Origin of the sequence: Exiguobacterium sp. s191, assembly GCF_018618955.1 — a bacterium.
In the GTDB taxonomy this organism is placed as follows: Bacteria; Bacillota; Bacilli; order Exiguobacteriales; family Exiguobacteriaceae; genus Exiguobacterium_A; species Exiguobacterium_A abrahamii.
On sequence record NZ_JACSNC010000001.1, the window covers coordinates 1,882,060 to 1,939,730 of the forward strand.

At 48.2% G+C, this 57,671-nt stretch carries 51 protein-coding genes (1 of these 51 running past the window's edge); 17 read left to right on the plus strand and 34 right to left on the minus strand.

From position 1 onward, the window contains the following. The 5 genes from KNQ09_RS17450 to KNQ09_RS09995 all read right to left on the minus strand — a co-directional run. A protein-coding gene (locus KNQ09_RS17450) for a ComF family protein (RefSeq protein ID WP_251138120.1) crosses the window boundary here: on the minus strand, positions 1 to 34 show its beginning. 371 nt of this gene lie to the left of the window's left edge; the window shows 34 of its 405 coding nt (coding positions 1-34); the start codon lies at positions 32 to 34; the stop codon falls past the left edge of the window. Between the two features lie 233 nt (positions 35 to 267). Next, positions 268 to 1,476: a helicase-related protein gene (locus tag KNQ09_RS09980; protein WP_214858255.1), complete on the minus strand. Its 1,209-nt coding sequence runs from the start codon at positions 1,474 to 1,476 to the stop codon at positions 268 to 270. 229 nt (positions 1,477 to 1,705) lie between these two features. Continuing rightward, positions 1,706 to 2,554 carry a DegV family protein gene (locus KNQ09_RS09985; protein WP_214858257.1) on the minus strand — a complete coding sequence of 283 codons (849 nt, stop codon included), beginning with the start codon at positions 2,552 to 2,554 and terminating at the stop codon, positions 1,706 to 1,708. A 134-nt stretch (positions 2,555 to 2,688) separates the two neighbouring features. Beyond that, the gene (locus KNQ09_RS09990) at positions 2,689 to 3,381 is read right to left on the minus strand and encodes a response regulator (RefSeq protein ID WP_029342537.1); all 693 of its coding nucleotides are present in this window, start codon (positions 3,379 to 3,381) and stop codon (positions 2,689 to 2,691) included. Continuing rightward, positions 3,378 to 4,550, minus strand: a complete 1,173-nt coding sequence (locus tag KNQ09_RS09995; protein WP_029342538.1) for a sensor histidine kinase — start codon at positions 4,548 to 4,550, stop codon at positions 3,378 to 3,380. Before KNQ09_RS09995 ends, KNQ09_RS09990 begins: the two co-directional genes overlap by 4 nt. Positions 4,551 to 4,649: 99 nt before the next feature. Between KNQ09_RS09995 and KNQ09_RS10000 the strand changes: the two genes are divergently transcribed. The 3 genes from KNQ09_RS10000 to KNQ09_RS10010 all read left to right on the plus strand — a co-directional run bounded on the left by KNQ09_RS10000 (position 4,650) and on the right by KNQ09_RS10010 (position 6,783). Next, a complete protein-coding gene (locus KNQ09_RS10000; RefSeq protein ID WP_064299385.1) occupies positions 4,650 to 5,291 on the plus strand; it encodes a YigZ family protein in 642 nt (213 codons plus the stop codon). A gap of 135 nt (positions 5,292 to 5,426) precedes the next feature. Continuing rightward, positions 5,427 to 6,392, plus strand: a complete 966-nt coding sequence (locus KNQ09_RS10005; protein ID WP_353049752.1) for an LCP family protein — start codon at positions 5,427 to 5,429, stop codon at positions 6,390 to 6,392. Beyond that, positions 6,367 to 6,783 carry a GNAT family N-acetyltransferase gene (locus KNQ09_RS10010; protein ID WP_064299383.1) on the plus strand — a complete coding sequence of 139 codons (417 nt, stop codon included), beginning with the start codon at positions 6,367 to 6,369 and terminating at the stop codon, positions 6,781 to 6,783. The genes KNQ09_RS10005 and KNQ09_RS10010 overlap by 26 nt, the downstream gene beginning before the upstream one ends. 54 nt (positions 6,784 to 6,837) lie before the next feature. Here KNQ09_RS10010 and chrA read toward each other — a convergent pair whose 3' ends face one another. From chrA to KNQ09_RS10030, 4 genes are all read right to left on the minus strand, one after another. Next, positions 6,838 to 7,989: a chromate efflux transporter gene (chrA, locus tag KNQ09_RS10015; protein WP_214858259.1), complete on the minus strand. Its 1,152-nt coding sequence runs from the start codon at positions 7,987 to 7,989 to the stop codon at positions 6,838 to 6,840. A gap of 52 nt (positions 7,990 to 8,041) precedes the next feature. Beyond that, positions 8,042 to 9,145, minus strand: coding sequence for a DUF418 domain-containing protein (locus tag KNQ09_RS10020; protein WP_214858261.1), 1,104 nt, complete (start codon positions 9,143 to 9,145; stop codon positions 8,042 to 8,044). A 62-nt stretch (positions 9,146 to 9,207) separates the two neighbouring features. Then, complete coding sequence (locus KNQ09_RS10025) at positions 9,208 to 10,251, minus strand: glycosyltransferase family 4 protein (protein WP_029342543.1); 1,044 nt, start codon at positions 10,249 to 10,251, stop codon at positions 9,208 to 9,210. Positions 10,252 to 10,310: 59 nt separating this feature from the next. Next, the gene (locus KNQ09_RS10030; RefSeq protein ID WP_029342544.1) at positions 10,311 to 10,712 is read right to left on the minus strand and encodes a Rok-like winged helix domain-containing protein; all 402 of its coding nucleotides are present in this window, start codon (positions 10,710 to 10,712) and stop codon (positions 10,311 to 10,313) included. A 293-nt stretch (positions 10,713 to 11,005) separates the two neighbouring features. Between KNQ09_RS10030 and KNQ09_RS10035 the strand changes: the two genes are divergently transcribed. Next, positions 11,006 to 12,490 (plus strand): N-acetylmuramoyl-L-alanine amidase family protein, encoded by a 1,485-nt coding sequence (locus KNQ09_RS10035; protein ID WP_214858263.1) that lies wholly within the window; start codon positions 11,006 to 11,008, stop codon positions 12,488 to 12,490. A gap of 93 nt (positions 12,491 to 12,583) precedes the next feature. Here KNQ09_RS10035 and pgmB read toward each other — a convergent pair whose 3' ends face one another. Beyond that, positions 12,584 to 13,255 (minus strand): beta-phosphoglucomutase, encoded by a 672-nt coding sequence (gene pgmB / locus KNQ09_RS10040; RefSeq protein ID WP_029342546.1) that lies wholly within the window; start codon positions 13,253 to 13,255, stop codon positions 12,584 to 12,586. A 279-nt stretch (positions 13,256 to 13,534) separates the two neighbouring features. On the opposite strand from pgmB, the gene secA2 reads away from it, so the two are divergent. Next, positions 13,535 to 15,898 (plus strand): accessory Sec system translocase SecA2, encoded by a 2,364-nt coding sequence (secA2, locus tag KNQ09_RS10045; RefSeq protein ID WP_214858265.1) that lies wholly within the window; start codon positions 13,535 to 13,537, stop codon positions 15,896 to 15,898. Next, the gene (locus tag KNQ09_RS10050) at positions 15,882 to 16,643 is read left to right on the plus strand and encodes an SLAP domain-containing protein (RefSeq protein ID WP_214858267.1); all 762 of its coding nucleotides are present in this window, start codon (positions 15,882 to 15,884) and stop codon (positions 16,641 to 16,643) included. Before secA2 ends, KNQ09_RS10050 begins: the two co-directional genes overlap by 17 nt. Before the next feature lie 38 nt (positions 16,644 to 16,681). Here KNQ09_RS10050 and KNQ09_RS10055 read toward each other — a convergent pair whose 3' ends face one another. Then, positions 16,682 to 17,014 carry an Asp23/Gls24 family envelope stress response protein gene (locus tag KNQ09_RS10055; protein ID WP_029342549.1) on the minus strand — a complete coding sequence of 111 codons (333 nt, stop codon included), beginning with the start codon at positions 17,012 to 17,014 and terminating at the stop codon, positions 16,682 to 16,684. A gap of 57 nt (positions 17,015 to 17,071) precedes the next feature. Continuing rightward, positions 17,072 to 18,133: an acyltransferase family protein gene (locus KNQ09_RS10060; RefSeq protein WP_064299377.1), complete on the minus strand. Its 1,062-nt coding sequence runs from the start codon at positions 18,131 to 18,133 to the stop codon at positions 17,072 to 17,074. A gap of 42 nt (positions 18,134 to 18,175) precedes the next feature. On the opposite strand from KNQ09_RS10060, the gene KNQ09_RS10065 reads away from it, so the two are divergent. Together KNQ09_RS10065 and KNQ09_RS10070 are read left to right on the plus strand one after the other, a co-directional pair. Beyond that, positions 18,176 to 18,916 carry an SGNH/GDSL hydrolase family protein gene (locus KNQ09_RS10065; protein ID WP_050678748.1) on the plus strand — a complete coding sequence of 247 codons (741 nt, stop codon included), beginning with the start codon at positions 18,176 to 18,178 and terminating at the stop codon, positions 18,914 to 18,916. A 332-nt stretch (positions 18,917 to 19,248) separates the two neighbouring features. Continuing rightward, positions 19,249 to 19,716, plus strand: coding sequence for a hypothetical protein (locus tag KNQ09_RS10070; RefSeq protein WP_023469313.1), 468 nt, complete (start codon positions 19,249 to 19,251; stop codon positions 19,714 to 19,716). Between the two features lie 60 nt (positions 19,717 to 19,776). Here the strand turns inward: KNQ09_RS10070 and KNQ09_RS10075 are convergent, their stop codons facing one another. Together KNQ09_RS10075 and KNQ09_RS10080 are read right to left on the minus strand one after the other, a co-directional pair. Next, positions 19,777 to 20,373 (minus strand): alpha/beta hydrolase, encoded by a 597-nt coding sequence (locus KNQ09_RS10075; protein ID WP_214858269.1) that lies wholly within the window; start codon positions 20,371 to 20,373, stop codon positions 19,777 to 19,779. Next, complete coding sequence (locus KNQ09_RS10080; protein ID WP_214858271.1) at positions 20,370 to 21,308, minus strand: VOC family protein; 939 nt, start codon at positions 21,306 to 21,308, stop codon at positions 20,370 to 20,372. The genes KNQ09_RS10075 and KNQ09_RS10080 overlap by 4 nt, the downstream gene beginning before the upstream one ends. A 177-nt stretch (positions 21,309 to 21,485) precedes the next feature. Between KNQ09_RS10080 and KNQ09_RS10085 the strand changes: the two genes are divergently transcribed. From KNQ09_RS10085 to KNQ09_RS10095, 3 genes are all read left to right on the plus strand, one after another. Next, positions 21,486 to 22,379: an ABC transporter ATP-binding protein gene (locus KNQ09_RS10085; protein ID WP_064299374.1), complete on the plus strand. Its 894-nt coding sequence runs from the start codon at positions 21,486 to 21,488 to the stop codon at positions 22,377 to 22,379. Continuing rightward, the gene (locus KNQ09_RS10090) at positions 22,369 to 23,568 is read left to right on the plus strand and encodes an ABC transporter permease (RefSeq protein WP_023469317.1); all 1,200 of its coding nucleotides are present in this window, start codon (positions 22,369 to 22,371) and stop codon (positions 23,566 to 23,568) included. The genes KNQ09_RS10085 and KNQ09_RS10090 overlap by 11 nt, the downstream gene beginning before the upstream one ends. Positions 23,569 to 23,634: 66 nt before the next feature. Continuing rightward, the gene (locus KNQ09_RS10095; RefSeq protein ID WP_029342557.1) at positions 23,635 to 24,063 is read left to right on the plus strand and encodes a hypothetical protein; all 429 of its coding nucleotides are present in this window, start codon (positions 23,635 to 23,637) and stop codon (positions 24,061 to 24,063) included. 48 nt (positions 24,064 to 24,111) lie between these two features. Here KNQ09_RS10095 and KNQ09_RS10100 read toward each other — a convergent pair whose 3' ends face one another. The 8 genes from KNQ09_RS10100 to KNQ09_RS10135 form a co-directional block, all read right to left on the minus strand. Further along, entirely contained in the window at positions 24,112 to 24,741 is a 630-nt protein-coding gene (locus KNQ09_RS10100) for a helix-turn-helix domain-containing protein (protein WP_029342558.1), read from the minus strand. A 30-nt stretch (positions 24,742 to 24,771) separates the two neighbouring features. Continuing rightward, complete coding sequence (locus tag KNQ09_RS10105; RefSeq protein WP_214858273.1) at positions 24,772 to 26,703, minus strand: ABC transporter permease; 1,932 nt, start codon at positions 26,701 to 26,703, stop codon at positions 24,772 to 24,774. Beyond that, complete coding sequence (locus tag KNQ09_RS10110; protein ID WP_064299373.1) at positions 26,669 to 27,433, minus strand: ABC transporter ATP-binding protein; 765 nt, start codon at positions 27,431 to 27,433, stop codon at positions 26,669 to 26,671. The genes KNQ09_RS10105 and KNQ09_RS10110 overlap by 35 nt, the downstream gene beginning before the upstream one ends. Then, on the minus strand, positions 27,426 to 28,418 hold the full coding sequence (locus KNQ09_RS10115) for a sensor histidine kinase (protein WP_214858275.1): 993 nt from the start codon (positions 28,416 to 28,418) through the stop codon (positions 27,426 to 27,428). Before KNQ09_RS10115 ends, KNQ09_RS10110 begins: the two co-directional genes overlap by 8 nt. Continuing rightward, entirely contained in the window at positions 28,415 to 29,101 is a 687-nt protein-coding gene (locus KNQ09_RS10120; RefSeq protein WP_047393119.1) for a response regulator transcription factor, read from the minus strand. The genes KNQ09_RS10115 and KNQ09_RS10120 overlap by 4 nt, the downstream gene beginning before the upstream one ends. A gap of 97 nt (positions 29,102 to 29,198) precedes the next feature. Beyond that, complete coding sequence (locus KNQ09_RS10125) at positions 29,199 to 31,115, minus strand: ABC transporter permease (protein ID WP_214858277.1); 1,917 nt, start codon at positions 31,113 to 31,115, stop codon at positions 29,199 to 29,201. After that, the gene (locus KNQ09_RS10130; RefSeq protein ID WP_214858279.1) at positions 31,102 to 31,863 is read right to left on the minus strand and encodes an ABC transporter ATP-binding protein; all 762 of its coding nucleotides are present in this window, start codon (positions 31,861 to 31,863) and stop codon (positions 31,102 to 31,104) included. The genes KNQ09_RS10125 and KNQ09_RS10130 overlap by 14 nt, the downstream gene beginning before the upstream one ends. A gap of 157 nt (positions 31,864 to 32,020) precedes the next feature. Continuing rightward, entirely contained in the window at positions 32,021 to 32,524 is a 504-nt protein-coding gene (locus KNQ09_RS10135; RefSeq protein ID WP_035396161.1) for a PTS sugar transporter subunit IIA, read from the minus strand. Positions 32,525 to 32,699: 175 nt separating this feature from the next. Here KNQ09_RS10135 and KNQ09_RS10140 point away from each other — a divergent pair, with 175 nt between their 5' ends. Then, on the plus strand, positions 32,700 to 34,406 hold the full coding sequence (locus KNQ09_RS10140) for a M3 family oligoendopeptidase (RefSeq protein WP_214858281.1): 1,707 nt from the start codon (positions 32,700 to 32,702) through the stop codon (positions 34,404 to 34,406). A 296-nt stretch (positions 34,407 to 34,702) separates the two neighbouring features. Here the strand turns inward: KNQ09_RS10140 and KNQ09_RS10145 are convergent, their stop codons facing one another. Together KNQ09_RS10145 and KNQ09_RS10150 are read right to left on the minus strand one after the other, a co-directional pair. Continuing rightward, entirely contained in the window at positions 34,703 to 37,489 is a 2,787-nt protein-coding gene (locus tag KNQ09_RS10145) for a putative bifunctional diguanylate cyclase/phosphodiesterase (RefSeq protein WP_214858283.1), read from the minus strand. A 138-nt stretch (positions 37,490 to 37,627) separates the two neighbouring features. Then, on the minus strand, positions 37,628 to 38,050 hold the full coding sequence (locus KNQ09_RS10150; RefSeq protein ID WP_064299368.1) for a CBS domain-containing protein: 423 nt from the start codon (positions 38,048 to 38,050) through the stop codon (positions 37,628 to 37,630). Positions 38,051 to 38,515: 465 nt separating this feature from the next. Between KNQ09_RS10150 and KNQ09_RS10155 the strand changes: the two genes are divergently transcribed. Next, positions 38,516 to 39,673 carry a helix-turn-helix domain-containing protein gene (locus KNQ09_RS10155; protein WP_214858285.1) on the plus strand — a complete coding sequence of 386 codons (1,158 nt, stop codon included), beginning with the start codon at positions 38,516 to 38,518 and terminating at the stop codon, positions 39,671 to 39,673. A 101-nt stretch (positions 39,674 to 39,774) separates the two neighbouring features. Further along, entirely contained in the window at positions 39,775 to 41,904 is a 2,130-nt protein-coding gene (locus KNQ09_RS10160) for a bifunctional glycosyltransferase/CDP-glycerol:glycerophosphate glycerophosphotransferase (RefSeq protein WP_082874146.1), read from the plus strand. A 57-nt stretch (positions 41,905 to 41,961) separates the two neighbouring features. Here the strand turns inward: KNQ09_RS10160 and KNQ09_RS10165 are convergent, their stop codons facing one another. The 10 genes from KNQ09_RS10165 to KNQ09_RS10210 form a co-directional block, all read right to left on the minus strand. Continuing rightward, positions 41,962 to 42,885: a hypothetical protein gene (locus KNQ09_RS10165; protein WP_214858287.1), complete on the minus strand. Its 924-nt coding sequence runs from the start codon at positions 42,883 to 42,885 to the stop codon at positions 41,962 to 41,964. Between the two features lie 345 nt (positions 42,886 to 43,230). Continuing rightward, complete coding sequence (gene rlmD / locus KNQ09_RS10170) at positions 43,231 to 44,589, minus strand: 23S rRNA (uracil(1939)-C(5))-methyltransferase RlmD (protein ID WP_035396153.1); 1,359 nt, start codon at positions 44,587 to 44,589, stop codon at positions 43,231 to 43,233. Between the two features lie 25 nt (positions 44,590 to 44,614). Beyond that, the gene (locus tag KNQ09_RS10175) at positions 44,615 to 45,577 is read right to left on the minus strand and encodes a diacylglycerol kinase (protein WP_029342573.1); all 963 of its coding nucleotides are present in this window, start codon (positions 45,575 to 45,577) and stop codon (positions 44,615 to 44,617) included. A gap of 147 nt (positions 45,578 to 45,724) precedes the next feature. After that, complete coding sequence (gatB, locus tag KNQ09_RS10180) at positions 45,725 to 47,158, minus strand: Asp-tRNA(Asn)/Glu-tRNA(Gln) amidotransferase subunit GatB (RefSeq protein WP_035396151.1); 1,434 nt, start codon at positions 47,156 to 47,158, stop codon at positions 45,725 to 45,727. Between the two features lie 14 nt (positions 47,159 to 47,172). Next, complete coding sequence (gene gatA, locus KNQ09_RS10185; protein ID WP_214858289.1) at positions 47,173 to 48,615, minus strand: Asp-tRNA(Asn)/Glu-tRNA(Gln) amidotransferase subunit GatA; 1,443 nt, start codon at positions 48,613 to 48,615, stop codon at positions 47,173 to 47,175. A gap of 15 nt (positions 48,616 to 48,630) precedes the next feature. Beyond that, positions 48,631 to 48,921: an Asp-tRNA(Asn)/Glu-tRNA(Gln) amidotransferase subunit GatC gene (gatC, locus tag KNQ09_RS10190; RefSeq protein ID WP_023469336.1), complete on the minus strand. Its 291-nt coding sequence runs from the start codon at positions 48,919 to 48,921 to the stop codon at positions 48,631 to 48,633. 199 nt (positions 48,922 to 49,120) lie between these two features. After that, on the minus strand, positions 49,121 to 50,365 hold the full coding sequence (locus KNQ09_RS10195) for an Nramp family divalent metal transporter (protein WP_214858292.1): 1,245 nt from the start codon (positions 50,363 to 50,365) through the stop codon (positions 49,121 to 49,123). Between the two features lie 111 nt (positions 50,366 to 50,476). After that, the gene (gene putP / locus KNQ09_RS10200) at positions 50,477 to 51,988 is read right to left on the minus strand and encodes a sodium/proline symporter PutP (RefSeq protein ID WP_064299364.1); all 1,512 of its coding nucleotides are present in this window, start codon (positions 51,986 to 51,988) and stop codon (positions 50,477 to 50,479) included. Positions 51,989 to 52,067: 79 nt separating this feature from the next. Continuing rightward, on the minus strand, positions 52,068 to 53,612 hold the full coding sequence (pruA, locus tag KNQ09_RS10205; RefSeq protein WP_029342578.1) for an L-glutamate gamma-semialdehyde dehydrogenase: 1,545 nt from the start codon (positions 53,610 to 53,612) through the stop codon (positions 52,068 to 52,070). A 130-nt stretch (positions 53,613 to 53,742) separates the two neighbouring features. Continuing rightward, positions 53,743 to 54,030 (minus strand): HesB/YadR/YfhF family protein, encoded by a 288-nt coding sequence (locus KNQ09_RS10210; protein ID WP_023469340.1) that lies wholly within the window; start codon positions 54,028 to 54,030, stop codon positions 53,743 to 53,745. A 122-nt stretch (positions 54,031 to 54,152) separates the two neighbouring features. Here KNQ09_RS10210 and KNQ09_RS10215 point away from each other — a divergent pair, with 122 nt between their 5' ends. The 3 genes from KNQ09_RS10215 (at position 54,153) to KNQ09_RS10225 (ending at position 57,435) form a co-directional block, all read left to right on the plus strand. Next, positions 54,153 to 54,992: a hypothetical protein gene (locus tag KNQ09_RS10215; protein ID WP_214858293.1), complete on the plus strand. Its 840-nt coding sequence runs from the start codon at positions 54,153 to 54,155 to the stop codon at positions 54,990 to 54,992. A 13-nt stretch (positions 54,993 to 55,005) separates the two neighbouring features. Further along, positions 55,006 to 55,455 (plus strand): thioredoxin-dependent thiol peroxidase, encoded by a 450-nt coding sequence (gene bcp / locus KNQ09_RS10220; protein WP_149427820.1) that lies wholly within the window; start codon positions 55,006 to 55,008, stop codon positions 55,453 to 55,455. Between the two features lie 330 nt (positions 55,456 to 55,785). Further along, positions 55,786 to 57,435 carry a peptide ABC transporter substrate-binding protein gene (locus tag KNQ09_RS10225; RefSeq protein WP_064299361.1) on the plus strand — a complete coding sequence of 550 codons (1,650 nt, stop codon included), beginning with the start codon at positions 55,786 to 55,788 and terminating at the stop codon, positions 57,433 to 57,435. Positions 57,436 to 57,671 lie beyond the last annotated feature (236 nt).

Here is a 57,671-nt window from a genome sequence, read left to right on the forward strand (position 1 = left end):
ACGCAGTATCACCGAGAAACTTGAAGCGATGCATGAACTCCTTCGCTGCATCATTGTATAGATAAAGAGGTACTGTTTGGAGCGTCAGCCCTTGCCTTCGCCATTCTGTGCAGTCCGAACAGCACACTGGACCCGGCTTTCCACAATCGACGCATTCCCCTCTTTTTACAAATTTTATTTTACAGGTCGGACAGGTCGCTTGCCTAGTCCAGAGATTTCCGAGTTCCCAACTAGGTAAATAGACCTCTTGACAGAATAGACATCGATTCATGGTCGTACAGCGTTCGCTTTCTTGATGTGATGGATCGCTTCGTACATCGCATCACTCCGGTCATTGGCGCAAAATAAAATATCACCATCCGGGTATGCCGACGATCGTCCGACTCGTCCGCTGATTTGAATCAGGGCTGCCGTACTAAACCCTTGATCCGCATCAAGAATCGCGACTTGAACGTTTTCGATCGTCACACCCCGCTCAAGAATCGTTGTCGTCAGTAAGATTCCTGTCGACTGTCGAAAACGCTGGACCTTCTCGACTCGTTCCGAGTCTGCAGCATGGACGGTCTCGACGTCATAGCCCGCTGTCGCGAATCGGTTTTGCCATCGCTCGAGCTCCGCGATCCGTGAGACGAAGACGAGCCGGGGTACAGCGCTATGACGCGCCAACCAATCGAACACGATCTGTTCGCTATACGGTACGACGAGCTTTGGGACCGGTAACGGATAGCCATGATAGCGTCGCATCAGCCGAACCGTCGGAAACCGTCGATGCCAAAACGAAGGGGTTGCACTCAATAAAATCAGCGCGGCATCTTTCGTCATCGCGCGCTTGACGTATCGATGTAACGTCCGGTCGAGCCGGTACGGAAACGCATCGACCTCATCCAAAAACACGACGTCAAAACAATTCCGGTAATGAATCAATTGATGTGTCGTACTGACCGTGATGTCCCCCAGCTCAAGACGGTCCGACGAACCACCGTACAAGGAGACGATGGAAGCGTCAGCGAATGCCCGCTTCAAATGTCCCGTCAATTCCCGGACGACGTCTGCCCGTGGTGCTGCGACAAGGACACGGCGTCCGCTGGCGAGAGCGTCTGCGATTCCCGGGAAAAGCATCGGTGTCTTCCCGGCACCACACACGGCATGGACGAGAAGCCGTTTGTTAGTTAGAACCGTTCGTTGGATCGCTTGAGCAACGCGTAGTTGTGCCGGCGTCAACGTCAATGGTCCATGTTGTGCCGGTGTCACCGGATCAAGCGCCCGCTGATCCGTCACGAGTCGCCCACAGCTTCGCAGTTTGCCGTAAGCGAGACATTTCCGACAATAATAACAGGCTTTACCACATGTACAGTCCCCTCGCACTGGAAGCGCGCCACATCGTTGGCAACGCCATGTCACGGCTGGTCTGAATCGGTATGTCACTTGTGGTGTGTCGATCCATTCAACAGGTACGAGTCGTCCTCGAAGATCCATCGTCATCTCTCCTTTTCTGTTTCGTCTCTTTCTCGCGGACGTCCGTCATCTCCTTGTGAGCGTTCCACTACTCAACTTGAGCTTTTGACTCGCAGAATTCGAGGTAACGTCATACGTTACGGTTTCAACAGGCGTTTCCATATAGTCATCCATGATTTTTGAGGATTTTGACAAAACAAAAGCAGCAGGTATCCTCATGAAGAGAATTCCTACTGCTTCCGCTCTTATCTTATTCTGCTGCGTGATACCATGTGACACCGATTGCCCCTGGTCCGAGGTGTGTACCGATGACGGGTCCAAAAACACTCATCTCGATGCGTGCCTGCGGGAAAAGTGCCTTCAGTTCAGCAATCTCTGCTTCTGCTTTCGCAGAATCCTCGGCATGGATGACACCGATGACATAACCGGTACCGTCACCGCGAATATCTTCCTTCATCATTTCCTCAATCCGATTGACTGCCCGCTTAAACGTTCGAATCTTTTCAAACGGAACGATTTTTCCATCAACGAAATGAAGGACCGGCTTGATTTTCAGGAACGAGCCGACGAATGCTTGCGCGACACTCAAACGTCCTCCACGCTGGAGGTGTTCGAGATCGTCGACGACGAAATAAGCTCGAATCTGTTCCTTTAATGTCTCAAGACGCTGGACGATCGTCTCTACCGTCGCTCCTGCATCTCGCAAACGAACGGCTTCTTGGACGAGAAACGCTTGCGGCATACAGGAAATACGTGAATCGACTGGATGGACGTTGACATGATCCACCATCATGTTGATCGTATGTAACGCTTGGTACGTTCCGCTGATCCCACTTGATAGTGTAATACCAATGATATCCGTTCCTTCTGGCAACTGCTCGAACGACGACACGAGATCACCGATGTTCGGTTGTGAGGTCGTCGGGAGACTGCCCGTCTGGATGCGTTCATAAAATTCCGCTACCGAGATATCGAACCCTTCCCGGTAGGCGTCACCGTCGAAGATGACACTAAGTGGTGCGACGTGCACTTGATGTTCTTCACAATAGGTAGTTGGCAGATAGGCTGTGCTATCCGTTAAGATCACAATCTGGCTCATCCGTGAATTTCCTCGCTTTTATAGTTCCGTCGTGACGCTGCCAAATGTGACACGCCACAATCGCTTTTAAGTGTAGCATTTTTTATTGGATAAAAAAAGAAAGACGGAAGCGGGAGCTCCTGTCTTTCGAGATATTAAACGACGACCCATCCACGACGGATTGATTCGACGACAGCACCGGTCCGGTCCGGCACATTCATCTTCCGGAGGATCGATGAAACGTGGTTCTTGACCGTCTTCTCACTGATGTATAACGTATCACTGATCGCACGGTTCGAGAAACCGTCCGCTAACAATTGCAAGACTTCACATTCGCGACGCGTCAAGACGTGGAGTGGTGCTTCCGCGACTCGTTTTTCAACAGGTTGTGACGCCATCGTTTGTTTCATCTTCATCAAACGACGATATTCCTGCAATAAGTTCGGTGTGACTTTCGGATGGACGTATCCGCCTTCGCGGTACACGGAACGAATCGCATTGACGAGTTCGTCCGTTGCCATTTCCTTTAATAGGTAACCGACTGCACCGGCACCTAGGGCGTGCATGACATACGTCTCATCATCATGAATCGATAAGATAATGACACGTACGTCCGGATAGACTTCCATCAGACGTTTTGTTGCTTCAACACCGTTGACTTGCGGCATGTTGATATCCATTAAGACGATATCCGGTTGATGGGTTTCGACGAGCGAGATGACTTCTGCTCCGCTTTCCCCTTCCGCTACGACGACGAATTCTTCTTCGAAATCAAGAATTCGTTTAACGCCTTCGCGGAATAACTGATGATCGTCGACGATGACTACTTTCACTTGCTCGTTGTTCACAGTGTTTCCCCTCTCGCTTCGGATTCCTCGATTGGAATCTTGACCTTGATGACCGTACCTTTTCCGGGCTGCGTCTCGATATCGAATTCACCATCGATCAATTCGATCCGTTCACGCATACCAACGAGTCCGAATGACTCGTCGCATGATGCGACGATGGAATCGAAATCAAATCCAACGCCATTATCCTTCACGTGGATTCGTACGGAATGTTGATATTGTTCTATGATAATACGAATGTCACTCGCTTTGGAATGCTTAACTGCATTTTGGACGGCTTCTTGGACGATTCGGAAGACAGCAACTTCATACGTCGAATCGATCCGTTCACCGCCTCCTAGATAATTGAAGTGAACCGGAATATTCGAAATTTCTTGAATATGGCGAAGATAACGTTCGAGCGTTGGAACGAATCCGAGATCGTCAAGCGTCATCGGACGTAAATCGTATATGATACGGCGGATATCGGCAAGCCCATCCCGAATCAACGTCCGTAAACGGTGAATCTCTTCAAAAGCTGCCTCTGCCCCATTATGCTGGTGAATCTTTTCAATCAAATCGGCCCGGATCAAGACGTGGGCAAGCGTCTGCGCCGGACCATCGTGCATGTCGCGCGACAAGCGGCGGCGTTCATTTTCGGCGGACTGGAAGACTTTTAAACCCATCTCCTGTTTTTGCATCGCCTTTTCATATTTTTCATTCATCATCTGCATATCGTCCGTCAAGAAGTTGAGGACGACCGAGACACGTCCAATCAATTGATCTGCCCGTTCAATCGTCTCATCGAGCTGAATCAATCGGCGTTCGAGCTCATCGCGGCGCTTTCGGCAATTCATCTCATCTCGTTGATTGATGAACGATTCGAGTTGCAACGCGTTCGCTGTCTCATAGGCCGACCGGACATCCTGTTCCGAGTAGCTGTCGAAGTTCTTACTGACGACGACGAGTCGCGCCTTCGCATCCTTGATATGGCGTTCGAGTCGTTCTGCTTCTTTTATATAGTCGTGCACCCGAATCTTCAGGTCGCGCAGTTCTTGCTGGATTTCGGCATATTGTTCGCGAGAACTTTCCGTGATCCGGACGATTTCTTCCCGACTCTCTTCTACGACGCCGATGATGTTCTGTACGATATCATTCAAGGATAGCCGCTCCCTCATCTCATTCGTCATGGTACTCCCTCCATTCCTTGCCAGTCGTCTACGGTTGTCTCTCTCTTGGAACGTCGTTATGCTAGAAAGAACTAGTTAACGAGGAGGACATTTTTGATTATGACATTATCTAATTATTATACAGTAAAAGAAAACGGTTTCCACGAAATCATTATCCAAAAGTCACGATTTATCACTTATTTAGCTCGCGCAACGACGGAAGAACAAGCCCAGGCGTTCATTTCCAAGCTGAAAAAAAAACATCACGATGCGAACCATAACTGTTCCGCCTACGTCATTGGTGAGCGTAATGAGATTCAAAAAGCGAATGATGACGGTGAACCAAGCGGAACAGCTGGTGTTCCGATGCTCGAAGTCTTGAAGAAGCGTGACTTACGCGATACGGTCGTCGTCGTGACACGGTATTTCGGCGGCATCAAGCTCGGTGGTGGTGGATTGATTCGCGCATATGGTTCGAGTGTCTCTGAAGCATTGAACGCAGTCGGTGTCGTCGAACGAATCGAGCATACCGTTGTTTCTGTCAATGTCGACTACACATGGCTCGGAAAGCTTGAGAACGAATTACGAGCGAGTGTTCATCCGATTGATCAGATCCATTACCTCGATCAAGTCCAGATCGACGTCCTCGTCAAGACAGCCGATGTCCCCGATTTTCTCGACTGGATGACAAACATGACAAACGGTCAAGCCAATTTGTCAAGCGGCTCTACTCGTTACCTCGAACGTGACATTATTTCCTGACCTGCTATACTGATTGTAAAGAATTTTAAAGTTTTTTAAAAATTCAGTTAAAGTTAGGAGTTAATAAAGGTGGAAGAGCGAACCCGCAGTAATAAAAAAAAGATAAAGAAAAAACGTTCGTGGTTCAAGGTGTTCGTGATCAGTTTTCTGGTCGTGCTCGTCGGTGGAGGTGCGACCTTCGCTTACGTCGCGTATAAGACGTTTCAGACCGCAAACGATGCAAATGTCGATTTAGCGCGCGGTGACAAGTCCGAGAAACGAGAAGCAGCCATTGATTTGACGAAAGATCACTTTTCCGTTCTGCTCGTCGGGACGGATGAACGACCTGGCGACACCTCATCCCGTGCTGATACAATGATTGTCGCGACATTCAACAAGGACGATCAAACCGTTGATATGGTCAGCATTCCCCGTGATTCACTCGTCGAGATCCCTTCTGTCGGTTACGAGGATAAAATCAATCACTCTTATGCCTTCGGTGGCATCGATTCAACGATTGAAACGGTCGAGACGTTGCTCGATATTCCAATCGATTATTATGCATCGATCAACTTCAATGGTGTCGTCGCGATCGTCGACGCATTAGGCGGCATCGATGTCGATGTCAAGTTACCGATTGATACACTCGACTCATCCGATAAGCGCAATGGCGTTAAATTGGAACCGGGTCAACAGACGTTGAACGGCGAGGAAGCACTCGCCTATGCCCGAATGCGTTATCAAGATCCTGAAGGAGATATTGGTCGGACAAAACGTCAACAACAGATCGTCGAAGCCATCGTTGATCAGTCGACATCGTTCGGTTCAATCACCAAACTAAATACCCTGATGGACGCGACGGGAGACAATTTCCGGACGAACATGTCGTTGACGGAAGCGTTCCAACTGCAACCGTTCATCAAAAAAATCGGTTCCATCAATCGGATCGATCTTAAAGGAACGGACACGAAAATTAACGGGGTCTATTACTACCAGCTTGATCAAACTTCATTGGCTGACGCGAAGACGACATTGAAGGAACAACTCAATTTGCCAATTGATGAGACGACAGACAGCATCACGTCGGAGGCTGCAGATGATTCGTTCACTCCAAGCAACTGATCATGGGTCACTACTGGAAGTACAACGTCGCGCTTATCAGATAGAAGCCGCATTACTCAATGCGACTGATTTCCCGCCCTTACGCGAAACGATCGATGAGATCGACGTTGAAGCGCCAATTGGTTTCGTTTACGTCATTGATGACGACATTATTGGTGCTGTTACGATTAATGACGGGACGATCACTCGACTCGTCGTGGATCCGCCATACTTCCGTCAAGGAATTGCACAGTCCTTGTTGCATCACGTGCTGGAGCGACATCAGACAAGACACGTCATGACCGGTGCACGTAATCTGCCAGCGCTTTCGCTCTACACTCGTTTCGGCTTCACGGAAGTCCGGCGCGAGTGGCGTAGCGGGATCGAACTTGTCTTTTTGATGCGCACCTGACTTTTAGGAATAACAAAGAAGCAGTAGACACCGGGTCTACTGCTTCTTTGTTGTTTAGAAGAAAAGAAATCCGAGAGCGGCTCCAATTAACACGATTCGTAACGGCGACTGTTTATAAAAACGAAGTAAACAGAACAAACCGAAGGCAATCAAGAAATCAAGACCACTCTTGATGCTTGACGTAAAGATTGGATCATAAAGAGCGGCAAGCAAGATACCGACGACGGCAGCATTGACGCCAATCAACATGCGTCCGACAGCTTGATTCTTCCGAATACGATCCCAATACGGTAAAACACCGATGACGAGTAGAAAACCTGGTAGGAAGATCGCGAGCGTCGCAAGAAGACCGCCGGATACACCAGAGACGATCGTACCGAGATACGTCGCGAACGTAAAGAGTGGACCCGGTACCGCCTGTGCAGCAGCGTAACCAGCAAGGAACGTATCCGTGTTCATCAGCCCAGGTACGAGTGTCTGCTCAAGGAATGGCAAGACGACATGTCCGCCACCAAAGACAAGGGCACCAGCACTGTACATGACACTCGTCAGTTGGACGGTTCCCGTCGCAGATTGCGCGAGAAACGGTGTGACGGCAAGTAAGACGAAGAATAAGACGAGTGCCGTGATGCTAAGTAGGCGTGGTACGCGAATCGACAAGGATCCACCCGTCTCCGTCTCTTCTTTGAACCAGAAGAACGCAAGAAGACCTGCGAGCAACAAGACACCGACTTGCGCCAATGGATGTGCGATCAAGAGTACGCCTGCTAGCGCTAGGAGCATCAACGTCATCCGTTTGACGCCTGCCGCAAGTTTCATTCCCATGCCAAGGACGGCGTCAGCAACGATTGCGACAGCGACGAGTTTCAAGCCATGAATGAATCCGGCTTCCGCGACATCGAATTGTGTCGCAAGAATCGCGAATAGAATCAAAGCGATACTCGATGGCAACGTAAAGCCGACGAAGGAAATGATCGCCCCTGCTACACCTCCACGGATCAGACCGATTCCCATTCCGACCTGACTCGAAGCGGGACCCGGTAGGAATTGACAGAGTGCAACTAAGTCAGCATAGGCTTTCTCATCAATCCATTTTTTCCGTTTGACATATTCCTCATAAAAATATCCGAGATGGGCGACCGGACCGCCGAATGATGTCAATCCGAGCTTAAATGATACAAGAAAGATTTCAATTAAACGATGCATGTTTCACCTCCATCCTTCATTCTACACAAAAGATGTTAAGTTCCTGTGAACTTCAACGGTTTTTCTTTCCATAAGTCCCTTTTCGCCACAATTTCTCCATGGGACCTTGTGGATGAGACTGGAGATATCTGTTTGAAGCAACACCTTGTGCGATCAAAAGTAGGAAAACGAGTAACAGTCCTTGCCATAACGGTGTCGTTCCATGTTGTCCACTGAAGAAAACGAACACGGTAAAGACGACTGTATGCATCAAATAATTCGTCAATGCCATCCGTCCCAGTCCAGCAAACCATTGCATGCGCCCAGCACGAACGAGTAGCGCGACGGCACAAGCATAGGTGATTGCAAGCGTGCGTCCTGAGAGCCAGACGTAAAATAAATTGATTGATCCGTCTGGTACGTCAGCATGTGCTTGTATGATTCCAGCGAATGACGGAAGTGTCAGTAGTAAACTAATTCCAAGCGTCCACCACAGGAAACGATTCGTCGGGGGCGCTGCGCTGAAGCGTTCCATCAAATAAGCTCCGATCAAGAACAGGGATAGAATTTCTGGCCAAATGACACCGGAATTCATGAGGGCTTCCGGTAATTGAACTGTCGCGTGATGCGATAAAAATCCGAGAAGATCGCGCGATGCGACGAACGACTGAAGTGTCTTATCCAGCTCGACGACGGGAGCGTCGCCAAATTGACGAGCCCCAAAGAAAATAAGTAGATAGAGCAGAATGGCATAGATTTGAAATGCTATCGCAAACAAGAGTTTCGTGACCGGCTTTGTTTTGGCGAACAATAACAAAATGAAGCCCGTCAACGCATACGTATGTAAAATATCTCCCTGCCAGACGAGCAGGTGCAAAAGACCAATGATGAGCAGAATTCCGAGACGCCTTGCGAAGATCGTCATCGGTAGACCACGTTGTCGCAACCGATTGATGAACAGATAAAAACCGGCTCCAAAAAGAACACTAAACAGGGTATAGAATTTCGTCTGGATGAAGAGATCGAAAATGAGACGAATCGATTGATCCATCTCCCCCATCATCGCATTCGGTCGATCACCGAGAAAACTCGGCATGTTGACGAATAAAATCCCGCATAATGCAAAACCACGCAACACATCCAAATAGACGATGCGTTGATTCAATGATTGATTCATTCCAACACTCCCTTTCTGAAAAAAGACCGCTCACACGGATGAGCGGTCTTTTTTGATATACGTTATTTCGATGTAAAACGTTCCAACAAATTCAACAATGGTCGATAACGTTCGCCAAGCAAACCGAGCGACTCGACGAGAATGTCAAGAACGAGCAATAACATGACGAGTGAGACGAGGGCACCGATCGAATTCGTCTGCGAGAATAAAATCGCCGTCATCCCGAAGATGGCGCAGAGTCCATAGATGACGAGCACGGCTTGGCGCATCGTAAAGCCGAGATCAAGCAATCGGTGATGCAGATGGGCCTTATCCGGCGCAAATGGTGGTTTTCCTTGCAATACCCGTCGAACGATCGCAAACAACGTGTCGGAAATCGGGATCCCAAGCAAAATGACCGGAACGGCAAGCGAGAACAACGTCACGTTCTTGAATCCAAGGAGTGATAACACACCAAGCATATAGCCGAGGAACAAGGCACCGGTATCACCCATGAAAATCTTCGCTGGGTAGAAGTTATGAAACAGAAAACCGAACGTACTCATCAATAAGAGAATCGCGACGATCGTCACGTAGACGTTTCCTTGAATGACGGCAAGACTGATCAATGTCAACAAGACGATACTCGAGACACCCGCTGCTAATCCGTCTAATCCATCAATCAAGTTGACGGCATTCGTGATCCCGATGACCCAAAGGAACGTCAGCGGAACACTCCACCATCCGAGATATAACTGCTGGTCAAACGGTAGATTGATGAACTCGATCCGGATCCCACCGTTTAGGACTATGACGGCAGCAACGATTTGCCCCATCAGCTTCAAACGGGCATTGAGTTGGAATCGATCATCCAGTGCACCGGTCAAAATGATAACGAACCCACCGACTAAAATGTGCGTCGCGTACGGACTCGAAGGTTGTAAGATGAAATAACCGATCATGAAGGCGATATAGATCGCTAATCCGCCAAGTCGCGGCATGATTCGGACGTGTACTTTTCGCGCGTCCGGACTGTCAACGGCACCGACTGCAATCGCAAAGCGTTTCACGACGGGTGTGATCAGTAAGGCGGCGATAAAACAGACGATGGACGCAGTCCATAACATAGTAACATCACGCTCCTGCGCGAATTATATCATAAAAAAAAAGAGCCGACGAGCGGCTCTTACATGAAGATCGGTACTTCAGCAGCTGGATCATATGTATAGATACCGCGCCCAACTTTTTTGATGGCAGGGTTTGCCTGTTCGACTTTCGCCATCAATTGGTAGATGTTACTAATTTGGTGACGGTAACGCAATTCAAGCTCCATTTGGATGTCACGTGCTGTCATCGATTCACGCTCGCGCATCAAATCGCTGATTTGGTGCACGTAGACTTCTAGCGGGTACCGTTGGTTGACACGACGTTGTTTTAACGGACGCTCATGCGTGACGGCGACTTCTTGCGAATGTTCTCCCGTTCCACGGCTTAATTCCGAGATCAAATACTCGGCACGCCGCTGTAAGCGACGGTATTCCTCTTCAATTTCCATTAGTTCGCGGTAGATATGTTCACTGTTGCCCATTCCTTGCCCCTCTTTCCTTTTTTATACATTAATGTTTCAATCGTGTTTCAATTGTATGTATTTTGAAATATTTTAAACTATAATTTGTCTTGATAATATATAATTTCTTTAATTATTTAATTATCCTGTAATATTTTCATATCCTTACCGATAAATTGGCTACACCTCATATTAACAGAAAGGAATGAAAACGGAACATATAATTTCGACATTTAACTATTTTAATAATACTTAAGTTCTACTAATTCAATATATATCTTTCTTATTTTACCGAAAAGGAGACTGGAAATTTAATGGGCAAATTACCTAAAACACTTCGGACCGCGCTAGTACTTTCGTTGGTATCCGGTTGCTTCGCCTCTACTTCTACTGTATCGGCTGCTTCTGGTACAACCTTTACGAAAACTTCGTATCAGACGACGGATGCCTTGAATCTACGTAGTTCGAACTCGACGTCTTCTAAAAAATTGCTGACGATCCCGAAGACGACGAAAGTCACGTCGAGCTATCGAAAAGGCTCTTGGTATAAGTTGTCATATAAAGGAAAGACGGGATATGTGACCGGGTCTTATCTGAAAAAAATCGAGAGTGGCACTTCTTTTTCAAAGACGTCTTATAAGACGACGGATGCGCTATCCTTGCGCAGTGCGGCAACGACATCTTCCACTCGATTACTGACAATCCCTAAAGGAGCCGGTGTACAATCGAGTTTCAAAAGCGGGAATTGGTACAAAGTGACCTATGCAAATAAGACGGGTTATGTTTCTGGCTCTTATTTAAAGAAAGTGACTACACCAGCCAAAACGACGGTCTATACGACGACGGATCGCTTGAATTTCCGTTCGTCTCCTTCGACATCCGGAAACGTCCTGACGACGATTCCAAGTGGAACTGCCGTCAATTCCCTCGCCGTTAAATCGAATTGGCACACGGTCCAGTACCAAGGGAAAACAGGGTATGTCATGGGAACGTACCTGAAAAAAGGGACTTCCGTTCCTGCCTCGACGACTGGAAACGTCGATTATAGTGGTTCAAAGATGTATGTGTTGATCCCGTCAGGCAATAGCGTCGCGCTTCGTGCGAGCGCGTCGACGCTCAGTGGTCAAATCGCTCGTCTTGGACGTGGTACTCCTGTCGTCGTCACGAATGCGCGTCATCAAACGAAAGGGTTCGTCGCCGTCCGGACGGCAAGTGGTCAAAGCGGTTATGTCGATGCGACGTATCTGACGTTGTTCCAACCAGCACCATCGAATCGTCCACTTCTCGTCCTTGATCCGGGTCACGGCGGACACGACGCAGGTGCAGTTCGTTACGGCGTTGCTGAACGCGACATCGTCCTTGCTGTCACGAAACAAGTTGCCGAGCGTCTTGCCGGAAAAGTCGATGTGACGATGTCACGCTATACGAACGACTACTATCCGTCACTTGGAGAGCGAAGTGCCCTTGCGAACAGTCATGCAACGACTGCTTTCGTCAGTGTCCACATCAATGCTTCAACGAGTACGCAAGCATACGGAGCAGAGACCTTCTACTATAAAGGCGCCTCTTCGATCAACCTCGCTCGTAACGTCCAGCAACGCCTCGTCTCATACGCTGGCATGCGCGACCGAAGCGTCCACTATGCGAACTATGCCGTCATTCGTGGTACGAAAGCACCGTCGATTCTAGCGGAACTCGGTTTCCTATCGAACAGCGCGGATCGGGCGAAACTGACGAACGCATCGTATCAGTCACGTTACGCGCAAGCAATCGCAGACGGCATTCTTGCCTCACTTTAAATCAACACCATATCAAAAAGGATCGCTCAGGGAAGCGATCCTTTTTGCATACACATAACTTTCAAGGAATGTCCTTCACCATCAGGGAATGGTTCAGACAAGGGAGCGACTAGCGAGGATTTGCTCAAGGGATAGCAAATCTGTCGAATCGACACGATAGTCTGCCTCATGGAGCGCCGACTCCGGTCCAACTCCGACGGCATACATGCCGGCAGCGTGGATGGCAGTGATGCCAGCTGTCGCATCTTCTACACCGATGCAACGGCTCGGTTCGACGTCGAGTGCTTCTGCAGCACGGAGAAACACTTCAGGGTGTGGTTTCGATTGTGCAACGGTCGCAGCGTCTACGATGTCATCGAAATAGTGTCGGACCTTTAGTGCCTCGACGACCATCAGCGCATTTTTAGAGGCGGACGCCATTCCGATCTTCAGCCCAGCGTTTCGGATTTCATCAAGGAATGCAGTGATTCCAGGAAGAAGATCCTGTTCAGAAATATGTTGGATCAATGTGACGTAGTGTTCGTTTTTCTTCGCAGCAAGTGCTAGCTTCTCTTCCTCCGAAAAAGCGTTCTGTTTCCCACCAAGCGCAAGGATACGCTCGAGTGAATCCATCCGGCTGACACCTTTTAATGTCTCATTGAATTCCCGGTCGAACGGGATATCCAAATCCTCTCCAAGTTGTTTCCACGCTAAGTAATGATACTCTGCTGTATCGGTAATTACGCCGTCTAAATCAAAAATGACCGCTTCGATCGTTGGTGCCATCCGACATCCATCCTTTCTTCCATCGTCCATGAAAGGCAAGAAATCGAATGACTTTGCGCAAACGATTGCACTTGCCTTATGAATAATTTTACTGGTTCTTCCGAATCTTTGCAAGCGTTATCAAATATTTCTGATTTTCTATTTTTAAGCACGAAACACGTTAATTTTGATAACGCTTTCAATTTTAAGGGAATGTTTTACTTATTTCGTTCTTTACTATTCGTTTTACATTTTTTAACTGCTATAATGAATCTCATAGCATATGAGGGAGTGACGAAGATGTTTCAACGTGTTAAACAGTTGTTGAATGATCAAAGTCGAAGAATTCATCGTTATGAAAAAATCGTAACGACGATCAATAGCCTAGAACGAGAAATGGAACAAACATCCGATCAAGCGTTACGTGAATTGACCGCCTCATTACGTGAGCGGCTACAAGCCGGAGAACGAATCGATGCGATCACACCAATGGCATTCGCCCTTGTCCGAGAAGCGAGTAAACGAACGCTCGGCTTACGGCATTACGACGTACAGCTCATGGGCGGTCTGGCATTACTGGAAGGACAAATCGCCGAGATGGCGACCGGTGAAGGAAAGACGCTCGTTGCTTCACTCGCGAGCTTCACTCAGGCGCTTCACGGAAAAGGTGTCCACGTCATTACCGTCAATGAGTATCTGGCACAACGCGATGCGGAGCAAATCGGTCAGATTCACCGCTTTTTAGGGTTACAGGTCGGAATCAATTCCGCTGAAGCTACGTTTGAGGAAAAACGGATCGCCTACGCTGCAGACATTACATACGGTGTCGGGACTGAATTCGGGTTCGATTACCTGCGCGATCATCTAATCATGGAGCCGACGGAACGTCTGCAACGTCCTCTTCATTTCGCCTTGATCGACGAAGTCGATAGCATTTTAATCGATGAAGCGAAAACGCCACTCATCATGGCGGAACGAGACAGTGTCCACGAAGGGTTACAGCAACTCGTCCGTCATGTCGTCCAGACATTCGAAGACGAGCGGGATTATACGTTCGACGAAGAGATTAAAGCGGTCGCCTTGACTGACCATGGGATCGAGACGATCGAGGAGGCGTTTGCGATTGATCATCTGTTCGCTGCTGAGCACTCCGTCCTTTTCCATTACGTCATTCAAGCCTTACGTGCCCATGTCGTCCTCAAGCGAGATGTCGACTATATCGTCAAGGATCAAAAAATCGCGCTCGTCGACCTCTTCACAGGTCGTCTGATGGAAGGACGCAGTCTATCCGACGGGTTACATCAGGCACTTGAAGCAAAAGAAGGTGTTCCCGTCACGGAAGAGAACCGGACGACGGCACAAATCACGATTCAGCATTATTTCCGTCTTTATCATCAGGTGGCAGGAATGACGGGTACAGCGGCGACGTCACGGGAGGAGTTTCAAAAGACGTACGGCATGGATGTCGTGACGATTCCATCGAACCGTCCGAAAATCCGGATCGATGCGGAGGACGTCATCTTTGCGACGCGTGACGAAAAATTAGAAGCGATCGCGCTGGCGACGAAATCGGCACACGTCACGGGACGACCAGTTCTGATCGGTACTTCATCGATTGAACAATCCTTACGCGTCGCGAAGACACTTGATACACATGAACTCACCTACGAGATCCTGAACGCAAAAACCGTCGATCAGGAAGTCCGGATCATCGCTTCAGCCGGACAAGCCGGTCGAATCACGATCGCCACGAACATGGCAGGTCGCGGAACGGATATCTTACTTGATGAAACGGCACAACAACAAGGCGGTTTGTTCGTCATCGGAACCGAACGCCATGAATCGATCCGGATCGATAACCAACTCCGTGGTCGGGCAGGTCGCCAAGGCGATCCCGGATTGACGCAATTTTATCTCTCACTCGAAGATGAACTGCCTCGTCGTTTCGCGCGCGACCGTCTCGCACGCGTGCAACAAAAAGTACGGGATGCTTCCGGTCCATTGGCTTCACGTGACGTTCGGGATCTATTGCAGTTCGCTCAGTCGACGTGTGAATCCGTCAATCGGAGTGTTCGAGATGAACTCGTCCAGCTCGAAGAAGTCATCAGCGAACAACGGCAAACAATCTATCATCTCCGCAACAGAATCGTTGATGCGACGTCACTCGAAGACATCGTCCAACCGTTTGCCGGACGCGTCTTGCCGTCGATCATCGACCAAACGCTTTCTGACGATCTCGTCCCGGAAGAATGGCCGCTGGCTCTCGTCACGACGGAACTCGAGCAACTGTTGCATCAACCGGTCACGTTAGAACGATTGGAAACGATCGACGAGATGAAACGCCAACTTGAACCGCTGATTGCTGACACTGAAGCCTTGCTCGTTGCCCATGTTGCGGCTGAAAAAGAGACCGTCAAACGCTTCATCCTCCTTGCACTCGATGAGCAATGGACGCGCCACTTAACAGCCATGAACAGCTTAAAAGAAGGAATCCACCTCCGGAGTTACGGACAAGAGCAACCAGTCCGCATCTTTGAGCGAGAAGGCATGGATTACTTCGAATATGCCATTGCGAGTTTCGAAAAGCAGGTCCTTTCTGGCATCTGCCGCGCCGAACAGACATACGATAGCGAAGGAGAACTGCACCATGCACACGTCGAATGAAGTGTTTCGTCCCCCACTCTATTTCACGGAGGACATGCCGATCGTCAAGGAAGACGAATACGTCTTTCGTCACGTCGCGAAACAACTACCTGAGTTACAGGTCAATCAGATGGCGATCCATCTGTTTCAAGTCTTATCGCGCCGTCCGCTTCAAGTCATCGCCTTGTTCCAAAATACGTTGTCTCGGTCGTTCCACCTGAATGATCTCGTCGTCCTTGCACTCTCCGGTGACGAACTCGTCGCTCGGAAAGTCCTCAGTATCGAAGAAGTTCCTGTCATACTTCCGATGGCGACGTTGCCGCTCTGGTTGACGTTTGAAGAAGACGAATGTTTCGTCGACCTCGAGCAGTTGACGGAGCCATTGCAGCTCGTCTTCTCAAATGAGACGCTGACCGAGCTGTTCATCGACGATGACTTCACTGAATCGGAACGACGCATCATCCGTCAAGTCGCTTATTCGCACCCGGCACCCCCAGCAGATGGCTGGTCTCTCTTACCGGTCTCGATCATGCGCGAGCCGGATACTGTGACCGCGACCGTCCTCGTCCGTAATGCCAGCGATCAGACACTGACGCTCGAGGCGCTGGCGTTCGAATTGATGAATGACGAGACGCCACTCGCAGACGTCATCCATCCTGGATTGTCTTTACCCGCTCATAGCCAACATGCGATTCGTCTCCGTTTCGCCTGCACCGCAACAGATGTTCCTGCATTCGGTCTCCGTTATCTTCCTCCCTCTTCCTAAAAAAACGTCTCGGCACACAAGATGCCGAGACGTTTTACTTATCCTTTTAAGAGTCCGATGACGCGGACGTTGATCGCTTTTGGTTGGAACGCAAGCATGTTTTCCATGTCTTGCGCAATCCGTTCTTGGACTTTTCCAGCTGTCTTGATGATCGACATGCCGTATTTGATATGCACGGACAGACTGACCGTGATGTCGCCACCGACATCTTCGACTTTTACGAGTTTGACCATCTGTTTTTCCTGCAATTTCGAATCATCTGCTGTAAAGGCGATGCCTTCCGTTTCTTGAACAGCTACCCCTGCGATGACCTCGATGACTTGTTGCGAGACGTTCACGACACCGTCCGCATTATTTAAATTATATGACATACCTTCCACGCCCTTCGTCTAGTAATCCATCTATCTTAAAGTGTAATGCATTCCGCCTTATTTTGAAAGGTCTTCCCGTTTCTCGACGATCGGGCGAATGTCAATCTCAATCAAAGGACGGAGGACACGGACGACGAGCGGGTGTATGATGATACCAACGATCAACAAGGCGACGCCAATCATGATCAGTAAGGCGAGCCATGGTTGCGGTACGAATGCATCCGTCACGTATTGACGCCACGCCATGACGAAGAAGACATGGAGTAGATAGACGTAGAGGCTGAGTTCCCCAGCTCGTGTGATGAGCGGAAGGCGACGCATCGGGATCAACATCATGAAACCGAGCGAGGCCGCGATTGACAAGACATAGATGACGCTATGCTTGAGTACCCCAATCCACGTATCGCTGTCATACTGTTCAGCGTACGGGAAACGATGCTTGAAGGCATTCGCGAAATCGACGATCTCTTGCGGTGTGTCACGCCACGCCTCGAACAATAAGAAGCCCATGACGGCTGCAAACGTCACACCACCAATCAAGCGGACGTTCATTCGGCGCTTGAAGTTCTTCGGCATCTCGAAGATGCGGATGAATTCGTGTTCCGATAGATAGTTCCCGAGCAAGAAATACGGATAGAACATGATCAGCTTCCGAAGTGCCAAGAATCCAGTGTTCTCGAGTTCAAATCCATACAGCAAGGCGAAGGCAAGACCGAACCAGACATATCCACGCAAGTGAACGACATACGGCGTCACGATATACCAGACGACCATGACGAACAGATACCAAAGTGCCCAGTAGGGACGTAGGAGATGCGTACCGATGTTTTCACCAGAAAAGAGCGGCAATCCTTCTCCAAGCGTCGCCCAAGATCCAATTAAGATTTGCCAGACACAGTAGACGGCAAATAGTTGGATGACACGTAAATACTTGTTTTCGCGGAAGAAATAACCGCTTAAAATAATGAATAATGGCATATGAAACGAGTAAATCAACAGATAAACCGTCTCAAGCAACTTTCCGTCATAATCAAACCGTAAATCCGTCAGCATGTGACCTATGACGACGAAAATGACAAGAAAACCTTTGATATTATCAAACCACGGATTCCGATTCATGTTACACTACCCCTTATACTCCCTCGAAAGGAACGAATGTTTATGAAAAAGACACTCCTGATTCTATCTGTCGTCTTGAACGTCGTTCTCCTTGCATTGTTACTGGGACGTAAACCGCTCGAACTATTCGAAAGCGTCTTACCTGCAACGAGTACGACTCCAGTCACGACCTTCCAATACGATAAGAACCCGAACTATGTCCGTCTGAATAGTCTATTCCATACTTATCAATACCCAAAATCAGCGAACGCTGTCATGTTAGGCGACTCGATGACGAATTTTGCCGATTGGCGTATCTTGATGGAAGACCCGACGATCGTGAATTTCGGGATTCCTGGTGATACGACAGAAGGCTTTTTGACTCGCCTCGACTTGATCATTGAGATGAAACCAAAACGCGTTTTCTTGATGGGCGGTATCAATGATATTCGTCACTATACACCGATTCCGCAAATCACTGAGAACATGACGACGATTGTGACGACACTTCGAAAAAATAACATCGACGTCGTCATTCAGTCAACCGTTCCTGTCGCACCGAAATATTCGGATTCCGTCCGAATCAATCGGGACGTCGAAGCGTTGAACCGGAATTTACAAAACCTTGCTCAATCGGTGGATGTTCCATTCGTTGATCTACGACCCGTCTTGACGAATAAACAGGGGTACCTGCAAAATCGGATGACGTACGATGGACTCCATCTCGTCGGTGGTGGTTACCTGCGCTGGAGTGATGCGCTGAAACCCTATGCGCTCAAAACCGATTTGACAGCAAATAACTAAATGAAAAAGCGGCTCATCCCGATTTCCGGGATGAGCCGCTTTCGATTATTAGTCTTCTTGGTTTTTGACACCCATGTACGCTGCGACGCTCGATGCTGAGAAAACTGCAACGGCAACGATACCGACAGCAATCCAAATCACTTGATCCATCATTTCTTTATATCCTCCTTTATGTAACCGCTCACTTCTACATTTAGCGTACACGAATTTCGTCAAGAAAGAAACACATTTTCCATGTCTAATGACTAGACGATTCGGGAAAAAGTAACTATAGTAGAAGGACAACTACAAATTGTCAGAAAATTCGATTATTTAACAAGGAGGTGTTTCTGATGGCCACTTCATTGCTTACGCCGAAAGTGACGTTACGACATCGAAGTACTCTCAACTTTGGATATTGGCTTGTCATCGGATGCATAGGATGGGGGATGCTTGCCCTCGTCACGAATGTTGGTACTGTTATTAGTCGTCTTCCTTTATATGAAAGCATTCCCCTCGCCATCCTTGTACTTGGCCTCACAGGTGTCGTACTAAAAATGGCGCGTGACGAGTGGTGGATTCGTTATCTTGAACGTCAGACCCAGTATTACATCGGACACGAAACCGTGACCGGTTGGTGTACGACGATTGATAGCATGTGGCTGATCCGCAAGACGATGCGCCGTGAACTTCGCCTGCTCTACAGACAACTTGCCAAGACGAAAGCATCGGAAGAAGTGAAACAGACGCTCGCCCTCCAGCTCGTCGAGCGTGGTGTGCTCATCGTCTATTCTCGACCAAAAAGTGATCATCCTGCTTGAAACAAAAAGAGGACTGCCCCATCATCTTCTATGAAAGAAGTAGATGGGACAGCCCTTTTTTTACTGTTTCAGCCAATCCGTTGCTGCTTCAATCGTTGGCATGACGAGTTGGTGACCATAATTCGACCACGTGACGTCGACTGATGCACCAGCTTGTATCAAGAGTGCTGATAACTCTTCCGTTTCCTGAGCCGGACAAATCGGATCATTGCTTCCGGCACCAATGAAGACGCGCACATCCGATAAATCAGGTAACGTCACACCACGACGCGGTACCATCGGGTGCAACAGAATCGCTTGTTTGAACAAAGCTTCTTCGAACAACATATTCGCCGCGATGTTCGCCCCGTTCGAGTATCCGACTGGAATCAGACGATCGAGCGCGAAGTCACGCTCCGCTGCCTGGTCACGTAAAAACTGAATTAAACGTGCTGTCCGTAAAGCGAGGTCTTCTTCATCAAAGACGCCTTCTGCGAGTCGTTTGAAGAATCGTGGCATCCCGTTTTCCGAGACTTCCCCGCGGACGGACAAGTAGCCTGCTTCCGAATCGAGCAACGAGACGAGCCCGACGAGATCTTGTTCCGTTCCGCCTGTGCCATGTAAGAATAAAAAGATCGGTGCGTCTGCTGTTTTTGGTGCTTGGTATAAATGAATCATACGAGTCTCCCCTTCGGTACAGTAATAGGTGTTACATGATTTGTGATTGCACTGCGATGTGCTTCGAATTGTTCCGGTAACTTCAAGTCTTCTCCGAGCACCTCGAACGCTTCATCGATTGCGAATCCTGGATTGTCGGTCGCAATTTCATGGAGGATCCGACCGCGGTCATGGAAGTAGATCGATGTAAAGTAATTGCGGTCCTTCACTTCAGTCGTCAGCAAACCGAACGCGTTGATGGCGTTCATCCAGTCGAGTTGTTCCTTTTGATCCGTTGCCCGCCACGCGATATGGTGAACCGTTCCCGTTCCCGGACGACCAACTGGCATTTGACCATGAACGACATCAACGACATTCCCGAACTCGCCTTCTGCGATGTACCGGTCAACGGTTTCCGTCCGTTTGCTGAGTGTCAGGCCGAATGTGTCTGTCAGTAATTTTGCTGTGTCTGATGGATCCCTTGATAGTAACGTCGCTCCCGCGAATCCTTTGATCGCGACCTCACGTGTGATGCCGTCGATTTCATAGCGACTGTCTGGTCCTGCCTCACGTTCGACGAGTTCAATCTGGAGACCATGTGGATCTTCGAAGGCGATCTGTTGCTCTCCGAACCGAACCGTCTCTTCAAACGAGACGTTTTTTTCTGTCAGCCGCGCTTTCCAAAAATCTGCTGCCCCGACCGGAATCGCGTAAGCTGTTGTTCCGACTTGTCCGGCACCGACTTGTCCTTTTGCCATGCCTTTAAACGGAAAGAACGTGATGATCGTTCCCGGTGCCCCGGATTCATTTCCAAAATAGAAGTGGTATGTTCCTGGATCATCGAAGTTGACCGTTTTTTTGACGAATCTTAGTCCGAGAATGGTTCCGTAAAAATCGAGATTTTCTTGTGGATCGCCGACCATTGCTGAGATATGATGAATGCCTTGCGTTTTCATATGATGCGTTCCTCCTTCAGTCGTATCTATTAACACAATAATAGTAACTAAAGAACAAAAAGTAAACTAATAAGCCTTTTCCCGTTTTTTCTGGAACCTTTATCCAATTTAGACCGTAGGACACTAAGTAACAATGATACACTTGTCGTGCAACAGACGTCTTTAAAGGAGGTTCTTATGTTAGAAATCAAACACATCACGAAGCGTTTCGGCGATTTTACGGCCGTAGATGCTCTGACGATTGAGGTGCCGCGCGGGCAAATCTTTGGTTTGCTTGGTGCGAACGGTGCCGGGAAGACGACGACGTTCCGAATGCTGCTCGGTCTACTGCAACCGACTGAAGGATCGATCACTTGGAACGGAGAGCGCATCCCGACTTCAAAGATTGGATACCTTCCGGAAGAACGAGGGCTGTATCCAAAAGTCCGCGTCGATGAACAACTTTTGTTCCTCGCAGAACTCCGGGATATGAAACGGAAGGATGCGAAACGAGCCTTGACGGAATGGCTCGACTATTTCCAAATTCCGCAGTATGAAAAAATGCGCGTCGAACAACTCTCAAAAGGAAATCAACAAAAAATTCAGTTGATCTCTGCCGTCCTACATAAACCTGAACTGCTGATTTTAGATGAACCATTCAGTGGACTCGATCCGGTCAACGCCGAACAATTAAAACGTGCTGTCAAAAAGTTAACCGTCGACGGAACGACGATCGTCTTCTCAAGTCACCGGATGGATCATGTCGAAGAACTCTGCGAACACGTCGCGATCCTCGATCACGGAAAACCCGTCGTTGCTGGCTATCTCCCTGACATCAAGGCGGGATACGGAAAAACACGTGTCCTCTTGACGACAGATGCTCCACCACTCCTGTGGGATAGCTTGCCAGGTGTCCTACAAGTCGAGTCAGACAACAATGGGCATATCGTCCAAGTCTCTTCAAAAGAAGCGGCTGATCAACTTCTCCAACATATCGTCAGTCAAGGACACCATGTCGATCGTTTCGTCTGGGATCAGTTATCCCTGCAGGATATCTTCATCGAGGAGGTCGGCAAACGTTATGAACCGTAAATTTCTGACTTTATATCGCTTCAATCTACTACAGAAACTGCGTGCTAAAAGTTTTTTGATCTCGACGGTCCTGATGGTCCTGTTCCTCGTCGGCTTCGGCAACATCGAACGGATTCTCGACTGGTTTTCTGGTGACGATCCGAAAGTTGCTCTCGTCAGTGAATTGTCGACCGATCTTCGCCCGGCCTTGAAGAAGGCTGGTGTCACTTCAGACATCACCACGAAGGAATATACGGTCGCACAAGCACGAAAGGCAGTCGACCGCGGAACATTCGATGCTGTGGCAATCGTTCAGGATTCGTATGACGTGACACTCGTCAGTGCTAGTCCTGAGTCTGAATTACAGACACAGGTCGCAACGGTCGTCAAACAAGTCCGTGATCAAGCCGTCATCACGGATGCTGAAATCGATCCGAACGTCCTTGCTTCGCTCGCTGAACCTGTTCCTGTCAAACAGGAGTTGACGTCGACAGGTGGGAAAAGTGAGGATGAACTCTTTGCTGCCTCGGCGCTCGTCTATGTGTTGCTGTTCTTGATGTACTTCACGATTGCGATTTACGGTGGGATGATCGTCACGGAAATCGCGAACGAAAAGTCATCCCGCGTCATGGAATTGCTGATTTCAGCAGCGAGTCCGATTCAACATATGCTAGCGAAGATCCTCTCGATCGCTACGGTCAGTCTCGTACAATTATCGATCCTCGTCGGTGTCGGCTACTACAGTGCTCAAAACAGCAGTTTATTCGATCAGTTATCACTCGATTCCTTGAGTGCTCGGACGATCATTTATCTGTTCGTCTTCTTCCTACTCGGATACTTCCTGTACGCGACGCTCCTCGCGGCACTCGGTTCGCTCGTCAGTCGGGTCGAGGATGCGCAGCAAGTGACGTTACCGGTCATCTTGTTGATCGTTGCTGCCTTCATGATTTCGATGTTTAGTCTGAATGCACCGACGAACCAAGCTGTCGTCGTCCTGTCATTCGTGCCGTTCTTCACACCGATGGTCATGTTCCTGCGCGTCATGTTGACCGATGTACCGCTATGGCAAGTGTCAATTTCGCTCATCTTGATGCTGATCAGCATCTCGCTTGCCTTATTCGTCGGAACAAAATTCTATCGGGGTGGTGTTCTGTTCTATGGATCGAATCCACTCAAACAGTTGCGCCGGATCTTAAGCGGTCGCCGGTAACAGTTTACAAGACGAATCGTTTCCGCTATCGTTAGGTGAGAAAAAGCCTTTAGGAGGAACTACGTTATGCGGTCTCGTTTTTGGGCAGCGATCCTTTTCACAGCTGCTGCCATGGTCTCGTCACTTGTCATGTTCACGAAATTCCCGCAAGCGAGTGCGACATGGGAACTCGTCCTTGCCTATGGAGGCATGGCGTTCGTCTCTAGCCTCTTTTGCTGGTCCTTCGTTGCGGTGCGCCGCCATTCTTCTCGTTTATACGGAAGCTGGGTCGGTGTCTTCATCGCCGGACTGACTGTCTTACTCGTCTGTATCGCGCGATTCGTCTTGCGTGGTGATGTGATGATGATTTTCAAATGGCAAGCGATGCTCGGTAGCTTAACTCTCAATTTCGGCTATGTCGGTTGGGTACTCGTCATTGCAAATGCGATCATTGGTTTCATCATCGGTCGGATCCGTCAAAAGACGCGTCGTCCACGCCCGATGCCACAACGTTAATAAAAAGTCGCTGTCTTCTGAACGTCAATCAGAAGACAGCGACTTTTTTTATTTACGATGGTAGCGGGAACGACTTTTCCGGTCGCTGTAATCCGCATAATAGGTCGAACTGGATAAAGAAACACCGTCCGTCATGCGATCGAGATATTCATCGAGTTGCATCATCGATGGTAATTTATCCTCGAACAACTCATACGTCTCTTCCGCTTGATCGCGTTGCAATTCCCCTGCTTCCATCACGGCTTCGACGAGCTCATGGAAGATCCGTTGCTCGGTCGCACTCATCGTCTGCTCGATCCGTTTGACGTCCTCATCATACATTAAATCAAACAGGCGCATTCGCTCTTCGAGCTGTTCCTCGACCCACGTTCCATCTTGTCCGAGCGTCTGTTCATAAGCAAGCTTCATCTCTTCGAGCGGTGTGTTCTGCTGCATGATGAACTTCAATGACTCCCCCGTCCAGATATGCCGTGCCAAATAACTAGCGTCGATGTTCAAGACGTCCGCCAATGCTTCGATGTAGGGTTTGGTTGGATAGACTTCGCTGAGCTCCGTCCGGCGGATGAAGTATGGTGCGACGCCGAGTCGTTCAGCCAACTGTTCGATCGTAATCCCGGCACGCTCCCGTAAAATACGAATCCGGTCACCGTAACCCCGATATGGTGAATGGTCTAGCATACGATTCCCTCCCTTATTCCTATGGTATCATCATACCCTTGAATCCGGTGTCGGATACATCGAACTTTCGGATGAATTCCGGAACAGATGCCGTGGGTAACGCAACCAAATCGGTAGGACACTCAAGAAGTACCCGACCGTGACGATACTGATCCAAAATACAGCTAAGTTAAGAAATGATCCCGTCTGTAGTCCGGCTTGTGTGACGACGACTTGGAACAATAAAAAGGCATGAAAGACAGAAATCAGATACGGAATGAGCAGAACAGCGCCATACTTCATTAATAAGTAGCAGCGGATGTTCCCGGAACCGAACCCTAGTGCAAACAACGTCTTCATCCGCTTTTGTTCCTGTTCCGCCGTCATCTGCATCCACACATGCAAAAAACTGGCATTGATGACGAACAACCAGATCGTCAGGAGAACGACGACGAACGTGACGAGTCGTACGATTCGGATCCCGTCGATCTCATCTTCCGTCTCATTGATCAATTGATAGGGCACCGGTTGCTTCTCATCGAGCTTTGCTGCCGACTGGATGTTGCGGACGATTTTCATCCACTGTTTCCAGTCCTTCGTTCCGTAATCATGGTAGGCTGGCGTATCGAAGACGACGATTTGCCGGACGGGTTGCTTGAGTGTCTGAAAGACGGCATCACTGACGACGAAGATCGTCTCGATTTGATAATTGTAACCAAATATTAAATCGTGAGAAGCAGCGGGAAGTAATTCAAAGTCTTCTTTCTCCATCGCCTGTTTCTCTTTTTTCATCGTCGGTGTATTCTCTTCGAGTTGTACCGGACGTGCTGGTACAAAGAAACTTTGACGTCCCGTTGCTGTCCGCTCCTTAAGATCCAGTTGCCGCATCATCTTGTTGTACGACGAGATCGGTAAGAGGACGCGTGTTCCTTCTGCCTTCACTTGGATATCCTGCTGATAGCGATCCGGGAATGCCTCCGTCATCGTCTGCTTGATATCCTTTAATCGTTTCGTCGGTTGAGCGGATTCTTCGTAATAGACGAGACCGAATTGATTTTGGGATGATAAGTCGAGTCCAATCAATTGAAACAAGAAGACCAGTCCGACTGCCGTTAGCGCACACGATGTCAGAATCGTTCCGAGGGCAATGAGCGTACTATTCGTTCGCAATTGATTGGCGATTTCCGAGACGATCAGCTTCCGCAGCGACAAGCGACGTGGTCGATATAACTTGGTCAACCATGGTAAGACATATCGACAAATAAAAAACGATCCGATGAAGATGACAAGTGGGAAAAATATATAAAATCCTTCCGTCCGAACAAATGCTAAGGCATAACCATAGATCAACAGGAGTAACGCTCCAATTTGCGTCAGAATCCAGACTCGTTTTCGAAATAGCGAACGGGAACGTGTCGGTCGATCGGGACGAAAGCGGTAGATCGCAAGGACCGTTGCCGTCAGCAACACAAGGAAGGCACCACCAATCAACGCAAGAATCGCATAAAAGGATAGTTCGAATTCGATTGCTGGTAAGAACATGACTTTGACAACGGACAGCAACAGCATCTTCGTCAAGACATTACCTAAAATCATTCCCGCAGTGATGGCTAAACCACCAACGATCAAGACTTCAATTAAAAAATACTTTAAGAAGTGTGACAGTCCACTGCCGAGCGTTCGCATCGTCCGTAAATCGTTCTTACGGTGCTCAAGCATCGTATAGGTCGTCGAATAAATGAACAAGACACTAAAGAAAAGGATGATCAGCTCCGCGATGAAGACGAAGAAGATCGTCATCTCGATGACTTGGTTCAATTGACTGAGGATTTTAGCGACGTTTTGGAATGATCCATTCGTCAACAAGTTCCAATAACTTGTCACGATCGTCATCGCGATGATGATCGTCAAGGCATAGCCATAATACAATCGCTGATAACGCCGGATGTTACGTAGGGCGTATTGCAGATAATTGATGCTCATCCCCTCCTAACAACGATAGCGATTCGATGACCCGTTGGAAAAAGACACGGCGTGGTTCATCGCGGAACAACTCCGTTTGAATACTACCGTCTTTTAGGAATAAGACATGATTACAATACGACGCGACTTGCGGATCGTGGGTCACGATGACCATCGTCATGCCCGTCGCGTTTAACTCGGCTAGGACATCCATGACGTGTTTCGTCGCTTGGAAGTCGAGTGCTCCCGTCGGTTCATCCGCAAGCATCAGACGTGGTGTATGGATCAAGGCGCGACCGATCGCTGTCCGTTGCCGTTGTCCACCACTGACCTCATCGACCTGTTTATCAAGCAGATCATCAATTTGTAGACGACGCGCCAACTCCTCCATCTCTTCCCGCGCGAGCTTTGCTTTTTTCCCTGACAGCATCAACGGGACGAGCATGTTCTCACCGAGCGTCAACGAATCGAGTAAATTGAATTCCTGAAAGATGATGCCGAGCGTCTCGCGTCGGAAACGTGTCATCTCTTTTCGTTTGAACGTCGCTGTGTCGACGCCGTCAATCAGAATTGATCCCCAACTCGGTTCGTCGAGAGTCGCAAGCAAGTTAATCAGCGTCGATTTCCCACTACCGGACGGTCCCATGACCGCGACCATCTCACCTTCTTCGACTCGGAAATTCACATCCGTCAGCGGTTGTTCCGTCACCTTTCCGGGATAGACTTTCCCTAATTGTTTGACCTCAATCATGTGCGCGACCTCCTACTAATCGAATCCGGCATGTCGTACCGATCCCTTCTTCACTCTCGAGTTCAATCTCATGCCCGAGCTTCAAGCAGACTTGCTGGACGAAATACAATCCCATTCCGGTCGATTCCCCGTAACGTCGTCCGTTTTCGCCAGTGAAGAACGCATTAAAGACACGTGGGACGTCTCGTTTTGGAATCCCGACGCCGTCGTCTTGAACGGAAAGGACGACTTGCCCCTTTGTCACTTCTGCCGTCAGAGCGACTTCACGACCATGCCCCGTCGTGTACTTGATGGCGTTCGTCACGAGCTGTAGGATGAGGAAGCGAAACCACTTCGCATCCGTGTAGACGTACACGTCTTCAGCGATATCGAGTTTCGGAAAGACCTGATTTTTAACGAATAATCGTTTTTCTTGATTGATGATGCTCGTGACGAGCGGCTTCAGTGCCAATCGTTCTGCCTTCAAATCCGTCTCGATTGCTTCTAAACGCGACGAATAGAGCATCTGGTCGAGTCCACTCCGCAATCGATCGACCTCTTGCCGTAAATCAGCCTGATAGTGCTCCCCGGGATGTTCGAGAATCAACTCAATGACGGATAACGGTGTCTTCATCTGGTGAATCCATTGGTCGACATACCGATGGCGTTCCTTTTCCTTTCGTCGCTCAGCGAATAAACTGTTGCGAAACAATGTCTGCTGCCGCTCTAAAAATTGTTCGACGGCAACGGAAATCGGTTCTTCACTATCACTGCGAATCGGTTCTGCGACCGATTGAACTGGCTGTTGCATCCGTCGTAGCAACGGAAGCATGCTGAAGAAACGATAACTGAGATAAATCAAAAGACCGATACTGTTCAAGAGTACGATATAAAAGAAGGCTGCTGGGCGATAAAGATCATAGAGCCATAAGACGGCATATAAAATCAGCATTTGTCCGGTAAAGAAGATGATGCCTGGTATCGCGTGCCGTAAAAAGAGCTTCATGGTTCAAGAACCAGTTTATAACCGACGCCTCGCACCGTCTCAAGTCCAGCGACACCGATCTCGGCAAGCCGTTTGCGGACACGCGTGATATTGACGTTCAACGTATTCTCATCGACGAATGCTTCATCATCCCAAATCCGTTCGAGTAAATCGCCCCGACTGACGATCCGGGGACTTGCCGTCAGCAGCATCTCAAGGATCAGTCCCTCTTTTTTTGACAGCTCGATCGACTGTTCCCCGTACTCGACGATATAACGGTCCAAGTACAGCGTGACACCCTCTTTCGTCACTGTCCGCTCATCCGTTTCGTTCGACAGCGTGCCATAGGCTCGGCGAATCTGACTTTTAATCTTCGCGATGACGACCGCTCCCTGGAACGGTTTGACGATGTAATCATCCGCTCCGTATTCGAGCGCCATGACTTGATCCATCTCCCCGACCCGTGCCGAGATGAAGAGGATCGGCGCCCGTGTCTTCATCCGCAATTGCCGGCACCAATAGAAACCGTCAAACTTCGGCAAATTGACATCTAATAGAATGACGTCCGGATTCGTCTCTTCATAGACCGCGACGACATCCCCTCGTCCATCTTCAACGACAACTCTAAAATCATAGCGTTCGAGTAGTTCTTTCAATAATGTGGCAATCTTCATATCATCTTCGACTAATAAAATCGTATGCATCGTTCCTATCAACTCCTTCTCCCTTTATCATAGCGAACTCAAAAAGGACTGGAAACGATTATTCCGTTTCCAGTTCTGTGTACCCCTATTTAGTTCATCACGTGACGATGCGGCGATACGCACGAACCGTGACGATATAGTAGATCAGATAGACGATCGTATAACAAACAATCGCAAGTAATGTCGGTCGAACGATGTTGTAATTCAACAGTTTCTGCAAGACTTGCATCGCAACTAAACTATGAACGAGTCCGAGCACGTACGGTAAGGAGAAGACGAATCCGACAAGGCGACGGATGATGCCCGTCTGTTCTTTCTCATCGACACCGATTTTCTGGATGATGGCAAACCGTTGTTTCGATTCTTCTGCTTCCGCGAGCATCTTGAAGTAGATGATTGAACCCGTCGCAAGCAAGAAGACGAGACCGAGGAAGCCGGCAGCAAACGCGAGTAAGCCGGTCGTTGCCGTCGTCATCGCATAGACAGGATAGTACGCCGCCATCTCCGTATCCGCTTGTTTTCCATATAGTTGTGTCAACTGTTTCATCAATCCATCGTCATGACGTTCATCCGAGAACTGATAATTCGTCAGCGTGAAGCCTTTTTCCGGCATCTTCGCGAACGTATCATCGTTTACGACGAAGGCGAGCCGCTGTTTCTCATAAAGTTGAGCGATCGGTAGATTCGTCGCAGCGGTGATGCGAAAGGACTCATGAACGTCCTTGATTTCAACACCGACCGGCGATTTGACTTTCATCTTCAACAAATCATTTTTTTTGAATGTCTCAAGGACGATCGCTTCGCCTTGTTTCGGTTCTTTGATGACCGTTTTCCCGTTCGCTTTCGCGAGCTTGACGTAGTCCGAATAGTTGACGTAGCTGAATTGTCCCGGCTGGTCTTCATACGCATACGTCGCGTAGTAGCGTGTGAACGTCAGCGGGTTCGGCAGATCGGTCATCTGATGATCGACGTTCTTGACGTTAACCATCGTCCGGCTGTCGATCTTTTGGTCAGACTTTGCAATCAGCTGTTCCGCTTCTGCTTGTTTACTCGCAATCGATAGACTGTACGGAACTTGTTCCTCGACGGTCTGATCGATGAAATAATAAATCGATGTCGCTGTACCGACCGTCGTCAATGTGACGGCAGTGATGACCGTGATCGTCGACAGCATGACGGCATTCGATTTGATTCGTGACAACAATTGCCCGTGCAAAATCAAATTCGTTCCTTTGAAGTGCCGCGCTTGATTACTTAAGACGCGCAATAAGAAGATCGTAAAGTAACTCATCGTTCCGAACGTCCCAATAATGACGCAGAGCATCAAGAGTGGGGCAACAATCGTAAAGTGATCCATCAACGGTTGTCCCGTTAAATAATAACCGACACCGATCAAGATGACGGAAAGGACAGCTAAGATCGGATGGACTTTCGGAAGCGATTCCGCTTGTTGTTCTGCCTTGAACAGTTCGATCAATGTAAAACGATAAATCGTCCGAGCAGAACGTAAAGCGATGATCAGAAAGATTAAAAGGAAAACACCGATCGTCTGCAGGACGGAAGCTCCGCTGATCGTAAAGGTCGCATCGACTTGCATCGCCATGACGGAAGCGAGCAACTGTACGAAGTATTTCGAAGCGACGGTACCAATCGCAATTCCGAGAATCAGACCAATCACCCCGTACCCCATCGTCTCAAGGAAGATCAGGCGGGCAATTTGCCCCCGCTCTAGACCAAGCAATGCATAAAGTCCGATTTCCTTCTTACGACGACGTAAGAAGAAGTCACTTGAATACCAGATGAAGATGGCGGAGAAAAGCGCTAGAATGACACTTGCTCCCGTAAAGACCGTTCCCAGTTTCCCGTACAATTCGTTCGCCTGAAGCATCGCTTCATTCGATCGAATCGCGAGAAACGTATAGTAAATCAGAATCGCAAACGTGACGGCACCGAGGTACATCACGTTTTGACGGATGTTCTTCAAATTTTGAAACGCCAGTTTAGACAAGCTCACGGACGGCACCTCCGAGTTCACGCTGGACTTCCATGATCTGTTCGAAGAATTCCTTCTGCGAACCGAAGCGATGGACTTCCTTGAACAGCTCTCCATCCTTGACGAACAGAATCCGTTCCGCATAAGACGCCGTCATCGGATCATGCGTTACCATTAAAATCGTCGCGCCTTCGTCGTTGAGCGACTGCATCGCTTCGAGTAACCCTGTCGCTGACTTCGAGTCAAGCGCACCGGTTGGCTCGTCGGCTAAAATGAGTGACGGATCATGAATGATCGCACGAGCAGCAGCCGTCCGTTGTTTTTGTCCACCCGATAGTTCGACTGGGCGTTTATCGAGTAAGTCGTGGATACCAAGTTGACGCGCCACACGATCGACACGTTCCAAGATCATTTTTTTATCGACGTTCGCGAGTGAGAGTGGTAAGGCGATGTTTTCCCGAACCGTCATCGTATCGAGGAGATTGAAGTCCTGGAAGATGAAGCCGAGTTGTTCCCGACGGAAACGTGCTAATTGTTTTTCCTTCATCGCCGTCACGTCTGCTCCATTGATTAGAATCGAGCCATCCGTCGGCTGATCGATCGTCGACAGTAAGTTAAGCAACGTCGATTTCCCGGCACCGGATGGTCCCATGATGCTGACGAACTCTCCTTCATGGACGCTGAGCGTCGTCGGACGCAGTGCTTCGTGGCGCGCTGTTTTCGTTTGATACGTTTTTGAAATCTGTTCTGCTTGTAAGATTGCTTTCATCTGTATTGCCTCCTGTGTTTGATTCGTTACACTCAGTCTAGTCCTTCCATGCTTTTCTCAAAATGGACTTTGCTTTCACTTCTCTTACAAAACGGTAAGACACGGGAGGAGACGACAAAAAAGCCCCCATCCGCAAGGAATGGAGGCGTGTCGTATCTTATTTATGTGTTGCTTTGAAGAGCTCTGTGTCGCCTGCGACAACAGAAGTTCCTTCAGCTGGTACAGCTGAAAGCGTGAATTGATCGTGGTTCGTCACGATGATCGGTGTGATCGTCGATGGTGCGTTCGCACGGATGTAGTCAAGGTCGAACTCGACGAGGACGTCTCCTGCTTTGACTTTGTCACCTGACTGGACGTGAGCCGTGAAGCCTTCACCTTTAAGGTTAACTGTATCAAGACCAACGTGGATCAACAGTTCAAGACCATCTTCACCTTTTAGACCGATTGCGTGTTTTGTTGGGAAGATCGTTTCAACCGTTGCGTTGATCGGCGAGACGACTTTACCTTCAGTTGGTTCGATCGCGACACCGTCGCCCATCATTTTTTGAGAGAAAACTTGATCGGGTACGTTCTCGATGTTGACGATTTTACCTGTAAGTGCAGAAGCGATTTTTGCGTTTCCTGCGTCGTTACCACCAAACAATTTTTTTAAGAATCCCATGATACTATCCCTCTACTTTCTCGATCGTTTTTCTTCCGAATGGAAGTTTCGATTTTTTATAGGAGTAAGCTGTCAGACAGCTCGCTCACGTTCTCACAAAAAGCATACGTTTGTCCCTCTGGTTTTGCAAGTATTTTTGTGTGATAATAGTTAGAAATCATAAGGAGGCGCTTACATGTTACCATTTTCAGAAATTACATATGTCCGTCCTGACCTTGCCTTGCTTGAAACATCAATGAATCAAGCGATCGCTCGACTGACGGAAGCCACACAGGTAGATGAAGCAAACGCAGCCATCACTGAGATTAATACCCTCAGAAATCAATTTGAAACGGCAAGCCAGCTCGTCGAGATCCGTCACACGATCGATACACGCGATACGTTCTATGAGACGGAACAAGGATTCTTTGATGAAGCGAGTGCGATCTATCAAGGATATGTCTCAAGCTATTATCAAGCGTTGACGACGCACCCACTCCGCAGTGAACTCGAACAGACGCAAGGCAAACAGTTATTCCTGATTGCGGAAGCGAGTCTGAAGACGTTCTCAGAAGAAATCATTCCAAAACTCCAAGAAGAGAACCGTCTCTCGAGTGAATATACGAAACTGATGTCTTCTGCTCAAATCGAGTTCGATGGCAAGACGTTGAACTTATCGCAGTTCGGTCCCTATCTTCAATCACCTGATCGCGATGTCCGTAAAGCAGCTTCAGAGGCACGCTATGGCTACTTAAACGAGCATGGTGAAGCAATCGATACGATCTACGACAAACTCGTTCGCATCCGGACCGAGATCGCGAAGACACTCGGCTTCCCATCGTTCGTCGAGCTCGGATACGCACGGATGCTCCGCGTCGATTATAACCAATCGATGGTCGAACAGTACCGCGAACAAATCCGTGAGACGATCGTTCCGCTCGCGACACAACTTAAAGAACGCCAGCAACGACGCATCGGTGTCGATCACTTGTACTACTACGATGAAGGATTTGCCTTCAAGTCTGGTAACGCGACACCTAAAGGCGAAGAGTCGTTCATCATTGAAGGCGGCAAAAAGATGTACGCAGAGATGTCGCCGGAGACGAACGAGTTCTTCAACTACATGCTCGACCGGGAAGCACTCGATTTAACAGCGAAGCCTGGGAAAGCCGGCGGTGGGTATTGTACCTACATCGCAGACGAAAAACTCCCGTTCATCTTCTCGAACTTCAATGGAACGGCAGGCGACATCGATGTCCTGACTCACGAAGTCGGTCATGCATTCCAAGTCTATGAGAGCCGTCACCTGACAGCTCCAGAGAGTGCTTTCCCGACGTATGAAGCGTGTGAGATTCACTCGATGTCGATGGAATTCTTCGCTTATCCGTGGATGGAAGAGTTCTTCGGTGAAGAGACAGCGAAATACAAGTTCAATCACCTCGCAGGAAGCGTTACATTCCTTCCGTACGGCGTTGCGATTGACGAGTTCCAACACGTCATCTACAACCAACCGGAATTGACACCAGCTGAGCGTCGCGAAGCATGGCGGACGATCGAGAAGAAATACCTGCCGCATCGTGATTACGAAGCGAACGATTATCTCGATTCAGGTGCATGGTGGCATCAGCAAGGACACGTCTTTGGCAGTCCGTTCTACTATATCGATTACACGCTCGCTCAAGTCTGTGCCTTCCAGTTCTATGCTTGGATGGAACAAGACCGGGAAGCGGCTTGGAAGTCGTATCTCGATCTCTGTCGTGCCGGTGGATCGGAAAGCTTCCTTACGCTCGTCGAACGTGCTGGATTGAAGTCTCCGTTCGCTCCAGGTACGGTCGAGGCAGCAGTCGCACCGGTCAAAGCGTATCTTGAACAAGCAGACGATCTCGTGCTCGATCGCGTTTAATTCTTCGCGTGCAAGGTCGTACTGACTAAAAGTCAGAACATCTCGAGCAACATCAATAAAAGAAGAGGCATTTTCCAGAATATCATCTGGAAAATGCCTCTTCTTTTTTGCTACATGATTATAGAACGTATCTGTTCATCCTTGACTCCTACAGGAAAAGAAAGCATGACTTCCGCTTTCGTCAGGGTTAGGTAAGCAGCGGCACACCGCATGAAGTGCGTAGTGCCGCTGCTTACCTCCCGCCTGTGGAAAGCAAGGATGACAAAAACGTTCATAAAACGACGACAGGACTCATGTCATTCAGATAAAAGCTTTTCATGGTACTTCCCGTACCAGACCCGAAACTCGTCAGCTGGAATCGGTCTTGAATAATAGAATCCTTGCGCATACTCACAGTCAAGCACTCGCAAATGATCGGCTTGTTCAAGTTCTTCGATGCCTTCAGCGACGACATCATACTTCAACGTATGAGCAAGCTTGATGATCGTCTCGATAAGCGGTGCGTTTGAACACGCATCCGGACCACTGATGAACGAACGATCAATTTTCAGCCGCTGGATCGGTAATCGACTTAAGTACGACAAGGAAGAATACCCCGTACCAAAGTCGTCGATCGCAAGACGATATCCCATCTGGTGTAACGTCTGTAAAGCATCAAATACGCGTGTATCTGAAAAGACACCAAACGATTCCGTGATCTCAAGTTCCATCCGTTGTTCAATCCCTGGATGAATCTCTCGGACATCGGTCAGATAATCAACGATCCGACCGGAGACGAGTTCTTTGACGGATAAGTTCGCGGAAACACGCAGTACTCCGAGTTCCGTATCCTTCCACTCTTCGACTTGTCGGACCGTCTCGGCAACGACCCACATCCCGATTTCTTCAATCAACATCGATCGTTCAGCAATCGGAATGAAGATTGCCGGACTAATCATTCCCCGTTCAGGATGGAACCAGCGCAAGAGTGCTTCACAGCCATCGACCTGACCTGTCGCGAGATTAATCTGTGGTTGATAGAACAATTGTAGCTCGTTCTTCTCGATCGCTTCTCGTAATTCCGCTTCGAGGGCGACCGATTCAAGATACTCCGCACTCATCCAGGACTCGAACCAGACCGGTCCACCCTCTGTTTGTTGTTTCGCATGCTGCATCGCGATGTCGACTGAGGATAATAAGGAGGTGACGGCCACCGCATCATCCGGGTAGCGGACCATGCTCATACTGATGCTGACATTGACGTATTCTCCGTTGATCTCATAGACATGTTCGATGACCTGCTTTAACTTCTGGTAATCGACGATATCCTGTTGTGCGACCAGCACGGCGAATTCATCTCCACCAATCCGCGCCGCTTGTCCGGTTCCGATGAAATGATGCTTGAGGCGATTTGCGAGATCTTTTAGAATCTGATCTCCCGCCCCATGTCCGTAGATGTCATTGATTCGTCGGAATTGCCGGACGCTGATCGTGACGAGTTCTCCCGGTTGAGGTGCTTTTAGGGCATCTGCCATCTTTTGCTCGAAACCATTCCGGTTCAACAAGCCCGTCAACATATCGAAGAGTGCGAGTTGTGTGATCCGTTCTTCCCGTCGGAACTGATCCGTCTCATCATGACAGGATAAGTAGAGGGCAACACCTGTATCGTCCTCTTTATTGGCGACATGGATGATATTGACGAACATGTTCAAAATCTTTTCATCAAAGAGCATCTTACAACGAATCGTCTGACTCTGCCCTTCCAGCGATCTTCTCAACGCTCGGCGCATCCGATTCAAATCAGCCGGATGAATCAGTTCTTCAATCGTCCACCCCGCTGTCGCGTTCGTTAATTGTCGAAAACGTTCATTTCCGTTCACGATCGTGTAATCCGATGACATCGCAAGGATCGGATCGGTATTTTGGGAAAAGAGCGATTCGATTTCCGCTTTTTTCTGTTTGATTTCTTTCGTCTTCGCGTCATTGTAATCGAGCAACCCGGCGATGATGGCTGTCATCGTCCGAAAAGCTTGGACGACGGGCTGGAAATCATTTCGCGCCGGTACGTGATAACCGGATTGTCGGCGGTCTTCCGCGAAGGTATTCGCTTCTCCCTTCAATAAAGAAAGATCTTGGCGAAACGCGCGTAATAACGATAAGGTCAACATCAACAACCCAAGAATCAAGACACCGGTTGCGCCAAACAGAAGCCAGGCATTACGAATGATTTGATTACCTCGATCTTGCATTTCTTGCGCGACTTGCTTAAGTTCTTGATCGTATAGACGATACATACTGGATTCATATTGTTCGGCTTGATTTGCTAACGCAACGTACGTCGAATCTTTCGGAGCACGTAATAGATCATCGAGCGTTTGTGTGTAGGCATCCATCTGTTCCCGCATGATTGCGATATCCTGACGTCCTGCGTCATTTTGAAGCGGAATCACGTCATACAAGGATTTGATGAGCGAGTCTTGTCGCAAAGGTAAATCAATCCGCATCTGTTGAATCCGTAACTGATCAATGGAACTAGGTTCTTCTTTTTGTCGAGCATTCTTCAAGATTTCAGCGGATTTACCCAGTTGTTCTTCCATTAAAATCAGATTGGAGAACACATTATAATAAGACCCTGTTTCTTTACTCAGCACGAGCTGATTGAATATGATTTCACTTTTGAAGTTCGTCATCGTCGTGAAAAAACGATGATTCGATTCGTATCCTTGGCGTTGTAGTTTTTTGATTTCTGTCAGGACTTCTTCGCGTGTCGACTCGGTCGCTTTCATATCCGGAAGCCGGTCCGTCAATTGTTCAAGCGATCGATTCGCCCGCTCTGAAGCTTGCGTCAAATCGGCATCGTCATTCAAAGACGATAGATAGTAGCGCGTCACTTCCTGTTCGGCATGATTAAAAGGTGTCACTTCGGCAATCGTTTTCCCCGATGCCTTGAAGCGATACCCTTCATCTAACGTTTTCGTCAAATGCTGACACGCGACGATCAACGCTACCAGACCAATGATCGCAATCATCCATGAGAACGTTTTATAGTAGGAGCGTCTTCGAAAAGCTTCTACGATGAAGACTGGTGATAAACGTCGCAACACATCGTCCTCCCTAAATTGTCATTATGCTTCTATATCGTCGCCTCCTCCCATTTCGTGAAGTCGTTTTGGGTCAATAAAAAGCACTTCTTCCCACATTTCTGTGAAAATCAGTGCTTTTTTTACTAGTTTTATTCATTTTTAATAACTGACGTTCTCCCGCGCTACTTTTTTAGCAAAATAATCGATGATATCACGCCGTCGGATGATGCCGATAAAATGTTTGCCATCATCAATGACGGGCACGAAGTTTTGATCCGTAATGACTTCAATCATCTCTTCCATCTGCGCTGTAATTGAAACTGGTTTATAACGGACACGTTGTTTAATATCAGTTAATCGTGTCTGTAAAACGTGGTCGTAATCAGCATGCTCGAGATTTGCTTCGAGTGCCCACAAGATATCGCCTTCTGTCAGCGTTCCTGCGTATTTCCCTTTACTGTCAACGAGTGGGACCGACGTAAAACGATGATGTTTCATCTTTTCTAGTGCTTGTCTGACCGTTGACTCAGGATCTAAATATTTCACCTCATCTTTAGGTAATAAGAAAAAAGCAATATTCATTTCTGTTCCTCCCTAGCCACTCTGTGACACCCTTTTCATTTTATCATGAACCCCGCGTTGATTCATTTCTCAAATGATGAAAATCTCTACATAATTCTTTCATATTTAGTTATACTATATTCCAATATTCCAAGTAGACATGAAAACTGACCAGTGACGTTTAGGCACTGATCCAACGAATGAAAGAAACCTCTGACACCGTAAAAACGATTTTCGCTTTGACGAATGAACTCATTGCAGAAATCATCTGTCCAAAACAATCATTTTTGCCTAAAGAAGCAACTAACACATTACTGGATGTTGAACGACACGATTCAGATTCAAAAGACTCCTCAGTTCCATCCGATCGACTTGATAGTGAAGCCTTTTTCGGAAGGCTTCGTTTTTTCTTGGTTCGTTCTCGACTATCCGCGAAAGAGGACATACACTAGAAGCAATCCACTTTATTTCGAAAGGAGTCGTGTCATGAATCGCTTGTCGACATCCGACTTGACGCAAATCGCAGAGCACCTTTACGGAATGACCGGTTTTTTCGTCACGTACCGAGATCGTAATGGTACTCCGCTTGCACTACGTCCAGAAGCTCCACCTCATCCGGGAACCTTGCCGATTGAGAATGAATGGCCCGTTCTTAAAAAGACTCCTTTACTCTATACCCTGAAAGATGGTACAGCCTACCTCTTTTTGGACGTTCCGGAACAAGGTATGTATCGAATTGGTCCTGTTTTATTACAATCCGCTCTCTTTCGGGCGCATATCCAAGATGAAGCCTATCACCAGTTTTATAAGGTCTTGCCGCGTACGACGGAGAACCGATTGATTGACTGTGCTCACCTGATGTATCGCTTGTTGCACGGGGAACCATTGCCGAAGCGAGAAATCGAACAACTGTCTGATATTCAGGAAGCTGAAATCCCACTCGTTGCGGATGCACCGTCCCATACAGGGGTGACCGCATACCGAAAAGCATGGCAACGGGAGCAGCAAATCATCGACTGGATCGCAACGGGTCAAAGCGAGCGACTCGCAACGACTTATTCGTTACCTGCCTATGGTGAATTCGGCACACTCGCACGGCATCAACCGTTACGTGCAGAAAAGAACCTGTTGCTCGGAACCGTCCTATTGAGCGCACGCGCTGCGATTCGCGGTGGACTAGAACCGGACGAAGCGTTCTCCCTAAGCGACCGGATGATTGAGACGATCGAAGCAGCGACGAGCATCGCCGAACTCCGGAATCGTCATGTCCGAATTACAGTTTCGTTCGCAGAAGCCGTCAAGGAACTCCAAGCGCTGCGGCACTCGCCTCATGTACTCGCTGCGATTCGCTATATTCAACAACACCTGTATGAACCGTTGTCCGTCTCATCAATCAGCCAAGCCATTCATGTCTCGTCCAATTACTTGTCCGTTCTGTTTAAGGATGAGACCGGTCTGCCACTCGCCCGGTATGTCATCCGGGAACGCATTCGGGAAGCGAAGCGTCTCTTACGCTCGTCCGACGACTCGTTGCTGACGATCTCAAATAAGTTGCACTTCTCAAGCCAAAGTCATTTCAGTCAAGCCTTCAAACAGACGACTGGCGAGACACCGACACATTACCGGCAACGAAGTGAATTTTAAGAGAGTCGTGCCTTTTTTTCGTTTTGTGATATCCTATTCAACAGGAACTATTTTCGTGAATCCGTTTTTGACGGATTCTTTCATCAAAAAGGAGAATCAACATGAACTCAATTAGTGTCATCATTCCTGTCTATCAAACTGAATCACAAACGAAGGCAGCCATTCAATCCGTTCTCGACCAGAAGGTGTCGATCCCGGTGGAAATCGTCGTCGTCTTTGACGGACCAAGCACATACATCGATGAGCTCCGTTCTCTCTATCCGACATGTACGATCGTGGAACAGGCGCATCAAGGAACTTACGCAGCACGTCGACGTGGTCTTGAAGTCGCAACAGGTGACTACGTTACCTTCCTCGATAGTGATGATATCCTCGCACCACGTGCACTCTATACGTATATCAAAGCCTATGAGAAATCACGCGGTGAAGTCATCATCGGTAAGGTCTCACCTGTCTACAACAAGAAAAAATGGCTCATGCCGATCGATGATGATCGTTATTTCTTCTATACTCGTACGAAGTTCAATTCGCGTCATTTGACGACGATTCACGGCTGGATGATTAAAAAGGACTTGCTCAATGATCTACCTGTTCTTGAGACACGATGGTTCGCCGATACGATTATCGCCCATACCATCATTTCGAAACTGACGAACCTGACATCGGTCAGTTATGTCGTCTATGGTCGAAACTCACGTAGTACGCCACTTGAAGGACAATCACTCTACCAAGCGCGTGATATCACGACATTATCCGATATCTCACGGATCTACGGTATGTTATCTGCCCATACGAAGGATAACGACGTTCAAAAATTCTTAAATACGTGGTACAAACGTTTCATCTCAAAACGTGGTCGAGCATTGCTTGAGCGCAGTACATCAAAAAGCCAGCAGACCGACGTCTTCCGTCATGTCGCTTACGACTTGAGACGGGCGAAGACACAAAGCAAGTATCTGCAGGCATGGTCGACGGGTTCGTATATCATGTTCCGTTCATATATCACTGCTGTTAAGACAAAGCAGACATTACGGACGGCACGACGTAAAAAAATCAAGAACGGTCTCATGCTCTATCGTCTGTTCCAAAAGATGCCGGTTAAAGAGAACCTTGTCTTATTCGAGAGTTTCCTTGGACGAAGCTATTCCGATAATCCGAAGGCCCTTTATCTGAAATTAAAAGAACAACGCCCTGAACTTGAGCTCGTCTGGATTTTCGCGAATGAGCCTTCAGATGACGTCAAGGAAGCTTGCCCAAACTGGGTGCTCAAAAACAGCTTCGCGTATTACCAAGCGATGGCACGTGCGAAGTACTGGATTTTCAATACACGTCAACCGCTCAGCTTAACGAAACGCGAAGAAACGATCTACCTTCAAACATGGCACGGCACACCATTAAAACGACTAGGTCTCGATATGGAAGAAGTCCACATGGCAGGAACGAACGCGACGCGCTACAAACGGAACTTCTACAATCAAGCACAGGAATGGAATTACTTGATTTCTCCGAATGCCTATTCGAGCGAAATCTTCAAGAGTGCGTTCGGGTTCCAAAACACGATGCTTGAGACAGGTTATCCGCGAAACGATCTCTTGTATGCGGACGATCAAGCTGGTCTCATCAGTGAAATCAAAGCACGTCTTGATATCCCAGCTGATAAGAAAGTCGTCTTGTACGCACCGACATGGCGAGATGACGAGTTCATCGCGCGCGGAAAATACCGCTTCGATCTCCAACTCGACTTGAATGAGATGCAGGCCCGACTCGGTGACGATTATGTCGTCTTGCTCCGGATGCATTACTTGATTGCGCAAAACATGGATATCAGTGGACACGAAGGCTTCGCCTACGACGTCTCTTCGTATGGCGATATCGCAGAGTTGTATTTGATCAGTGACGTCTTGATCACTGACTACTCGTCTGTCTTCTTCGATTACGCCCACTTACAACGTCCGATGATCTTCTTTACGTACGACCTGGAGAAATATGCGTCGACGTTACGTGGATTCTATTTCGATTTCGAAGAAGTCGTTCCAGGACCACTCTTGAAGGAAACGGATCAAGTCATCGATTATATCGAACAGATCGATACGAAATCCGTCGCTTACCAAGAAAAATACGATCGCTTCCTCGAGCGATTCTGTAGTTTGGATGACGGTACGGCAAGTGAACGTGTTCTTGCTGAGTTGTTCCCGAATGCAAGCTCAGCAGATGCTGAAGATGCTGAATAAGGAGACACAATGAAAAAGGAGAAAGATGCGCTTTTGCGCTCTTTCTCCTTTTTCGTATCATCGTCTACGATACGGTGCAATCCGCTCTTCAAATTCAGGGTGAACGAAATTAGGGCGTAACGATAAGACGACCTCACCGAGGAGATGTTCTACCACGTCGTCCCATCGTTCGACGATCTCAGAAGAGGTCTTCGCAGATACATCCCCCTCTTCGAGTAATGCTGTCTCATCCGTCGTTCTCATGAAGACCCACGTATCATCAGATCGTTTGCGCCCCATCAGGGTGATACGTCCACCTTCCATCCGGTATAGAAGGATTCGCTCCCATTGACGCTTCCGACTCGGTACCATGACTTCACGATGTCGCGCGATGATTTGCTCTTTGATCGTTTCCCGGCTAGCAACGAGATTCGGACACAGATGATAAAAATCATCTGTTCGTGGATGCTTGATACCAAAGTGAGGAATACCCGACGCTTCAAGACGCTTCAACCATTCTTCTTTCGCTTGTCGCAGATGTGTCCAGCGAACAAGATGACTTCGGACGCCCCATCCCGTGATCACGAAAGGATGTCGACGCAATTCTTCGACTGACGCAAACAACGTCTGCTTTTCAAAAGAGGTTTCCTGACAGAGTTCTTCGAAACGATTGATCGATGTGACATCATTGCCATGTTGCATCGGGAATAGATTGTATAGATGAAAGCGTCCCGATAAGGCTTGTCCTTCGTAGATACCTTCTACGATCCGGATGATTTGTCGCATCGTCTCATCCAATCGACCAATTTGACCCGTCGCTTGTCCTGCCGTATCAAGTTGCTGACGTAATGTAGGATCCACCGTCGCAGAACCTGGATTCAACATCAGGCACGCACCGAGAGACGTCTCACTCTCACCCCACTGGATATATGTATGATAGCGATACAATACGTCTTGCTCTAGCCGGAATGTCGCATACACTTGAACATCGTTAGTCGTCATCATGAACCCTCCTATACTTTTATATATAACTTGATTATTTTACCATATAGAGGTTCTTATTTACTTTTGTTTATACATCAGGTCAATCAAAAAATGAAGCTGACCCACAAGTCATTCTCTACAAAGATAAGGGTGGCAGAATGATGATCTGCCACCCTTATCTCGTAATAAAAAGAATGACGCGTCACACGCCACTCCTACAGGAAAAGCGCATTTATGCGCTGTCAGAGACGAACAAGACCCGCTTTCCTGCTCAAATGAAGCAGGAAAACTGGCTTGTGTCTCGCCTGAGGAAAGGGCGTGAAAAGACGCGTCATTCTTTTTTAAGTCAGTCATATGAACGTTTTAGTTACGGACGAACAAGGCAACGCTCTCGACGTGTGTCGTATGTGGGAACATATCGACCGGCGTCACTTCGACGAGTGTATAACCGAGCTCTGTCAACAACTTCGCGTCACGCGCTTGAGTCGACGCGTTACATGAGACGTAGACAATCCGCTTCGGTGCAACATCCGCAGCAGCACGCAAGAATTCTTCGTCACAGCCTTTACGTGGTGGGTCGACGACGATGACGTCCGGTTGAATACCGGCTTTAACGAGATCCGGCATGACCTTCTCAGCTGCACCGTACTCGAATGTCACGTTCTCGATCCCGTTCGCTTGTGCGTTCCGGCGTGCATCATCGATTGCTTGCGGTACGATTTCGATGCCGTAGACGTGCTTCGCTTGTTTAGCGAGTGACAAGGAAATCGAACCGATACCACAGTAAGCATCAACGACTGTCTCATCGCCTGTCAACTGAGCGTACTCGAGCGCTTTCGCGTAGAGTTTCTCTGTTTGCAACGGGTTGACTTGGAAGAACGAATGCGGTGAGATCTCATACGTCAATCCAGCGATTTGATCGCGGATGACGGACGGTCCGTACAAGACGACGTTCTTTTTCCCGAGAATGACGTTCGTATCATCCGGGTTGATGTTGTGCTGGATCGAAGTGACGTTTGGTAACGCCTTTAAGATTCCTTCAACGATCTTATCGATACCACGAAGTTGTTTGACCTTCGTGACAAGCACGACCATCAACTCGTTCGTGTGATAACCATGACGTGCCATGATATGACGGATGACGCCTGCTTTTTTCTTCTCGTCGTACGCTGGGACTTTTAAGTCAGCAAGGACTTTACGAACCGCTTGGACGGCTTCGTCGTTTTCTTTGTTTTGGATTAAGCAGTAGTCCATATCGATGATCCGGTGACTCCGTTTTTGATAGAAACCAGCCATCAATTTGTTCGATTGGAAGGCAACCGGTACTTGCGCCTTATTGCGGTAACCCCACGGATCTTCCATCCCGATCGTCTCGTGAACGGGAATTTCAAGACCTGCTAGGCGCGCGAAAGCGTCACGGACACGGTTGTGCTTGAACTTGAGTTCTGCATCGTATGACAAGTGTTGCAATTGGCAACCGCCACACTGGTTGTAAACCGGACAAGGTGGCTCGACACGATCGACACTCTTCGTCTTTTGACGGATGATACGACCGAACCCGTAAGACTTCGTCGTTTTCGTGATTTTGATCTTGACCTGCTCCGTCGGCAATGCGCCCGGGATGAAGACCGTATATCCATCGATGCGCGCGACCCCTGATCCTTCATGCGTCAGGTCGACGATCTCGACGACGTGTTCATCGTTCTTTTGTACTGGAATCATGAATATCCTCCTTAAAAACCTCGCTTCACGCGAGGTTCGTTTCTGCTTCTTGTAGTTGTGTATTGATTTGTTCCATCTCTTCGATCCGGAACTTTGGTGTCATGACTTCGAAATGAGAGCGAAGATTCGTCATCTCGCCTTCGCAAATGCCGCCAAACTCACCATCGATGTTCAAGCTCATCTCTGATGTATTCTTCATGCGGACGAATGAGGTCGTGACATGCTCGATGCAAGGGTCCGAGAAATGATCCCCTTTTAAGGCAAGACGCATGACACGAATCAGTTCGACGAGGTTACATTTCTTGAGAATGAAGAGATCGAACCGACCGTCATTGAGTGACGCGTTCGGTGACAATTTCTCGAATCCGCCGACAGAGTTCGTATTGGATGTCAAGAACAGCATGACTTCTCCTTTGAATATACCCTTTTCATGCTCCAGTTCGACATATGTCGGTCGGATTTGCGGAAGTTTCTCCATCCCTTTGACGTAGTACGCGAGCTGTCCGAGTGCCGTCTTCAGCTTCGAAGGCACTTCGTACGACAGTTCTGTCATGATGCCACCACCAGCGATGTTGATGAAGTAATGGACGCCTGCCGATCCTTCAATCTTACCGATATCGACCGGCATCGTATGTCCTGTGCAAATGACATCCATCGCCCCTTCGATCGTCAATGGAATACGCATCGCCCGACCAAAGTCATTCGTCGTTCCAACAGGTAATACACCAAGCTTCGGACGTTTGTTGTAGGCAGCCATTCCGCTGATCACTTCGTTCAACGTACCATCGCCGCCTGCTGCGACGACGAGATCAAATTCTGCTTCGCATGCTCGTGCTGCTTCATACGTTGCATCGCCGACCGCTTTCGTCGAGTAGACAGATGTCTCATAACCCGCTGCTTCGAGTCGGTCGAGGATATACGGTAAATTTCGTTTAACCATCTCTTTCCCGGAAGTCGGGTTATAAATCACGCGCGCTCTAGGTCTCATAAGATTTTCTCCTTTTTGACTCAACCGTTCATTTGATACATAACTGTTTTATTTTACATGAACTCTCGAGACATTACAAAGCCAAAAAAGACAGCGTCCGTTTCCTCGCAGAAGTAAAGGAGGAACGGACGCTGTTCAATCAGCTACTTATTTTAATTTTTCAAGCTCTTCATAGAAGAGTTGATCCAGGAGGGCAGGGTTCGCCATTCCTTTTGTTTTCTTCATGATTTGACCGATGACGAAGCCTTTCTTCCGGTCACGTCCACCGAGTAATTCCTCGACGACGGCTGGGTTCGCTTCGAACATCTCGACGATGAGACCACGTAGCAATCCTTCGTCTGAAATTTGTGCAAGACCGTTTGCTTCGACGTATGCACGTGGCTCGACACCTTCTTCGATGACGGCTGTGAAGACTTGTTTGGCGATTTTCGAAGAAATCGTGCCACTTGCGATCAAGTCGATCATCTCTGCCAGACGAGCTGGTGTCATCTTGACTGTTTCGAACGTTTCCGTCGATTTATTCAAGTGACCTTGGATCTCACCGATCGTCCAGTTGGCTGCTGCTTTTGGCTCTGCGCCTGCTGCGAGAGTCGCTTCGAAGTACTCTGCCATCTCACGTGTAACTGTCAATTGCTTCGCATCATACGCCGAAAGACCGAGTTCTTCTTGGTAACGAACGCGACGTGCATCTGGAAGTTCCGGGATACCGGCACGAATCGCTTCTTTCCAATCGTGATCAAGTACGAGCTTGACGAGGTCAGGCTCTGGGAAGTAACGGTAATCCGACGCCCCTTCTTTGACACGCATGAGGACGGTTTGTTTTTTCGTCTCATCGAAGCGAAGTGTTTCTTGACGCATCACACCACCTGCAAGCAACAACTTACGGTGACGATCTTCTTCGAACTCAAGACCTTTTAAGACGTTTCCGAATGAGTTCAAGTTTTTAAGTTCTGTTTTCGTACCGAACTTCTCTTGTCCGTATGGGCGGACGGAGATATTACAGTCACAACGAAGTGATCCTTCTTCCATCTTGACGTCCGAGACGCCTGCATATTGCAAGACTTCCTTGAGACGTTCGAGGTAGGCGACTGCATCTTTTGGTGAACGCATGTCCGCTTCACTGACGATCTCGATGAGCGGTGCACCTGTCCGGTTGAAGTCGACGACTGAGTGATTCGCACCCGTGTGGTTCATCTTACCAGCATCTTCTTCCAGATGGACACGTTCGATTCGGAAGCGTTTCGTTTCGCCATCAACTTCCGCATCAATGTAGCCATCGAAGCCAATCGGTTGATCGAACTGTGAGATTTGATACGCTTTTGGCGTATCTGGGTAGAAATAGTTCTTTCGGTCGAATTTCGTTTGATCGGCAACTTGGCAGTTAAGTGCCATTGCTGCACGAACAGCGAGTTCAACGGCTTTTTCGTTGATTTTCGGCAAGACGCCCGGATGTCCAAGACAAATCGGACACGTTTTCGTGTTCGTCTCCGCGCCGTATTCCCGCGCACAACCACAGAACATCTTCGTGTTCGTGCTCAGTTCGGCGTGGACCTCGATCCCGATGATCGTTTCAAAGTTCATGATACATTCGCTCCTTATAACTTCGGAAGCGCGAATCCACCTGTCGCAAGCTCAAACGCATGCGCAGCGCGATAGATCGTCGCCTCATCGAAATGTTTTCCAATGATTTGTAAGCCGACCGGAAGACCGTCGACGAATCCAGCTGGAACCGAGATGGCTGGGACACCCGCTAAGTTGATTGGAATCGTCAAGATGTCATTCGCATACATCGTGACGGGATCATCCAGTTGTGCACCGAGTTCGAATGCTGGTGTCGGTGCTGTTGGTCCGATGATGACGTCATAGTTCGCAAGGACATCGTCGAAGTCTTTTTTGATCAACGTCCGAGCTTGTTGAGCTTTTTTATAGTAGGCATCGTAGTAACCTGAGCTGAGCGCGTACGTTCCGAGCATGATCCGGCGCTTGACTTCGTCTCCGAATCCTTGTGAACGGGAATACTTGAAGACATCTTCAAGTGCGTCCGCTTCCGCACGGACTCCGTAACGAATACCGTCAAAGCGTGCGAGGTTCGATGATGCTTCCGATGAAGCAAGTAAGTAGTACGTCGCAAGAGCATATTTCGAGTTCGGGAGTGACACCTCGTCGACTGTCGCACCGAGTGCTTCGAGTTTTTTGATTGCTTCACGGATGTTAGCTTTGACACCTTCACTGACACCTTCACCGAAGTATTCTTTCGGAACAGCAATCTTCAGACCTTTGATATCACCTGTCAACGCTTGTGTGTAATCCGTTGCTGCGACGTTCGCAGACGTCGAATCCATTTCACAGTGTCCTGCGATCGCGCTCAAGAGATACGCGTTGTCTTCGACTGTTCGTGTCAACGGACCGATTTGGTCAAGCGACGACGCGAACGCCACAAGACCGAAGCGTGAGACGAGACCGTATGTCGGTTTCAACCCGACGACACCACAATAGGCAGCCGGTTGACGAATCGAACCACCTGTATCCGAACCAAGGCTGAACAAGACTTCGCCTGCTGCGACAGCTGCTGCTGAACCACCTGAAGAACCACCTGGAACATGTTTCGTATTCCATGGGTTGCGAACCGGTTTGTACGCTGAGTTCTCGTTTGAAGAACCCATCGCGAACTCATCCATGTTCAATTTCCCGATCGTGATCGTCCCTGCTTCATGCAGACGCTCGACGACCGTCGCGTCATGCGCTGGTACGAAGTTCTCGAGGAATTTCGAACCACATGTCGTCGTCATCCCTTTCGTGACGATGTTATCCTTAACGCCTATTGGAAGACCAAACAATGGATTCGCTTCGTGTTTCGCGACATCATCCATTCGTTTTGCTTGCTCGAATGCTTCTTCGTTCAATGAAAGAAACGCACCGATTTTTCCATCGACGCGGTCGATTTGATCAAAGGATTCTTGGACGAGTTCAGAAACTTTGACTTCGCCATCCTGAATGAGTGTGTGTAGTGTTTTGACACCATGTTCAAAAAGTGACATCGGGTCATTTCCTCCTTATTCGAACACCGCTGGGACGCGGACTTGTCCGTCTTCCCAATCCGGTGCGAGTCGTTCTACTTCCGTACGAGGAAGTGATGGACGTACTTCGTCCTTACGTAGGACGTTCTTTAAATCGAGGACATGAGTCGTCGGTTCGACGCCTGTCGTATCGAGTTCATTTAATTGTTCAGCGAACCCAAGAATCTTCTCGAGTTGTCCTGTGAATTGTGCTACTTCTTCATCTGTCACGGCAAGGCGTGCCAAATGCGCCACGTGGCGGACTTGCTCCTCATTAATCTTTGCCATGTCATTCCACCTCCGGAACTTTTGCGATATATTTTACACTATTTCTAATCATAGCACTTTTCGTCCAGACAAAAAAGACGATGGTGCATCGGGGGGAGGTCCGCACCATCGTCCTATAGGGGTAGCAAAGCTTCCGGGCGGAAAGCTTCTAGTTATGAAATACCCGCTTTAAATCAGACGAAACAAAAATACTGAATATTCATACTAAGACATCGACGAGCAGATAGATATTGAAGACGATGACGATCGAGACGATCACCCATGCCAACGCGTTCATGAACCGACTGTTCCGATGTTCTCCCATGTACCGCTCACTCGCAGTCGCCCGAATCAAGGGAATCAGAGCGAACGGAATCCCGAACGATAAGGCGACCTGACTAAGGACAAGTGCTCGTGTCGGATCAAAACCGGAGAACAGTAACAAAATCGCCGGCAACATCGTCACGGTCCGTCGAACGAACAATGGCAGTTGAAGATGAAGAAAGCCGCGCATGATCGCGTCACCTGACATCGTCCCGACGCTTGAAGAAGCGAGACCCGAGACGAGTAAAGCAATCGCAAACAGATATGGTGCGCTACCACCGAGCGTGACATGAAGTCCCTCGTAGATCGCTTCAAGCGAACCCGCTTGATACGTCGTGCCGTAAAACACACTGGCAGCAATGACGAGCATCGCTCCATTGACCGCTCCGGCAATCAACATCGCTCCCCAAATATCGAAACGCTGAATCCGTAACATCGACAATTTATTTGCAACGTGCCCCATCCGTCGTTTCGTTAAATCGGAATGGAGATAGATCGCATGCGGCATGACGGTCGCTCCGAGCATCCCGGCAGCAAGGACGATGCTCGACGTACCTTCAAATCCCGGTAACAATCCTGCCGATAGATCACGAAAGACAGGATGAACTTCAAATACTTCAATCGCAAAAGCAGCGGCGATGATCAGGACAAGAACGGCGATGACTGCTTCAAAATGCCGGAGTCCCTTTTGCTCGAAGCCGAGGATGACGAAGGACAGTACAGCTGTTAAAAGGGCCGCCATCCGTAAATCGATTGCGAACAGTAAATGAAATCCGAGTGCGGCCCCGACGAACTCTGCGAGATCGGTTGCCATTGCGACGAGCTCCGCTTGTACCCAGTAGAAGAAGCGAGAGACCGGCGATAATTCCTCCCGGATGACTTCCGCTAAACTGAGATTACTGACGATTCCAAGCTTGGCTGATAGGAACTGAATGACGACGGCCATCAAGTTCGAGGCAACGATGACCCAAAGCAGCAAATAGCCATACTGAGCGCCTGCCGTCATATTCGTCGCGAAGTTTCCTGGATCGAGATATGCGACGGCAGCGACGAACGCTGGTCCGATATATGTCCGTTTTTTCGGTAAATCTTGTGTAAGTGGCTGTGTCGCCATCTCGTTCACCTCACTTTTTGTTTTCATTATACGCTCATTTTGCGTAAGCGCAACAAATATGCTTATGGTAAATAACAACGTATGAAGTGAATTAAAAAGGGATGTCTCCTGTAATCAGGAAACATCCCTTTTTGTTAATTAGACGATCTTCCGCTCAGGTTCTGCACCTTTTAGTTGCGCTTGTACCTGATCAAATTCGTCATAGATGGCTTGACTCGGTTCCTTCGTCACGAGACTACCGATGACGAGCGCGATCGTCGAAGCGATGAATGCTGGAATCATCTCATACATTTCTGAAATGTAGGATGGTAATCCGGCGACGTTCTGATTGATGAGAATCCATGCGATGACGACGACGGATCCTGTGATCATCGAAGCGAGTGCTCCGGTCTTGTTCATCCGGCGCCACAGTAAGCTGAACAGCACGACTGGTCCGAACGCTGAACCAAAACCAGCCCACGCATATCCAACGAGCGTCAGGATCGACTTCTGTGCGCCGAACGATAAGAGAATCGCGAGAACCGCTACGACGAGAACCATGACGCGACCCATGATCATCAGTTCGCGGTCTGAGGCACTGCGTTTAAAGAATCGATGATAGAAATCATTCGTCGCCGCACTCGAAGAGACGAGCAGTTGCGTCGAAATCGTCGACATGATCGCAGCGAGTAATGCTGCCAGCAATAGTCCCGTAATGAATCCTGGGAAGAGATCACGTGATAATTGAATGAAGACATTCTCTGGATTTTTTAGTCCAGCACTTTGTTGCGTGAAGTAAGCATAACCAATCAAACCTGTCACCATCGCACCAACGATCGAGAATGTCATCCAGATCATTCCGACGCGACGTGCTGACTTCATCTCGTGTAAGTTCCGAATCGCCATAAAACGAACGATGATATGCGGTTGACCGAAATACCCGAGTCCCCAGGCGAGGAGCGAGACGATACCAATCGTTGTCGTTCCTTTGAAGAGTTCCAGTTTCGAGCCATCCGTTGACCGGATCGTCTCGAGTGTATCGTTGATTCCACCACTTAAAGTCAGTGCAACAGCAGGTACGATCAACAACGCGATGACCATGATCATCCCTTGGACGACGTCCGTCCAACTGACGGCAAGGAAACCACCGAGGAAGACGTATGCGATGACGACGCCCGCTAGAATCCAAAGACCCGTCGTGTACTCGAGACCAAAGACCGCTTCGAACAAACGACCACCCGCGACAAAACCGCTTGATGCGTACATTATAAAGAATATTAAGATAACTCCAGCTGAAACAGTACGCAAGACGCCACTTTTATCGTGGAATCGTTTTTCAAAGTAATCGGGAATCGTGATCGCATCCCCTGCATGTGCCGTATACGCACGCAGACGCGGCGCGACGAGTAACCAGTTGGCATAAGCGCCAAGCAATAAACCAACGACGATCCATCCACTGGACAGACCAGTTGCATACATCGCACCCGGTAATCCCATCAACAGCCAGCCACTCATGTCACTTGCTCCAGCAGAGAGCGCCGTGACGACGGGACCAATCGTACGTCCCCCAAGCATGTAGTCATTCATGTTCTTCGTCCGATAATACGCAATGACGCCTAGTGCGACCATCAGTCCGAGATACAGCAAAATCGCAAACCACATTCCGTTCATCCTTGCTCCCCCTTTTTTTCGTGATATAAGAAAAACGGGCATGCAGGTCGCACACCCGTTTCATCTATTAAACACCATTTCAGAACATTTCTGAAGTTGTTTTTGCTTGAAGATGTAAAGTCAAGTAATCCGGTCCGCCTGCTTTCGAATCCGTTCCAGACATGTTGAATCCACCGAATGGTTGGTAGCCAACGATTGCGCCTGTGCACCCACGGTTGAAGTAGAGGTTACCGACGTGGAAGTTCGCACGCGCGTACTCTTGGTTCGTCCGGTCTTGCGTGATGACAGCACCTGTCAATCCGTATTCCGTGTTGTTCGCGATGTCGATTGCTTCTTTGAAATCTTTCGCTTTCGTGAACGCGACGACTGGTCCGAAGATCTCTTCTTGCATCAAACGATCCGTTGGTTGAACGTCAGCGACGACTGTCGGTGAGACGAAGAATCCTGTTGAATCATCTGCCGTACCACCTGCGACGATACGTCCTTCTTCTTTTGCGACGTCGAAGTACGACGTGATTTTCTTGAACGCTGCTGCATCGATGACCGGTCCGACATTGTTTGAGACATCTGTTGGGTTACCGATGCTCAGTTTGTTCGTGTTCGCGACGACTTTTTCGAGCAACTCGTCATAGACAGAGTCGAGTGCGACGACACGTGAACAAGCTGAACATTTTTGACCCGAGAATCCGAATGCCGCTTTCGTGATCATGTCCGCTGCGTAATCGAGGTCAGCCGACTCATCGATGACCATCGTATCTTTTCCGCCCATTTCCGCGATGACGCGTTTGAGCCAGATTTGACCTTCGTTTAGTTTCGATGCCCGCTCGTTGATACGAAGACCAACATCACGTGATCCCGTGAAGCTGATGAAACGTGTTTTCGGGTGATCGACGAGATAATCACCGACTTCTGCTCCTGAACCTGGTACGAAGTTCAAGACACCAGCCGGAAGACCAGCCTGCTCCATCACTTCGACGAATTTCGCCGCGACGACCGGTGTCGTCGATGCGGGTTTCAAGAGGATCGGGTTCCCTGCCACGATTGCTGCGACAGCTGTTCCAGCCATGATCGCGAGTGGGAAGTTCCATGGTGAGATGATGACACCAACACCGAGTGGAATGTAATCGTAACGGTTGTATTCGCCTGGACGACTCTCGACTTTTTTACCGTCTTTTAAGACGAGCATCTGACGTGCATAGTACTCGAGGAAGTCGATTGCTTCTGCTGTATCGGCATCGGCTTCATTCCAAGGCTTCCCTGCTTCTTTGACGAGGTAGGCAGAGAACTCATGCTTCCGCTTGCGGATGATGTTCGCTGCTTTGAATAGGACGTCCGCACGTACAGACGGATTGACGAATTTCCATGTTTCGAAAGCTGTGACTGCTGCTTGCATCGCTTCTTCTGCATGTTCCTGTGTCGCTTTTGAGACACGTCCGACGATCTCTTCTTTGTTAGCCGGATTGACGGAGACGATTTTATCTTCCGTCGTCACATGTTTTCCACCGATGACGAGCGGATAATCTTTGCCGAGTTCTTGCGTGACGAGTGCAAGTGCCTCTTCGAACGCTTTCTTGTTTGCTTCTTGTGAGAAGTCCGTGAATGGTTCGTGTTTGTACGGAATCATCTCTATTCCCCCTTTAATCTCTACTTTAAATCGCTTACATTCTCCATTGTACAGAAGCATGAGTCCGCTTACAATTATTCTAGTCAAAAAAATAGAGGAGCGACCGATTTGGTCGCTCCTCCGTTATCAATTATTCCTTCGCTTGTGAAAAGACGATCTCTTCGTGTTCAATTGAAACTTTGACGTCTTGCCCTTGGAATAACCAATCATCTTGATCTGAGACGACGAAGTGAATGCCATCGACGACTTCTTCGACTGCTGCCCGTTCGACTTCTTCCATATGAACACCAACCGAGAAACCTTGTGTTAAATCCGTTGAGCCACCATATTTTGCGAAGAAGCGAATCGTATCGCCTGATTTTGCTTCCATCTCATCTTTAAAGTATTGCAATGCCTCATCTGTAATATGAATTTTCATATCTATCACTCCCCTTTCGTTTAGTGTACCGATATCCTACTCAAAAAAGCGAATTTCCTGTATGGTAGAGACAAGATTAGCTATGGAAGCACCATGAAACATTCATCTTAGGAGGAATTCGAATGAAACGATCGCTCGTAGTGCTGCTTGCGACCAGTCTCGTACTCGTCGGTTGCGGAAACGATTCCCCGTCTTCTACAGATACCAAATCCCCGAAGACGACGGAAACGAAACAACAGAAGGCTGAACAAGCCGTTCTTGACGTCTATCAAACATACGAAAAAACACTCGGTCAATCCGGACGAACAGATGCAAAAGACCTTGCATCGATTGAATATACGGGTGACGAAAAACAACTTGAACCGCTTGCCGTTGGTGCGAAAAACTTGAATGTCGTTCCCGGTAAGGTCGTCAAGTCGTTCCAAAAGGGCGACGTCGCCTATATCATCCACGAATTCAAGGATGCGAAAGGATCGATTCTCCCGAACCGAGGATCGAAGCTGTTATTGAAGAAAGACGACGAGTGGAAGATCGTCCTGACACCGACGACATTCGATCCGTCCGTCTTCTCGACACTTGGTGACATGTTCACTGGATTTAACGCTGATGAGTATGGTGTCAATGCGAAGGCGGCTGATGAGATCGGAAAAACCGATGAAAAAGAGCAAGATGCCGTCTTTTCTCGCGTCAATGCGCAAACCGATTATATGGCGCTCGAGATGAACAGTAACATTCTGATGATTTATGGTGAGGCGCTCAAGAACGAAGGAAACCCTGAGACGCTCGTTGATTACTATCAAGACTACGCAGACTGGTATGAAGAAGAACAGCCACTCCTCATGAAGACGGCGAAAGCCGGGACGGATTATGAGAAGTACTTGATCGCACTCGATCCATTAAAAGAGAGTCTTCAAAAGAAGCTTGAGAAATATGCGGATCAATTAAACATGGAATTAGGATAAGGAGGAATTTTTCATGCAAGCACCTACATTCACCCTTCCGAATGCACAAGGAGAACCGATTTCCCTCGAGGATTATCGTGGAAAAAAAGTCGTACTCTATTTCTATCCGAAGGATTCAACGCCTGGCTGTACGACCGAGGCATGTGATTTCCGCGATGCGACGCAAGCGTTCGAAGAGAACAACACCGTCATTCTCGGTGTTTCTGCCGATAGTCAGAAACGGCATCAAAACTTTATCGCAAAATATGAATTACCATTCCAATTGTTATCAGATGTCGATCACGAAGTGTGTGAGCAATATGGTGTCTGGCAACTGAAAAAGAACTACGGAAAGGAATATTTTGGAATTGTTCGTTCAACGTTTTTAATTGATGAATCTGGTGAAATCGTCAAAGAATGGCGCAGTGTGAAAGTAAAAGATCACGTCGCAGAAGCACTTCAGTACGTCCAAAAGCAGAAATGAGATTATGAACCAGTTGTTTCATACAACTGGTTCTTTTTGTATTCAATAATTTTAAAAAATCCTAATTTTATCCTTACATAAAAATAATTTTTCGTAAAAAAACGTTGGTATTACACATAAATTTAATAATTTTGAAATAGTCTGAAAATATTCTATTGATTTTTCTGAATATTGTATTTATTATTGATAACAAGTTGATCCGGTGCTTTCCACAGCTTAAGAATAAAAGGCGATGACCCCTCTTATTTTTAGTCGGACACCGGATCGCTATCCTATCGGTTCTTATCGTTTCACCAGATATATCTATTTCTTTTGGGAGGGATTTACTTTATGGAAAAGAAAAAGGCACTTGCACTCGTCGGAGCACTGACAATCGCTGGCTCAAGTCTTGCAGCATGCTCGACGACAGATGAAGGTTCAAAAGAAGGCGGTTCGACATCTGGAGAAAAATCTTCAGACAAACAAGTCTTGAATATCATCAGCGGTTCGGATATTCCAGCACTTAGCCCAACCGTCGCAACAGACTCTGTATCCTTCACAGTCTTGAACAACGTTCAAGAAGGTCTGTTCCGTCTAGACGAGAATCAAGAAGCAACACCGGGTGTCGCAGAAAGTGTTGATGTTTCTGAAGATGGACTTACATACACGTTCAAACTTCGTGATTCGAAATGGTCGGATGGCAGCGATGTCACAGCAAAAGACTTCGAATACGCATGGAAACGCGTCCTTGATCCGAAGAGTGGTTCACAGTATGCGTATATCATGTATATCATCGATGGCGCTGAAGCATACAACACAAGTAAAGGAAAAGCAGACGATGTCGCAGTCAAAGCGGTCGATGACAAAACGCTTGAAGTCAAGTTGACTCAACCGGCTGAATACTTCAAATCGTTGACTGGTTTCGGTTCATTCATGCCACTGAAACAAGAATTCGTTGAGAAACAAGGTAAAAACTTTGCTTCGAAGCCGGACACATTCCTTTACAACGGACCATTCGTCCTCTCGGATTGGAAGACGGATGTTGGCTGGAGCTATAAGAAAAACGATCAGTACTGGGATAAAGATAATGTCAAACTTGAAGAAATCAACACGAAAATCGTTAAGGAAGTCTCGACAGGCGTCAACTTGTACGAAAAAGGTGACATCGATCTAGCTGGTTTAACAAGTGAGTTTGTTGATCAATACAAAGACAAAGAAGACTTTGATACACGTCTTGATGCAGCAATGTACTATATCCAAATGAACTTCAAGAATGATCTCTTGAAGAACAAGGATATCCGTAAAGCGATCGATTCAGGATACGACAAGAAGCAGATGGCTGATGTTCTCTTGAACAACGGTTCAATCCCTGCTTACTACTACGTACCAAAAGACTTCGCGAAAGGTCCAGACGGTAAAGATTTCCGTGATGGCAACGAAGGTTTCGGTTCATATGACGCATCATCTGCAAAAGCATCATTCGAAAAAGGACTGAAAGCCGTCGGCAAGAAGTCTCTCAAACTCGAACTTCTTTCATATGATGATGACAACTCGAAAAAAATCTCGGAGTACCTCAAAGGCGAGTGGGAGAAAAACCTTCCAGGTCTTGAAGTTACAATCAAACAACAACCATTCAAGAACAAGTTGGATCTCGAGTCTAAAGGTGAGTTCGAGCTATCGTTCGCAGGATGGGGACCTGACTACCAGGATCCGATGACATTCCTCGATATGTGGGTAACTGGTGGACCATACAACCGTGGTAAGTACTCAAGCGATAAATATGATTCACTCATCAAGTCAGCTCAAAAAGAAGTAGATGCTGAGAAACGTTGGCAGGCTCTCAAGGATGCTGAAAAAACACTCCTTGAAGAGGATCAAGCGATCTCAGTTATGTACCAAAAAGGTGTTTCGCTTCTTCGTAAACCGTACGTCAAAGGAATCGTTAACCACAAAGTCGGTGCCGATACTTCGTACAAATGGGCTTACATCGAAGGAAAATAAGTCATACCTCAAGACCAGATTCGCTGACGAGCGTGTCTGGTCTTTTTTTCCATATGAGCCGTTTGTCCTATTTTTCTGAATAGAATTAAAATTTCGTGTCATTCTGTTTTCATTTCCATGACTTCCATTTATACTAAGCAAAGAATCCGATTCACTTTATTTACAATATTTTGCGGGAATTATTCATAATTAATGGAAATGTACCGATATATCTAATACAGAGGACTTTTGCCTCA

What these genes read in the sequence shown, in the direction of transcription:
- bcp (WP_149427820.1), top strand. Translation starts at nt 55,006, where the DNA reads ATGCAAGCACCTACATTCACCCTTCCGAATGCACAAGGAGAACCGATT.
- KNQ09_RS10155 (WP_214858285.1), top strand. Translation starts at nt 38,516, where the DNA reads ATGAATCGCTTGTCGACATCCGACTTGACGCAAATCGCAGAGCACCTT.
- KNQ09_RS10035 (WP_214858263.1), top strand. Translation starts at nt 11,006, where the DNA reads ATGGGCAAATTACCTAAAACACTTCGGACCGCGCTAGTACTTTCGTTG.
- KNQ09_RS10100 (WP_029342558.1), bottom strand. Translation starts at nt 24,741, where the DNA reads ATGCTAGACCATTCACCATATCGGGGTTACGGTGACCGGATTCGTATT.
- KNQ09_RS10025 (WP_029342543.1), bottom strand. Translation starts at nt 10,251, where the DNA reads ATGTTATGGACTGCGTCCATCGTCTGTTTTATCGCCGCCTTACTGATC.
- KNQ09_RS10130 (WP_214858279.1), bottom strand. Translation starts at nt 31,863, where the DNA reads ATGAAAGCAATCTTACAAGCAGAACAGATTTCAAAAACGTATCAAACG.
- rlmD (WP_035396153.1), bottom strand. Translation starts at nt 44,589, where the DNA reads ATGATTCCAGTACAAAAGAACGATGAACACGTCGTCGAGATCGTCGAC.
- pgmB (WP_029342546.1), bottom strand. Translation starts at nt 13,255, where the DNA reads ATGGCACCAACGATCGAAGCGGTCATTTTTGATTTAGACGGCGTAATT.
- KNQ09_RS10020 (WP_214858261.1), bottom strand. Translation starts at nt 9,145, where the DNA reads ATGAATCAATCATTGAATCAACGCATCGTCTATTTGGATGTGTTGCGT.
- KNQ09_RS10050 (WP_214858267.1), top strand. Translation starts at nt 15,882, where the DNA reads ATGCACACGTCGAATGAAGTGTTTCGTCCCCCACTCTATTTCACGGAG.
- KNQ09_RS10210 (WP_023469340.1), bottom strand. Translation starts at nt 54,030, where the DNA reads ATGAAAATTCATATTACAGATGAGGCATTGCAATACTTTAAAGATGAG.
- KNQ09_RS09995 (WP_029342538.1), bottom strand. Translation starts at nt 4,550, where the DNA reads ATGACGAATGAGATGAGGGAGCGGCTATCCTTGAATGATATCGTACAG.
- KNQ09_RS10110 (WP_064299373.1), bottom strand. Translation starts at nt 27,433, where the DNA reads ATGATTGAGGTCAAACAATTAGGGAAAGTCTATCCCGGAAAGGTGACG.
- KNQ09_RS10010 (WP_064299383.1), top strand. Translation starts at nt 6,367, where the DNA reads ATGATTCGTTCACTCCAAGCAACTGATCATGGGTCACTACTGGAAGTA.
- KNQ09_RS10150 (WP_064299368.1), bottom strand. Translation starts at nt 38,050, where the DNA reads ATGAATATTGCTTTTTTCTTATTACCTAAAGATGAGGTGAAATATTTA.
- KNQ09_RS10030 (WP_029342544.1), bottom strand. Translation starts at nt 10,712, where the DNA reads ATGGGCAACAGTGAACATATCTACCGCGAACTAATGGAAATTGAAGAG.
- gatA (WP_214858289.1), bottom strand. Translation starts at nt 48,615, where the DNA reads ATGTCACTTTTTGAACATGGTGTCAAAACACTACACACACTCATTCAG.
- KNQ09_RS10105 (WP_214858273.1), bottom strand. Translation starts at nt 26,703, where the DNA reads ATGAGCATCAATTATCTGCAATACGCCCTACGTAACATCCGGCGTTAT.
- KNQ09_RS10070 (WP_023469313.1), top strand. Translation starts at nt 19,249, where the DNA reads ATGGCCACTTCATTGCTTACGCCGAAAGTGACGTTACGACATCGAAGT.
- KNQ09_RS10140 (WP_214858281.1), top strand. Translation starts at nt 32,700, where the DNA reads ATGTTACCATTTTCAGAAATTACATATGTCCGTCCTGACCTTGCCTTG.
- KNQ09_RS10085 (WP_064299374.1), top strand. Translation starts at nt 21,486, where the DNA reads ATGTTAGAAATCAAACACATCACGAAGCGTTTCGGCGATTTTACGGCC.
- gatB (WP_035396151.1), bottom strand. Translation starts at nt 47,158, where the DNA reads ATGAACTTTGAAACGATCATCGGGATCGAGGTCCACGCCGAACTGAGC.
- KNQ09_RS10135 (WP_035396161.1), bottom strand. Translation starts at nt 32,524, where the DNA reads ATGGGATTCTTAAAAAAATTGTTTGGTGGTAACGACGCAGGAAACGCA.
- KNQ09_RS10000 (WP_064299385.1), top strand. Translation starts at nt 4,650, where the DNA reads ATGACATTATCTAATTATTATACAGTAAAAGAAAACGGTTTCCACGAA.
- pruA (WP_029342578.1), bottom strand. Translation starts at nt 53,612, where the DNA reads ATGATTCCGTACAAACACGAACCATTCACGGACTTCTCACAAGAAGCA.
- KNQ09_RS10120 (WP_047393119.1), bottom strand. Translation starts at nt 29,101, where the DNA reads ATGCATACGATTTTATTAGTCGAAGATGATATGAAGATTGCCACATTA.
- KNQ09_RS10060 (WP_064299377.1), bottom strand. Translation starts at nt 18,133, where the DNA reads ATGAATCGGAATCCGTGGTTTGATAATATCAAAGGTTTTCTTGTCATT.
- KNQ09_RS10160 (WP_082874146.1), top strand. Translation starts at nt 39,775, where the DNA reads ATGAACTCAATTAGTGTCATCATTCCTGTCTATCAAACTGAATCACAA.
- KNQ09_RS10065 (WP_050678748.1), top strand. Translation starts at nt 18,176, where the DNA reads ATGAAAAAGACACTCCTGATTCTATCTGTCGTCTTGAACGTCGTTCTC.
- KNQ09_RS10195 (WP_214858292.1), bottom strand. Translation starts at nt 50,365, where the DNA reads ATGAAAACAAAAAGTGAGGTGAACGAGATGGCGACACAGCCACTTACA.
- KNQ09_RS09985 (WP_214858257.1), bottom strand. Translation starts at nt 2,554, where the DNA reads ATGAGCCAGATTGTGATCTTAACGGATAGCACAGCCTATCTGCCAACT.
- KNQ09_RS10075 (WP_214858269.1), bottom strand. Translation starts at nt 20,373, where the DNA reads ATGATTCATTTATACCAAGCACCAAAAACAGCAGACGCACCGATCTTT.
- putP (WP_064299364.1), bottom strand. Translation starts at nt 51,988, where the DNA reads ATGAACGGAATGTGGTTTGCGATTTTGCTGTATCTCGGACTGATGGTC.
- KNQ09_RS10115 (WP_214858275.1), bottom strand. Translation starts at nt 28,418, where the DNA reads ATGAAGCTCTTTTTACGGCACGCGATACCAGGCATCATCTTCTTTACC.
- KNQ09_RS10175 (WP_029342573.1), bottom strand. Translation starts at nt 45,577, where the DNA reads ATGAGACCTAGAGCGCGCGTGATTTATAACCCGACTTCCGGGAAAGAG.
- KNQ09_RS10165 (WP_214858287.1), bottom strand. Translation starts at nt 42,885, where the DNA reads ATGACGACTAACGATGTTCAAGTGTATGCGACATTCCGGCTAGAGCAA.
- KNQ09_RS10215 (WP_214858293.1), top strand. Translation starts at nt 54,153, where the DNA reads ATGAAACGATCGCTCGTAGTGCTGCTTGCGACCAGTCTCGTACTCGTC.
- KNQ09_RS10080 (WP_214858271.1), bottom strand. Translation starts at nt 21,308, where the DNA reads ATGAAAACGCAAGGCATTCATCATATCTCAGCAATGGTCGGCGATCCA.
- KNQ09_RS10225 (WP_064299361.1), top strand. Translation starts at nt 55,786, where the DNA reads ATGGAAAAGAAAAAGGCACTTGCACTCGTCGGAGCACTGACAATCGCT.
- chrA (WP_214858259.1), bottom strand. Translation starts at nt 7,989, where the DNA reads ATGCATCGTTTAATTGAAATCTTTCTTGTATCATTTAAGCTCGGATTG.
- gatC (WP_023469336.1), bottom strand. Translation starts at nt 48,921, where the DNA reads ATGGCAAAGATTAATGAGGAGCAAGTCCGCCACGTGGCGCATTTGGCA.
- KNQ09_RS09980 (WP_214858255.1), bottom strand. Translation starts at nt 1,476, where the DNA reads ATGGATCTTCGAGGACGACTCGTACCTGTTGAATGGATCGACACACCA.
- KNQ09_RS10055 (WP_029342549.1), bottom strand. Translation starts at nt 17,014, where the DNA reads ATGTCATATAATTTAAATAATGCGGACGGTGTCGTGAACGTCTCGCAA.
- secA2 (WP_214858265.1), top strand. Translation starts at nt 13,535, where the DNA reads ATGTTTCAACGTGTTAAACAGTTGTTGAATGATCAAAGTCGAAGAATT.
- KNQ09_RS10095 (WP_029342557.1), top strand. Translation starts at nt 23,635, where the DNA reads ATGCGGTCTCGTTTTTGGGCAGCGATCCTTTTCACAGCTGCTGCCATG.
- KNQ09_RS10090 (WP_023469317.1), top strand. Translation starts at nt 22,369, where the DNA reads ATGAACCGTAAATTTCTGACTTTATATCGCTTCAATCTACTACAGAAA.